The following is a 57671-nucleotide window of genomic DNA, read 5'->3' as shown; positions in this document are numbered from 1 at the left end:
ACCCGGCGTCCGAGACGGCGTCGGCGCTGCACACCCTCTCGGTGTGGGACGCCCAGCTCGCCGGCGTCGGCGCGCAGCTGCTCTACGCGCGGCTCCGGCTGCTGCGCGACCTCGGCCCGTACCTCGGCAAGGCCTACGACGAGGTGAGCAACGGGCAGTCGGACGCCCGGGTCGCCTACCGCTCCTCGCTGCGTGAGGCGACGGCGGCGCGCATCGCCGCGGGGGAGGTGCCCGAGGTCGCCGAGCTGCACGACGAGCTGCTCGCGACGCTCGCCGAGGTGCGCGACCAGGAGGTCGAGCGTGGCGTCTGCCTCGTCGGTCCGCACCGCGACGACGTCGTCCTCTCGCTCGGCGAGCTGCCGGCCAAGGGGTACGCCAGCCACGGGGAGTCCTGGTCGTTCGCGCTCGGCCTGCGGCTGGCTGCCTTCCAGCTGCTGCGCACCGACCTCGGCGACGACCCCGTCCTCGTCCTCGACGACGTCTTCGCCGAGCTCGACGCCGGTCGCCGCGAACGGCTCGCCGCGATGGTCGCCGACGCCGAGCAGGTGCTCGTCACGGCCGCCGTGCCGGAGGACGTGCCCGCCGCGCTCGCGGGCCGGACCCACCGGGTCACCCTCGGCGCGGTCGAGGTCGCTGGTGACGACGGGACCGACGAGGGAGCATCCGGTGCCGGCACCGACACTCCCACCTGACCCCCGCGACCCACGCGTATCGGGTGACCCGATAACGCCTCCCTCCACCCCGGAACCGTTCCCGGGTGAAGAGCACGCTTCCGCGGTGGAGCCGGCTCCGGAGGCGCCGGACGACCCGGCGGCGGAGGGGCTGGCGGCGGCCGAGGCGCTGGCCCGGGCCCGGGCCGCGGCGCGGGCCAAGGGGCTGCGACCCGGGCTGAAGCCGCGCCGGCGCCCCAAGGACGTCCCCGGCGGTCGTGACCGGCGCGGCGGCCGCGACCCGCAGCTGCTGTCCGACCAGATCGAGCGCTTCGTCTCCGAACGGGGCTGGGGCGCGGACGTCGCCGTCGGGTCGGTCATCGGGCGCTGGCCGGCCATCGTCGGGCCGGAGATCGCCGCCCACTGCATCCCGACCGACTTCGTCGACGGCGTGCTCACCGTCCGCGCCGACTCGACGGCCTGGGCCACCCAGCTGCGCCTGCTGGAGTCCACCCTGATGACCCGGCTCGCCGAGGAGGTCGGCGAGGGCACGGTCACCGAGCTGCGGGTGATCGGCCCGAGCGCCCCGCCGTGGTCGCGCGGCCGGCACCGGGTGCAGGGCGGCCGCGGCCCCCGCGACACCTACGGCTGAGAGACGCGACGCCGCGGGTCGGTCAGGGGGCGCGGAGGACCGCGAGCGCCAGCCGCAGCTGGTGCTCGAGGAGCGCCCCGGGGGCGGTGAGGGTGTCGCGGCCGTACTGCCCGAACACCTCGAGGCTCGTCCCACCGACCAGCGTCGCCCAGAGCAGCAACGCCCGGCCCATGACGTCCGCTCCACCGGGCAGCCCGGTCTCGGCGACCAGGCGCTCGAGGTCGGCGAGCAGCCGGGTGTCCCCGACCGGCGCCGGGCCGTCGGGGCCCACCTGCCCTGCCTCGACCCCCTCGGCAAGGAGGCGCAGCAGGGTCAGGGTGACCCGCGTGCCGGGCTCGACGGTGCGCTCGGCCGGTGCCTCGTACCCCGGCACCGGGCTGCCGTAGAGCAGGGCGTAGCTCGCGGGGTCGGCCACCGCCCAGGCCCGGAAGGCCGCACCGGCGACGACGACCCGCTCGTCCCACGGCCGGTCGGCGGCGGCCGCGACCGCCTCGTCGACCGCGTCGGCGAGCTCGCCGTAGGCGTCGACGAGGAGCAGGGTGAGCAGCTCGTCCCGGCCCGCGACGTAGCGGTACACCGCGGAGGAGACCATCCCCAGCTCGCGGGTCACGGCGCGCAGGGACAGGCCGGCGGCACCGTCGGAGGCGAGGTGGCGGCGGCCGACCTCGACGACGCGGCGTTCGATGTCACGGCGGCGTTCGGCGCGGGAGGTGGGAGGCACGGACCCATCAAACCATGAACGAGAGCACTGCTCTTGACAAAGTGTCGCGTGGGGCGCCACACTCGATGAAACGAGAGCACCGCTCTCACAAAGCCTCCAGGAGTGCCACATGACCGCCACCCCCGACCCCGCCCGCTACGTCCGCCCCGACACCGCGATGGATCGCCGGTTCAACGCCGCCGTCCGCTGGCTCACCGCCCACGGCATCAGCCTCATGGGCTCGCGCGTCCTCACCGTGCGCGGCCGCCGGTCCGGGATGCCGCGCAGCACGCCGGTCAACCTCATGCCCCTCGACGGCGAGCGCTACCTCGTCGCCCCGCGGGGCAACACCGAGTGGGTCCGCAACGCCCGGGCCGCCGGCGAGGCCGAGCTGCGGCTCGGCCGCCGCGTCGAGCGCGTCGCCCTCACCGAGCTGCCGGTCGAGGAGCGCCCCGCCGTCATCCGCGTCTACCTGCGCCGCTGGGGCTGGGAGGTCGGCCGCTTCGTCGAGGGCCTCTCGAAGGACTCCACCGACGCCCAGCTCGCCGCCGCGGCGCCCGGCTTCCCCGTCTTCCGGGTCTCCACCCTGGCCTGACCGGCGGCTAGGGTCGGGCGCGTGGATGCCGACGCCGACGCCCCCCTGGTCCGCCGCACCGACGAGGACCGGATCGCCGTCCTGACCCTCGACTCCCCCGCCAACCGCAACGCCCTCTCGCGGCGCCTCGTCGCCGACCTCGGCGCCCGCCTGGAGGAGGCCGCGGTCGACGAGTCGCTGAACGGGGTCCTGCTCCGCTCGAGCCACCGGGTCTTCTCCGCCGGCGCCGACCTCAAGGAGGCCGCGACCGTCGACATGACCGAGTCGGCCCGGGCCATCGTCGAGGTGCAGCGCCGGATCGCCGCCCTCCCGGTCCCCGTCGTCGCCCGGGTCGACGGACCGGCCCGGGCCGGCGGCCTCGGCCTCGTCGCCGCGGCCGACATCGTCGTGTGCCGCGACGACGTCACCTTCGCCCTCAGCGAGGTACGCCTCGGACTCGCCGCCGCGACGATCTCGATCCCATTGCGGCACAGGCTGACCCCTCGGTCCGCAGCCGACTGGTTCCTCACCGGCCGCCCGTTCTCGGCGCAGGAGGCGAGGCAGCACGGCCTCGTCACCCACGTGGCCGACGAGGTCGGGATGGACGCCGCCGTCGCCGCCGTCCTCGACGACCTGCGGGCCGGGGCCCGCCAGGGCCTCACCGCCGCCAAAAGGATCCTCACCGCCGACCTCCTCGCGGCCTTCGCCCGCGACGGCGAGGAGATGGCGCGGATGTCCGGCGAGCTCTTCCACTCCGAGCTGGCCCGCGAGCGGATGGCCGCCGCCCTGCGCCGCTGACCCTCCCGTCAGGCGAGGAAGTCGCCGACCAGGCGGGTGAACTCGGCCGCGTGCTCGATCTGCACCCAGTGCCCGCACTGCCCGAACACGTGCAGCTGTGAGCGGTCGATGAGCTCGAGCAGCCGCAGCGAGTTGGCCAGGGGGATGACCCGGTCGTCCCGCCCGTGGACCACGAGCGTCGGGACCGCGATCGAGTGGATGGCCTCCTCGTCGAGGGTCATCGCGTCGACGGCGTGCTGGCGCGGAGCGGGGAACATCGACCGGTAGGCCTCGTGGACCCCGGGCCGGGTCGCGGCCTCGAGGCGCGAGCGGGCCAGGTCGTCGGTGAGCAGCGACCGGTCCCAGGCGAACACGTCCAGGAGGGAGCGCATCGCCGGCAGCGAGGGCTCGAAGCCCCAGACCGCGTCGAGCCCTGGCGTGATCTCGAACGGCACCCCCACGCTGCCCATGAGGACGAGCCGCTCGACCCGCTCCGGAGCCCGCGTCGCCACGCTGAGCGCCAGGGCGCCGCCGAAGCTGTTGCCGACGAGCCGGACGCGGTCGAGCCCGAGCGCGTCGAGGAAGCCCAGGAGGTGGCGCGTCCACGCCTCCATCCCGTAGGAGACGCCCTCGGGCCGCTCGGTGTAGCCGAACCCGAGGACGTCCGGGGCCAGGACGCGGAACCGCGTGCCGAGCTCGGGCAGGGTGAGCCGCCAGTTCGCCCACGCGGTGACCCCCGGTCCGGAGCCGTGGATCAGCACGACCGGGTCGCCGGACCCGACGTCGTGGTAGTTGGTCGCGACCCCGTCGACGTCGACGGTGAGCGCCACCTCGGGCGTGCCGGCGACCGGCCGCTCGGGCCCGGCGTCGGTCGTGCGGCTGGTCACGCTGGTCGGGCTGGTCGACGTGCTCACCGGGACTCCTCGTCGTCGTCGGCGGGACCGGGCTCCAGGCCCCACCGCCATGAACCCACGCCGCCCCCGGGTGCCGGTCGCACGTTCCGGGATGAGGAACGCGCATGGCCCGGTGGTCCCGGCGCCGGTCACCCTCGTCGTGGTGAGGCACACCGCCGCACCCCCACACTGACCGCAAGGGAGCGCCGGTGCCGACCGTGACGATCCAGCCGACGGGCGAGGTGATCTACCTCGAGCCCGGGGAGACCGTGCTGAGCGGTCTCTACAAGGCCGGCTTCGCCTACACCGTCGGCTGCCGCCGGGGCGGGTGCGGGATCTGCAAGGTCGACTGCCGCTCCGGGGAGTTCCGGTACGACCACCCCGTCGCCGACTCGGTCCTCACCGAGGACGAGCGCGCGGACGACACCTGCCTCAGCTGCCGGGCGGTCCCGGCCACAGACCTCACCATCGAGCTGCGCGGCGAGAACGTCCGGCTCGTGAGCACCTTCCTCCACCAGATCAACGAGAAGGCCCGGCAGCGTGCCGAGGCCCATGCCGCCGCGACCCAGACGGCCGGCACGACCCACAAGGAGTAGCAATGGGAGTCATGCGGATGGGCTACGCCCACGTCCGGGTCACCGACCTGGCCGAGGCCAAGGACCACTACGCCAACACGATGGGCCTCTACGAGACCCACGCCGAGGGCAACAAGGTCTACTACAAGGCCTGGGACGAGTGGGACCACCACTCGGTCGTCCTCGAGGAGGGCGGCGTCGGCCTCGTCAAGTTCGGCTGGAAGGTCGAGAAGTCCTCGGACATCGACGACATCGAGAAGAAGGCCCAGGCCTTCGGCGTCACGGTCGAGCGGATGAGCAAGGGCGAGAACCCGGAGATCGGCGACGGCATCCGCTTCACCACCCCCTCCGAGCACGTCTTCGAGGTGTACCACGAGGCCACGCTCGTCGGCACCGAGGTCGGCACGCACAACCCGGACGCCTTCCCGCGCCACCTCGTCGGCGTGGGCGTGCCCGCCCTCGACCACTCGCTCATCACCGCCGAGGACCCGGGCCTGATGGACCGCTTCCTCACCGCGGTCTTCGACTTCTACCCGACCGAGCGGGTGCAGACCAGCCTCGACTCCGACGCGGACATCATCGCGACGTGGATGACGAGCAACAACCAGATCCACCAGCTCGCCGTCCTCGCCGGCCCCCAGGGCAAGCTGCACCACTTCGCCTTCCGGCTCGGTGACTGGGTCGAGGTCGGCCGCGCGGCGGACCTGTTCTCGATGGACGACGTGCCGATCGACATCGGCCCGACCCGGCACGGCATCACCCGCGGCCAGACGGTCTACTTCTTCGACCCGTCGGGCAACCGCAACGAGGTGTTCGCCGGCGGCTACCTCGCCTACCGCGACCGCCCGATGTCGGTCTGGACGCCGGAGCAGCTCGGCAAGGGCGTCTTCTACCACGCCCGCGAGCTCAACGACGCCTTCACCTCCGTCCTCACCTGAGCCACTCCGGATGCCGGTGACGGCGGCCCCCGCGCCGCCGTCACCGCGATCCGTCCTGCCCGCCCGCGCCGGGAACCCCCGGCCGACGAAGGAGCACCGATGCTCGTCCGCACCGAGTCCGCCCTCACCTACGCCGGGGCACGGGTCGCGCTCGACGCCGCCCTGGCGCGGGCCGAGGAGCTCGGTGCGGCGTTCAACATCGCCGTCACCGACACCGCCGGCACGCTGCTCGCCTTCGCCCGGATGGACGGCGCGTTCGCCGTGTCCGGGTCCATCGCCCACGACAAGGCGTGGACGGTCGCCGGCTTCGGCGGCCTCGCGACGGACGACCTCTACCGGGCGATCGCCGCCGAGGACCCCGTCCGCGAGGGGATCGCCCAGCGCGGCCGCGTGGCGGCCTTCGGTGGCGGTGTCCCGGTGCTCGTCGCCGGGGCCCTCGTCGGGGCGGTCGGTGCCTCCGGGGGCTCGGCCGAGCAGGACAAGGAGGTCGCCGCGGCCGGCGCCGCTGCGGTGGCCGCCGCGCTCCACCGGACGGACCACCACGACTGCACCGCCCGCCGAGAGGACGCCCGATGACCCCCTTCATGCTGCGTGTCGCCGAGATCGTCGGCACGCCCGAGGACCAGCTGCCCGACCGTGACCAGGTCGCGCCGATGCCCGAGACCCGGATCAGCCGACGGATCGCCACCGGCACCGGCGCCGACCGGCAGGTCGCCATCCGCTCGCTCGCCGAGCAGCTGGTCAGCGAGGCGAACGCCATCCTCGGCCCGGCTGACGACCGGCTCGACCTCGTCGACGAGACCCTCCCCCACGAGCTCGCCTTCCGGGTCACCCACCGCGACCGGGCGGCCCGCGTGTCGACGACCTTCGAGGACGGCACGGCCTACGGCCGCCTCGTCGGCGACGGCTTCGACTCCGAGCAGCCCCGGGAGCTCGAGGGCCCGGACGCGCTGCCCGACCTCATCGTGCGCCTGCTCGTCGAGTCCGGCGTCACCCATCACCACGTTCCCTGAGCCCAACCCCCCGCACCCCGGGCCCGGTCACCGGGCCCACCCGCCCCAGGAGGCACCGTGCAGTACGAGCTGCGAACCCAGGTCATCGAACCGCCTCGCAAGACCTTCACCCACCTCGTGGCGCGCTACGGCGACCGCCCAGCCTCGCGGTACGAGGAGGGGAGCATCGACATCCAGGCCAAGGAGAACTTCCACTACCGGCCGCTGTGGGACCCCGGCCACGAGATCTACGACGAGGCGTTCAGCGACTTCCGCCTCACCGACCCCTACTCCTTCACCGACCCGCGGCAGTTCTACTACGCCCCCTACGTCACCTCCCGGGCGGCGATGGCCGACGCCGTCGCCTCCACGCTGGACTACCTCGACTCCCGCGGCCTGCTCGCCCGGCTCCCCGAGGGGTGGTCGGCGGTGCTCGGTGAGCTCGTCGTGCCGCTGCGCCACTACGAGTCCGGCGCCCAGATGGTCTCGTGCGAGGTGGCCCGCTTCGGGTTCGGGACGACCGTCACGCAGTGCGCCGCGTACGCGGCCTTCGACCGGATCGGCAACGCCCAGGCGCTCAGCCGCGTGGGCATCGCCCTCGGCGGAGGCACGGCCGAGCTGCTCGCCGACGCCAAGACCCGCTGGGTCGAGGACGAGGCGCTCCAGGGCCTGCGGCGCTACGTCGAGGAGCTGTTCCTCGAGAAGGACTGGGGCAAGGCACTCGTCCGCCTCGACGTCGCCGACCGGCTGATCTACTCGCTGTTCTACACGCACCTCGACGACGCCGCGATCGACGGTGGAGCTGGTTCGTACAGCCTTGTGGCACAGCACCTCTCGTCGTGGTTCACGGATCAGCGCAAGTGGGTCGACGCCCTGTACAAGGCGTGGGTCGCCGACCCCGAGACCGGTGCCGCCAACAAGGCGCTGCTCGCCGCCTCGACCGTCGAGGCCCTGGAGGCCGCGCTCGTCGCGCTGCGCCCGGTGGGCGCCCGGGTCGACGAGCTCGTCGCAGCCGGCGCCGCCGAGTCGCTCGAGTCCACCGCCACCACCGTCCGCGACGCCGTCGCGACGCTCACCGCCTGACCGGGAGAGGACCGGAGCATGAGCACCACCGCCACCACCCGCCCCGTCGGCGTGGACATCCAGGAGAGCGAGACCAACCGCTCGGTCGTCGAGGCCATCGAGGCCACGAACGACGGCTGCACCGTGCAGCACATGCCGGGGCTCGTGCGGATCACCGCGCCGGGCCGGCTCGTCATCACCCGCGAGTCGGTCGAGGAGCGCCTCGGCCGCGAGTGGGAGACCCACGAGTTCCAGCTGGCGATCGTCAGCTACTTCGGGCACATCAAGGAATGGGATGACGACGAGATCGTCATCGCCTGGGACCACTGAGAAAGGCTGCGAGACAATGACGATCGCCCCCAAGGCGCCGCGCAGGCTGACGATGAAGCAGCGCTACGAGGCGCTGACCCGAGACCTCGACTGGGACCCCTCCTACGTCGCTCGTGAGGACGTGTTCCCGCACACCGAGTTCGAGGGCATCAAGATCCACGACTGGAGCAAGTGGGAGGACCCCTTCCGGCTCACCGTCGACGCCTACACGAAGTACCAGGCCGAGAAGGACAAGCGGCTCTACGCCGTGCTCGACGGGTTCGCCCAGAGCCAGGGCCACCTGTCCCTCACCGAGGCCTCCTACCTCAACGCGATGAAGCTCTTCCTCCAGGGCGTCACGCCGCTGGAGTACCAGGCGCACCGCAACTTCGCCTACCTCGCCCGCCACCTCAACGGGCCGGGCCCGCGGTTCGCGGCGCTGTGCCAGTCGATCGACGAGATGCGCCACACGCAGACCGAGATCCACACCCTCTCCAACTACAACAAGTACTACGGCGGCTTCCACAACTACCTCCAGCAGCACGACCGCGTCTGGTACCTCTCGGTGCCGAAGTCGTTCTTCGACGACGCGCTGTCGGCCGGGCCGTTCGAGTTCCTCATCGCCATCGGGTTCTCGTTCGAGTACCTGCTGACCAACCTGCTCTTCGTCCCGTTCATGTCGGGGGCCTCGTTCAACGGCGACCTGCCGACGATGACCTTCGGGTTCTCCGCGCAGTCCGACGAGTCGCGGCACATGACCCTCGGCCTCGAGGCGATCAAGTTCCTCCTCGAGCAGGACGAGGCGAACGTGCCGATCGTCCAGGCCTGGATCGACAAGTGGTTCTGGCGGGGCTACCGGGTCACCGGCCTCGTCGCCCAGATGCTCGACTACATGCTGCCGCGCAAGGTGATGAGCTGGAAGGAGGCCTTCGAGCTCTACTTCGAGGAGCAGATGATGAAGGGCCTCTTCGAGGACCTCGCCTTCTACGGCATCACCCCGCCCCGGCACGTCGAGGACGCGATCGGGGAGAAGGAGATCCTCTCCCACCAGGTGTACTGGGTCCTCTACCAGTTCTCCCACGCCGCAGCGTTCACGACCTCGGTCCCGGACGAGGAGCACCAGCAGTGGCTCGCCGAGACCTACCCGGACACTTTCGAGCGCTACTACAAGCCGCTCTGGGACAAGGAGAGGAAGAACATCGAGGCCGGCGGCCGGCACTTCGTCCGCGGGCTGCCGCAGCTGTGCCAGGTCTGCCAGATCCCGATGGCCTTCACCGAGCCCGGTGACCCGACGACCATCTGCCAGCGCGAGTCGGTCCACAACGGCGAGACCTTCCAGACCTGCTCCAACGGGTGCCAGTGGATCTTCGAGCGCGAGCCGGAGAAGTACGTCCAGGCCTGGCTCCCCGTCCACCAGATCTACCAGGGCAACTGCGGCGGTCCGACGCTGCCGGACGTCCTCCAGTGGTACGGCCTCGAGGAGGGCGACGGCGGCGAGTACAAGGGCTCGCTCGACGACCGCAACTGGACGCAGTGGCACGACGCCGCGGACCACTCCCACATCGGATCGGAGGCCTGAGCACCATGGCCGTCAAGAGCATCGGCACCTACGACTTCCCGTCGCGCTCCCGCCAGGAGCTGTACGGCGACGACCAGCTGGTCCACCTGTGGTTCCAGGAGAACCCGTGGTTCTGCGCCGCGGCGTGCTTCCGGGCCCCGAAGGCGATGACGTGGGGCGACTTCTGGACCGCCCTCGTCGTCCCCTACGCCGAGGAGGACCCGGACTTCGACCCGGCGAGCCCGCGGGTGTGGAGCCTGCACGGCGAGCAGTTCACGCCGCGCGACGACCAGACGCTCGAGGAGCTGGGCATCGGGCACAAGGACGTCATCGGGATGCGCGTCGTCGCCTGAGGAGGAGGACGAGCCCGCCATGACGACGACCCACACCATCACCGTCGAGCCGCTCGGCCGCGAGGTCGAGTGCCGCGAGGACCAGAGCATCCTCGACGCCTGCCTGCGCAGCGGCGTCTGGCTGCCGCACTCCTGCACGCACGGCACGTGCGCGACGTGCAAGGCCGAGGTGCTCGACGGCGAGGTGGACCACGGCGCGGCGAGCTCGTTCGCCCTCATGGACTACGAGCGGGACGAGGGCAAGCTGCTGCCGTGCGTGGCCTGCCCCCGGTCCGACGTCGTCATCGAGGCCGACCTCGACGTGGACGAGTCCATGCCGGTCCATCCCGTCGAGGACTACAGCGGGACCGTCGTCGAGCTGAGCGAGATCGCGCGGGACACCGTGCGTCTCGTCGTCGAGCTGGACCGCGAGATCGGCTTCAACGCAGGGCAGTACCTCAAGTTCCAGGTACCGGCCCGCGACGGGCTGCCGGCGGTGGACCGGACGTGGTCGATCGCGTCGCCGCCCACCGAACCACGCCGCCTCGAGTTCCACATCCGCAACGTCCCGGGTGGGCGGGGCACCGACGGCTGGGTGTTCGGCGGGCTCTCCGCCGGTGACACCGTCGCGGTCTCCGGCCCGTACGGGCGCTTCGTCCTGAAGACCGACGACGACCGGCCCGCCATCCTCGTCGGCGGCGGCACCGGCCTGGCCCCCCTGAAGTCGATGATCCGGCACGCCCTCGAGGACGGAGCATCCGCCGGCCACCTCACGCTCTACCAGGGCGCGCGCAGCCGGGAGTGGCTGTACGACGTCGAGTTCTTCAGGTCCCTCGCCGCGCGGTACCGGGACCGGTTCACGTACCGGCCGTGCCTGTCGGAGGAGACCGCGGAGGACTGCGGTGCGGACGCGGGGGCCTACGGCTTCGGGCTGGTCACGGACGTCATCGCCGCGGACCACCCGACGCTCTCGGGGTGCGTCGGGTACCTGTGCGGCCCGCCGCCGATGGTCGAGGCGGCCCTGAAGACGCTCATGAGCCGCCGGCTCTTCCCCCGCGATATCCACCGCGAGGACTTCTTCAACGAAGGCGACAAGGCCAGCGGCGGGGTGCGCTCGCCGCTCATCAAGCGCTGAGTCCGGTGGCGGGTCCGAGGGGGGTCGGGCGTCCACAGCCCCTCCGTCATCCGCCGTCGTCCACAGGGGTGGTCTCAACGGTGGGGGGGCTGTCGGTGGTGCCTGCGAGAATGAGCACATGTCAACGGGGAGAACCGAACTCAGGGAGCGATGCTCCTCGATCGATGCGGCGCGGGAGGCGCTGGCGGGGTTCGGCGACGTCCTGGCGGCGGCGTCGGGCGCAGAGCTGGGTGAGCTGCTGGAGTCGCTGGACGAGGTCGTGGCGCTGGGGTCCGCCGCGCGGGTGTCGGTCGCCGTGGAGGCGGCCCGCCGGGGTGAGGTCGCGGGGTCGGAAGTCCAGCTGTGGGTCCGGGAGCACGCGCCGTCACTTCGTCAGGGGGGAGCAGCCGCGGTCGCCCGGCTCGCGGTCGACGTGGCGGCCGCCGGGTCCGCCCTCGACGGTGGCGGTCCGGTGGAGGACTCGCCGCTCGGGCTGGTCCTCGCCGCCGTGGAGGCCGGCCGGGTCGACGCAGGGGTCGGGTGCGCGGTCCTGCGGGAGGCCGGTCGGCTCACCCCCCTGCTGCAGCCAGCCGCGGTGCCCACCGTCACCGGCAAGCTCCTCGACCTCGCCCAAGCCTGGGGTCCGTCCCTGATGCGTCGGCTGCGTCCGCGGCTCATCGCCGACCACGGGCACCGTGGGGCCCTCGACGACCTGCAGGACCGGCTCGCGTCCGCGGCCCGGCTGTCGATGCCGCACGTGGAGTCCGGTGACCTCACGGAGTACCAGCTGTGGATGACCCCGGAGCAGGCCGCGACCCTCGAGGCCGCCATCGGGCCGCTCTCGGCGCCGTCCCCGAACGACGAGACCGGGGAGGCCGACCTGCGTCCCGCCGGGCAGCGTCGCGTCGAGGCGCTCACCGAGGTCTGTGCGGCCGCGAGCGGGTTGAGCGCCGAGACCCGGGCCGGGTCACCGGCCACCCTGCACGTGACGATGACCCTCGCCGACCTCCGCGCCGGAACGGGGGCAGGGGAGGTCATCGGCTCGGTGGCGACCGGCACCCTGGTCGGCCCCGAGGCCCTGCGCCGGCTCGCCTGCGACGCGGCGCTCATCCCCCACGTCCTCGGCACCGCCGACGAGCCGCTCACGGTGGGGAGGCTGGAGCGGCTGTTCACCCGCGCGCACCGACGCCATCTGTGGGTGCGCGACCGGGGCTGCACCTTCCCCGGTTGCACCGCACCCGCGGCCTGGGCGCGCGCTCACCACGTGCGGCACTGGGCCGACGGCGGACCCACCGACGCCGCCAACGCGGCGCTGCTCTGCCAGCGCCACCACACCACCGTCCACCGCCGCAGGCTCTGGGCCGAGGTCCGCGAGCGACCGGATGACCGCGGCCGCTACGTCGTCTGGGACCTGAGCGACGGCTCCTACGACCGCGCCCTCGCCACACTCCGTCCACCACCGCTGGAGTCCTCACACCCTCCGCCGGCCGACCGGGACCCCGGGCTCGACGAGTGGTGGAACGACCTGGCCGTCGACGACGGCTGGTGGAGCACGCCGGCAGCCTGAGCCACCACCCGCGGAATCATCCGGATCTGCCGATGAGCGAGTGGGGTGTGTTCTAGGGTTGGCGCGTGGCTGACGACTCGAAGATCGTCACGCACGGAGACCCAATCGGTCGCGCTCAGACGAACTACATCCATCGGATTGCCGTGAACGATCCACCCGATGGGCAGTTTGAACAGGTCTGGACGCGCACGGACGATGGTGAGGTCTTCGAACTGTGTTGCATCCCCTTCTTCGCGTACGGCGTCTCGTTCGGTGATCGCATCCGGATTGCTGACGACGGAGTGTTTCAGTTAGTCAGGAAGGGTGATCATCGGACCATCCGGGTTGCCATTTATGACGCCGAGTACGCCCACAAGCGCCACGCTGAGTTTCACGCTCTCATTACGAGCACGGGCGTCCGATGGGAGACGCTCGGGCATGCGTCGTCTTACTGGGCGCTCGACATCGAAGGCTCGGAACAGGCTCACGAGCTCATCCGCGTGCTGACCCCTCTGTCCGAGGCGCGCATCCTGGACTGGGAATGGGGCGATCCTGCCGGGGGCTGAAAGCTCGCCCGAAGTGATCCGCACGGATCTGCCGCTTGGGGTGTCATGACCGCGGCGCGACTGACTGACGCCTCACTGCATCGCGTGACGCCAGTTGCCGTCGAAGTCGCGGTCCACCGTCTCCTGCGATTCCACGGTTGCTCCGGCTTGCTCAGCCAGATCGCGCCTGACTCCTGCTTCCCTCAGCCGCTGGACCACTAGGTCCCTCAGCAGGCCTGACTTCAGCAGCTTGTCGCGTTCGACATCGCTCCGCGTGACGAGCCAGACCACTGGATCACAGTGAAAGCCGAGGAACGAGTAATCCCCGGTGACGCCATGGTCCTTGAGCTCTGCGGCGAGACGTCGAGCCGCTCGACGCATAGCTCGCCGCGTCCGCCACGCGAGCCATCGATCGGCAAAGAAGTTGGGGCCCCTTCGGGATCAGTCACGGGGTCATCATCCCGCGGCAGGATTCCGCTCATGCCGCTACGAGGGCGCCATTCCGGTGTCATTCGCCCGTGGGCAACCGCGGCACATGCTTCAATCGCGCCCATGACCACGCAGCCGGGGGCGGACGAGTTGATCGTGCGCCCATGGGGCTGGCCAGTCCTCCTGGTTGCCGCGGCTGTCGCTGTGTTCACAGTCGTCCTCATCTTCGGTGGATGGCCAGCCCTGCTGCTGCTGCCAGTCCTCGTCCATTTGGTTGTGGTCTGGGGGCTGTCGAGCGCGCTCGTCATTCATGTCGACGGCGACGTGCTCACGTGGCGGACGGCTCTTGGCCGCGAAGAATCCCGCGTTGACCTCGTGATGGCGGTGGAGCACGCGCGGGGTTATGGAAGCGGCACGCTGCGCCGAATCCACCTGGCGGACGGCCAAGATATCCGCGTCGGGGAGGGGCCCGAACTCGATCGGCTGGTCCGGCTTCTCAGCCGTCGAGTCCCCGACCTCCAGATCAACTTCTCCTGACCCCCATCGGGCCCAGGTTGAAGCAACCGCTCATCAGCGTGAGGAGTTCAGCGTCAAGGGTGGGCGGGTGCCCGGTGTCTTCCGTCGGCGGTCCCTGCATAGCCAATCGAGGTGGGCTCGGCAGCGTGTGATCGGGTTGTGTCGACGACGGGACGGGGCGGCCTGTGATGAGCGACGAGATGCCGGCGTGGTTCTCGATGCCGCGGAAGGCTCGCCCCGCCCCAGCCCTTGGGCGCGTCAATCTGACGCTTTGAGCGGGTCGAATCAGGTTATGCCGCAACCACCTCCACGACCCGGATGCCGTGGGCGGCGACGGTCGGATCCCACGCTTGGCGGTGGGTGATGACGTGGTGCAGCTGGCGCAGGATGGCCCGGCGACCGCGCTCTGGGCCTGGGTGGGGGTGAGCCGGTTGTCCTCGCGGGTGGTCAGGTACCGGTAGCGGGCGGCGTACACCCGGTTGGTCTGCAGGCACCCCCACACTGCCCGCCACGCCGCGACCCGCAGCCGTGGTCGGCCGGCGCCGGACAGGCGGGCCCGGCCGGTGAACGCCCCGGACTTGCGTTCTCGCGGGGCAAGGCCGGCGTGTTTGACCACGGCGCGGGCGGAGGTGAACCGGGTCAGGTCGCCGGTCTCGGCCAGGATCGCCGCGGCACCGACCGCGGACAGGCCATCGATCGAGGTCGCCAAGGCGGTCAGCTCCAGCTCGTCGAGGACCGTGACCATTCGCGCCTGCACCTCGACCAGGCGGGTGCGGGCGTGGTCCCAGTCCTGCAGCACCCACGCGACCCGCTCGAAGGTGGGCGTGCGGTGGGTGGTCACACCAGCCGGGTCGGTCAGTGCGGCGAACAGGCGGCGCACGATCCGCAGGCACGGCCGGGCCCCGCCGCGGCGGGCCACCTCACGCCGGACCGCGGTCTCGAACCTGGCCGCTCCGAGGCGGCGCGTGCGAGCGAGGTCTCCGCCGTCGCGGCCGACGATCACGGCCAGCGCGGCGACCCACGTCGTGGAGCGGAACGGCTGCTTCGCAGTGTCGAGGGCTGCGGGCCACACGCACTCGAGCAGGTCGCGGACCTGCTGCACGCACGCGACGTGCTCCTCGATCAGCTGCTCCCGGCGGGCGCCGAGGTGCCGCAGCCGCGCCCAGGTCGCATCCAGCGGTTCGGGCAGGTAGCAGGTCAGCTGCGCGGTCAGGCGGGCGATCAGGACGGCGTCCTTGTCGTCGGTCTTGTCCAAGGTGAGGTCCTCGGCGCGGCGGGCGTACGCCGACGCGGCCGGATGCACGCACACGAACGGCATCCCGCGGTCGGCGGCGAGCTGGCCCAGGACCTGCCAGCGGTGACCGGTCGGCTCGCGCGCGACCGTCACCCCCACGAACCCTGCCTTCACCGCACGCCCAGCGGCCCAGTCCAACGCCACCCCAAGCTCCCACGCCTTCACCCGGAGCGTGCGACGGGCCAGCACCTTTGAGTCGTGGTCGGTCACCACGACCATCTGCTTCTTGTCCGCGAGGTCGATCCCGACGATCGCGTTCGACACCGGCACCGCACCCCGCAACCGGGCCAGCCGCGCGTTGCGGTTCCGGTCCCCTCGAGAGACACCACTACTACCGTTGCTCATGAACGTCCTCCTTCTGCGCTCTGGGACACCAAGCCCGAACAAGCGCATCAGGAGGACGTTCGCCACGCCAGACCGAAGACGCTCAACGTCTTCCTATGCCGCGGGTCCGTCACTCGTCTGCGCGGTGTTGATGTTCGGTCCCGGTGTCAAAGTGCCGGCCTAGGTAGTCCTCGGCCGTGAGTTCGCTCCGCCGGATGAGTGAGAAGACCTCAACCCCATGAGCTGGTTTCGTAGCGAGTGCGTACGCCTGAGTGAGTCCAAGGACCTCACCGCCGAGATCCTCGACGTAACGCTCGGCCTCCTCTTCCGCCATCGCGATTGCTGCGTCGGAGCCGGCCGCCCGCCACAAGGTGATGCGCTCTTCGTAGTCGATCTGGCCCGGCGGTAGGTGGTGAGGCCCCCAGGGTCGTTCCTCGTTGTTGGCCACAAGCGTCCGCACGGCGAACCATGTCTCGTCAACCATGGCCTGATCCTTCAGGACATCCGGGACGAACTCACGCACATTCCGCGCTGCGCTCAAGAGTCACTGGCCAACTCCGAGGGCTAAGACCTAGCCTTCGCAGGGCTAGGTCGAAGGCAACGGTTACGGCCCGGACCCCTGGGTGCGACAACGTCCTCATCTGCCGCGCTGAGGGCCTTCACGTGGCGTCCGTCGGCGACCGCGAGGGGCGGCCCGGGGTGAACGGGGAGACCGTCAGAGGCCGGACTCGCGCAGCGCGCGGCCGAGGGTGAAGGCGGCCGTCCGCACGGCCGGCCCGAGGGTGGAGGGGTCGACCGAGGAGGTCGTTCCGGTCACCGACAGGGCGGCGCGCACCTTGTGCTCGACGCCGAAGACGGGGGCCGCGACGCAGGACACCCCGGTCTGGGCCTCCTCGAGGTCGAGGGCCATGCCGACCGAGCGGATCTTGCGCAGCTCGCGCACGAGGCCGCCCGGGGTCGCGATGGTGCGCGGGGTCAGCCGCGGCAGGCCGGCGTCGATCCGGGCCTGCACGGTGGCCGCCGTCGAGTAGGCGAGCATCGCCTTGCCCACACCGGTGGCGTGGGCGGGCAGCCGGCCCCCGGTGCGCGAGACCACCTCGAGCCCACTCGCGCCGAGGATCTCGACGTACACGACGTCCACCCCGTCGAGCACGGCGAGGTGGATGCGCTGCCGGGTCGCCTCGCGCAGGTCCTCCATCACCGGGAGGGCCGCCTCGGAGAGCGAGCGGTGCGCGGGGACGAGCTCGCCACGCTCGAAGAGCCACATCCCGAGTCGGTAGCCCTCCCCCGACGGCCCGGAGTCCTGCCGCTCGAGGACGCCGAGGGCCACGAGCTCGCCGACGATGCGGTGCGCCGTCGACTTGGGCAGCCCGGTGCGGCGGGCCAGCTCGGCCAGGGTGAGCACCGGGGCGCGTTCGTCGAAGGCCCCGACGAGCGCCGCCGCCCGTGCGAGGAGCGTCACAGGGGGGACGTTCCGCTCAGTGGAACGCATGCGTTGATCGAACCACGCGGCGGCCGTCACTGTCATCCCATCGCAGGACGGGCAAGGGAGCCGGAGCATGTCGATCGTCGCGCAGGAGCACGCGTGGTGCGCCACCACACCGAAGCGTTCGCCGGTGAGCGAGCCACAGGCCTCGGGCCTGAAGTCGGTGGGCACCGCCCTCGACGTCCTCGAGTGCTTCGCGACCGACGGCGAGCTGGGGGTCTCCGACATCGCCCGGCGGCTCGGGGTCGCCAAGTCGACGGCGCACCGGCTCCTGAACACGCTGGCCAGCCGGGGGTTCATCGAGCAGGACCTCCAGAGCGGCCAGTACCGCCTCGGCATCCACGTGTACGAGCTCGGCGCCCTCGCGCTGGCCCGCAACGAGCTGCGCCACGTCGCGCTGCCGACGCTGCGCCAGCTCGCCGCGAGCACCGGCCTCACCGTCAACTTCTCGGTCCCCGACGGCCCGGACATCGTCTTCGTCGAGCGGATCGAGAACCCCGACGGCGTGCGCTTCCTCGGTCACTTCGGCCGCCGCCTGCCCTCGCACACGACGAGCAGCGGCAAGGCCATCGCGGCGTGGAACCCCGAGGCCGACCTCGCCCGTCGGCGGGCCGGCTTCCCGCCCCGGGTGAGCCGGACCGTGCGCACCGAGGCCGACTGGCTGCGGTGCCTCGAGTCGGTGCGCCGCGTCGGGTACGCGGTCTCGCACGGCGAGTCCTTCGACGGCGCCTCCTCGGTCGCGGTCCCCGTCATCTCGCGCCGGGTGGCCATCGCGTCGGTCTCGGTGTTCGGCCCGACCGAGTCCATCGCGCCGCAGGTCGACCGCCTGGCGCCCGTGCTCGTCGCCGCGAGCCGCCGGATCGCCCGAGCGCACGCCGTCTGACCTCGGGGCACCGTTCCCGGGAGCGGAACGTCGGGGGCCGGCCGCCGGCGGGATCCGTACCGTCGGTCCGGAAGGCACTGCACCACACCGCGCCCCGCGCCGCACGGCTCCGCGCGGCTCCAGGAAGGAACCCCCGTGGACGACTCGACCCGCGCGCAGGTCGCCGACGCGCTGCTCGCGGCGTACGACTCGAAGGAGCCGCTCGAGCCGCTGACCGCCACGCACACGGGGATGGGCCTCGAGGACGCCTACGCCATCCAGCTGCGCCAGGTCGAGCGCCGGCTGGCCGAGGGGCGGACCATCCGCGGCCACAAGGTCGGCCTGACGAGTGCCGCGATGCAGCGCCTGCTCGGCATCGCCGAGCCCGACTACGGCCACCTGCTCGACGACTTCTTCCACCTCGAGCACATGCCGATCCCGGTCGACCTCTTCGTGCAGCCGCGCATCGAGCCCGAGGTCGCCTTCGTCCTCAAGAAGAAGCTGAAGGGCCCGGGCGTCACGGTGCACCAGGCGCTGCGGGCCGTCGACTTCGTCTTGCCCGCCCTCGAGATCGTCGACAGCCGCATCCGCGACTGGCGGATCGGCCTGTTCGACACCATCGCCGACAACGCCAGCTCGGGCGCGGTCGTCCTCGGCTCCACCCCGACCGACGTCGGCGCCGTCGACCTGCGGCTCGCCGGGGCCACCTTCCACCGCAACGGCGAGGTCGTCGGCACCGGGGCCGGCGGCGCCGTCCTCGGCTCCCCGCTCAACTCGCTCGTCTGGCTCGCCAACACCGTCGGAGCCCGCGGGGTGACCCTCGAGAAGGGCCACGTCGTGCTGCCCGGGTCGGTGTGCGCGATGTCGCCCGTCGCCGCCGGCGACACCTTCACCGCGACGTTCGCCGGGCTCGGCAGCGTCACCGCCCGCTTCGTCTGACCCGCCCCACCGAAGGAGCGCCATGTCCACCACGCCACGGACCAAGGGCACCGCCGCCATCGTCGGCCCCGGCAACATCGGCACCGACCTGATGTTCAAGCTGATGCGCCGCAGCGACGTCATCGAGCCGCGCTACATGATCGGGGTCGACCCGGCCTCCGACGGCCTGCGCCGCGCGAGGTCGCTCGGCCTCGAGGCCAGCCACGAGGGCGTCGACTGGATGCTCGCCCAGGACGAGCTGCCCGACATCGTCTTCGAGGCCACCTCGGCCAAGGCGCACGCGGCCAACGCCCCGCGCTACGCGGAGGCGGGCATCCTCGCCGTCGACCTCACGCCGGCCGCGGTGGGCCCGTACCTCTGCCCTCCGGTCAACCTCGACTTCAACCTCGACGCCATGAACGTCAACATGATCACCTGCGGGGGCCAGGCGACGACCCCGATGGTCAAGGCGGTCTCGTCCGTGGTCCCCGTGCCCTACGCCGAGATCGTCGCGAGCATCTCGAGCCGGTCCGCCGGCCCCGGCACCCGCGCCAACATCGACGAGTTCACCGAGACGACCTCGGCCGCGCTCGAGGTGGTCGGCGGCGCCGAGCGCGGCAAGGCGATCATCATCCTCAACCCCGTCGAGCCACCCCTGATGATGCGCAACTCGGTCTTCTGCGCCATCCCCGAGGAGGCTGCCGAGCCCGGTGAGCTGCAGGAGCGCATCCTCACCTCGATCCACGCGATGGTCGCCGAGGTGCAGGACTACGTGCCCGGCTACCACCTGCGCGCCGACCCCCAGTTCGACCACGCCCGCGACACCTGGCAGGGCATGGCACGCGTCTTCGTGCCCATCGAGGTCAAGGGCCGCGGCGACTACCTGCCCGACTACGCGGGCAACCTCGACATCATCACCGCGGCCGCGGCCCGGGTCGGCGACATCCTCGTCGCCCACCGGCTCGGCGTCGCGTCCACGTGGAAGTCGTCGGCCCAGCTCGGCGACGTCCCTGACCCGCTCGTCGGTGCCGGCGCCGACGCGCAGAAGGCCGGTGTCTGACATGGGCGACATGACCATCCGCCCCGAGGACGTCCCCGTCGTCGTCGACGAGCTGACCGAGACCGACGTGCTCGCGCACACCCCGCGCGGCGGCGGCGACCGCGACCTGCGGATCACCGACTCCACGCTGCGCGACGGCTCGCACGCGATGAGCCACCAGTTCACCGAGGAGCAGGTCCGCGGGGTCGTGCACGCCCTCGACCGGGCCGGCGTCCAGGTCATCGAGGTCAGCCACGGCGACGGCCTCGGCGGCTCGAGCTTCAACTACGGCTTCTCGAAGGTCGCCGAGATGAAGCTCATCTCCGCCGCGGTCGAGGAGGCCACCCAGGCGAAGATCGCCGTCCTCATGCTCCCCGGCCTCGGCACGCTCCACGACCTCAAGAACGCGCACGCGGCCGGAGCGTCGGTCGCCCGCATCGCCACCCACTGCACCGAGGCCGACGTGTCGATCCAGCACTTCGGCGCAGCCCGCGCCCTGGGGATGGAGACCGTCGGGTTCCTCATGCTCAGCCACAAGGCGTCGCCGGCGACGCTCGCCGAGCAGGCCCGGATCATGGTCGACGCCGGCGCCCAGTGCGTCTACGTCGTCGACTCGGCGGGGGCCCTCGTCCTCTCCGACGCCCAGGAGCGGATCAGGGCCGTCATCGACGAGATCGGTACCGAGGCCCAGGTCGGCTTCCACGGCCACCAGAACCTCAGCCTCGGCATCGCCAACTCGGTCCTCGCCTTCCAGGCCGGGGCGCTGCAGATCGACGGTGCGCTGTGCGCCCTCGGCGCCGGGGCCGGTAACAGCCCCACCGAGGTGCTCGCCGCGACCTTCGAGCGGATGGGCATCCGCACCGGCGTCGACCTCGGCGAGGTCCTCTCCGCCGCCGAGGACGTCGTGCGCCCGTTCATCCCGCGGCTGCCGTGGATGGACCGCGCGTCGATCACCCAGGGCTACGCCGGCGTCTACTCGAGCTTCCTGCTGCACGCCGAGCGGGCCGCCGAGCGCTACGACGTGCCGGCCCACGAGATCCTCCAGAAGGTCGGCGAGCACGGCTACGTCGGCGGCCAGGAGGACATGATCATCGACATCGCGCTCCAGCTGGCCGAGGAGAAGGCGCACCTCGTCGAGCTCGGCGACCTCGCCGGCATGGGGGTGCGCTGATGGCCGGTGAGGCGCCGGCGGGGGGCTGGGACGTCGTCTCGGTCGCGGCCGAGCTGCTGGCCTGCGAGGACGAGCGCCGCGACCGCCCGCCCTTCACCGACGAGTGGCCGGAGCTCGACCTCGACACCGGCTACGAGATCCAGGACCTCAACCTCCAGAAGCGGCTGGACCGTGGCGAGACGCTGGTCGGCGTCAAGCTCGGCCTGACCAGCCGGGCCAAGCAGCAGCGGATGGGCGTCCACGTCCCCTTCGTCGCGTGGCTCACCGACGCGATGGTGCTGCCCGTCGGCGACCCCGTGCCGCAGGGCCGGCTGATCCACCCGCGCATCGAGCCGGAGATCGTCTTCGTCATGGGCGAGCGGCTCGAGGGCCCCGGCGTCACCTGCGCGCAGGCGATGAGCGCGGTCGAGTCGGTGTGGGGCGGCGCCGAGGTCATCGACAGCCGCTACCGCGACTTCCGCTTCACCGCGGGCGACGTCGCCGCCGACAACGCGTCCTCCGGGGCGTTCGTCACCGGCCCGGTCGGGCTGCCGCCGAGCGAGCTCGACCTCGCGCTCGAGGCGGTCCTCGTCGAGGTGGGCGGCGTCGTCGTCGACTCGGCGACCGGTGCGGCCGTGCAGGGCCACCCCGGCGAGGCCCTCGCGCTCGCCGCCAACGACCTGGCCCGCCGCGGCCACGCCATCGAGGCCGGCTGGATCGTGCTGACGGGCGGGATGACCGACGCGGTGTTCGCGCCTGCCGGGTCGAGCACCGCGCTGCACTTCAGCAACCTCGGCTCGGTCTTCCTCGCCGGCGGGGAGGGCTGAGCCGTGCCGGTCATCGACGTCACCCTCGCCGAGGGGCGGGAGCCCGAGATGCTGCGCGGCCTCATCGACGCCCTGACCGAGGCCGCCGTCGACGCGCTCGACGTGCCGGTCGAGTCGGTCCGGGTCATCCTCCGCGAGGTTCCCCGTACCCATTTCGCCGCCGGAGGTGTCACGATCGCGGAACGCCGCGCCCGAGCCCAGGAGGAGTACTCATGAGCGACCTGCAGTTCTTCGGCCACGTCGTCGACAACGAGGAGGTCGAGTCGGTCGACGGGGCCCGCTTCGACGTCTGGAACCCGTGGACCCGCGAGGTGTGGGCGGAGGCGGCCGAGGGCTCCGAGAAGGACGCGGAGCGGGCCGTCGCCAGCGCGCGCCGGGCCTTCGACGAGGGGCCGTGGCCGCGGATGGGCCGGGTCGAGCGGGCGGCGGCGATCCACCGGCTCGCCGACCTCATGGAGGAGCGGACCGACGACCTCGCCCGGCTGGACTCGACGAACATGGCCAAGCCGTTCGCGCAGGCCAAGCACGACGTCGCGCGGTCGGTGTGGAACTTCCGCTTCTTCGCCGACCACCAGCGCGACGCCGTCGGCGAGGTCTACCCGATGGACTCGGGCCACCACACCTACAGCGAGTTCGGCCCGGCCGGCGTGGTCGCCGCGATCAGCCCGTGGAACTTCCCGCTGATGATGGCCTCCTGGAAGATCGCGCCGGCGATCGCCTGGGGCAACACGTGCATCATCAAGCCGTCCGAGGACACCCCCGCGTCGGTGACGATGCTCGGCCGGCTGGCCGTCGAGGCCGGCTTCCCGCCCGGGGTCCTCAACGTCCTCAACGGACACGGCGCCCCCGCCGGCGCGGCGCTCACCGGCGACGACCGGGTCGACCGGGTGACCTTCACCGGCTCGTCGACCACGGGGAAGGCGGTGATGGCCTCGGCCGCCACCCACCTCGCCCCGGTGTCGCTCGAGCTCGGCGGCAAGGGCGCCAACGTCGTCTTCGAGGACGCCGACCTCGACAACGCCGTGTACTGGGCGGTCGAGGCGATCTTCCGCAACGCCGGCCAGATCTGCCTCGCCGGGTCGCGGCTGTTCGTCCACTCCTCGATCTACGACGAGTTCCTCGAGCGGTTCGTCGCGGCCGCCGAGGCGCTGACCATCGGCGACCCGTTCGACCCGGCGACCCGCTTCTCGTCGCTCGCCAGCAAGCGGCACTTCGACAAGGTCGTCTCCTACGTGGAGTCGGCCCGGGCGCTCGGCGGGCGGGTCCACACCGGCGGGGTGGCCGAGGACGGCTCGTGGGTCGTGCGGCCGACCATCGTCGACGGGCTGGCCCTGGACGCCGCCCCGTACTGCGAGGAGATCTTCGGGCCGGTGTGCGTCGTCAACGCCTTCGACACCGAGGACGAGGTCGTGCACCTGGCCAACGACACCCGCTACGGCCTCAACGCGATGCTCTTCACCGAGAACCTCTCGCGGGCGCACCGGGTCGCGTCGCGGCTGCGGGCCGGCACGGTGTGGGTCAACTGCTTCTTCATCCGCGACCTGCGCACGCCGTTCGGCGGCGTCGGCGACTCCGGGGTCGGGCGCGAGGGCGGCAACTTCTCGCGCGAGTTCTTCACCGAGCCCAAGGCCGTCGTCATGCAGATCGACCGCGGCTGAGGACGGTCCGCCGCAGCTCGTAGCCGGCGCCGAAGGCCGTCATGAGCGTGGTGCCGAGCTGCACGGCCCGGCGGCGGGTGTCGACGGCCGACCGGTCGCCGTGCACGGAGGGCCCGGTGGCGAGCAGGCCTGCGCCGGCCGCGAGGTTGAGGCCCGCCCACACGAGGTTCGCGACCGGCCCGGAGTCCTCACCTCGGAACGGGGTCATGCACCGTCCGCCGGACAGGCCGACCACCGCGTGCGGGACCACGTTGACGAGCAGCACGCCGGCCGCGACGTCGCGCGCCCTCATCGGGGGTCCCTCGTGCGGGCGGCGCACCCGACGACGTGGCCGGTGGCGGGTGCGGTCGGCCGGCGCTCGCGGGCCTGCGTGGTCGTGTCCCGGGGGCTGGGCACCGGGGCCACCTCCTGAATGAACGGTGTACATTTACCGGGTGCGACGGTACGCCGGCCCGGAGGCCACGACAACCCCCCGCCGCCGGGGCGCCCCGCCGGCGGGGAGCCGGATGACCCGGGACGACGTCGTCGCGGCGGCCGAGGACCTGCTCGGCGAGGTCGGGCCCGAGGCGTTCGCGATGCGGGCCCTGGCGAGCCGGCTCGGGGTGAGCCCCAACGCCCTCTACAACCACGTCACCTCGCGCGACGACCTCCTGACGGCCGTGGCCGAGCACCGCCTCTCGGCGTTCCGGCTTCCGGAGGCCGTCGGGCCCTGGCCGGAGTGGCTGGCGGCGGTGGCGACCGCCCTGCACGCCTGGCTCGGCGGCCGACCGCGGCTGACCGGGGTGGTCCTCGCGCACGTGGGGTCGACCCGGACCGGCCGGCAGCTGCTCACCGCCGTGCTCGACCGGCTCGAGGACGAAGGGGTCGAGCGCGCCACCGCGCACCTCGCCTGGCACGCGGTCCTCACGGCCGTCCTCGGGTCGGTGCAGCAGGAGCACTCCCGCGGCCGGCCGGACGACTCGTTCCCGGCGGTCCTCGACCTCGTCCTGCGCGGGGTCGTCGCCGCGGCGGCCGCTCCCCCGGACGCGGGCGCCCGCGAGCTCCTGCGGCGGCACCCGCTCGGCGGCTGAGGACGGTCCGCGGCGCCGGGTCGCGGGTGTCGGTGGGCGGGTCCATCGTGGAGGGATGACGACGCCGCGCCCCCGACCCCAGCGTTCCCGCCCCATGCCGGAGACCCCGGGGTCGCCGGGGAACGGTTCCGGCGCGACCCCGGGGCTTCCGGTGCGGTGCTCGATCGTGCCGCCCTACCTGCTCGCCGCGCTCGCCGCCTCCGGGGACGACCACGTCGCGGCCCGGGCGGCCGAGGCGCTGCGGCTCGACGAGTCGCTGCGTCGTGGCCGGGTCACCGCCGAGGCGCGCCCGGGCGGCCGCACGACCCTGCCCGGCGCCACCCCGGGAACGGACTCCGGGCCGCAGCGCACCATCCACGACGCGCAGCACGCCACGGCGCTGCCCGGGCCGGTCGTGCGCGAGGAGGGCGCGCCGCCCACCGCCGACGCCGCGGTCACCGAGGCCTACGACGGCCTCGGCGCCACGTGGCAGCTGTGGCAGGACGCCTACGCCCGGAACTCGTTGGACGGCAAGGGACTTCCGCTCGTCGCCAGCGTCCACTACGGCCAGGACTACGACAACGCCTTCTGGGACGGCACCCAGATGGTCTTCGGCGACGGTGACGGCGTCGTCTTCCTCGGCTTCACCCGCAGCCTCGACGTCATCGGGCACGAGCTCGCGCACGGGGTCACCCAGTACACCGCCGGCCTCACCTACCAGGGCCAGTCCGGCGCGCTCAACGAGTCGGTCTCCGACGTCTTCGGTTCCCTCGTCAAGCAGCACTCGCTCGGGCAGGACGCCGCGCAGGCCGACTGGCTCATCGGCGCCGAGCTCCTGGCGCCCGGCGTCAAGGGGGTCGCCCTGCGCTCGATGGCCGCCCCGGGCACCGCCTACGACGACCCCCGGCTCGGCAAGGACCCGCAGCCCGCGCACCTGCGCGACTACGTCGACACCACCGACGACAACGGCGGCGTGCACATCAACTCGGGCATCCCGAACAAGGCCTTCCACGACCTCGCCGTCGCCCTCGGCGGCAACGCCTGGGAGGTCGCCGGCCGGGTCTGGTACGACACCCTGACCGGCGAGATCCGCGCCGACTGCGACTTCGCGACGTTCGCCGGGCTCACCGTGGCCGCCGCGACGGCACGGTTCGGCGACGGCTCGCGCGAGGCGGACGCCGTCACCGCCGCCTGGGAGGGCGTCGGCGTCACGCCGATCGCCGCCGGCGCGTCCGGAGGAGCCGGCGGGACCGGCGCGCCCGCGGTCCCCGGGACCCCGGCCGAGCCCGCCCCGACGCCGGCCCCGGGCACGCAGGTCGAGCTGCGGCGCACCGGCGGGTTCGCGGGGCGCACCCGGGCCCGCACCGTCGCCCTCGGCGAGCTGCCCCACCCCGACACCGCCGCGTGGCAGGACCTCCTCGCCACCGACCGCCTCCAGGCCCTCGCGGCGGCCGTCGAGCGCGACTACCCGGACGCGTACTGCTACGGCGTGCGCTGCCCGGCGCCCGCGGTCGACGTCGTCATCCCGGAGCCGGCGCTCTCCGACGACGTCCGCGACCTCTTCGAGCGCACCCTGCGCGGCGCGTCCGACGACTGAGGGCGACCGCCCCGACACACGCGCCCGTCGCCGTGGCGGATGGGACGGACGGTGCAGGAGGCATCGTTCGTTCGGACCGAAGGCCGCGCCGACGGGTGGAGTGACCCCGGCGCAGTGCCGCCGCGGCGCGCCGGCCTCGGCACAGTGGAGGGACTCTCGCTCCTGCGTCCGACCCCACCCCGGCCGGTCGCCCGCCCGAAACGGACACCACCGTGCATCAACCGCCTCCCGGCACCCACCCGCCCGCCGATCCCGTGCCGACCCCGGCCGCGCCCGCCCAGCGGGGCACGCCGAGCCGGCGCCCGGGCCCGGCCTCCGGCCCGCGCGCGCACGTGCGCGAGCTGCTCGGCAGCGCGCTCGTCGGCATCGCGGCCCGCCGCCGGGTCGACCCCGACCACGTCGGCCGGATCCGGGTCACCTCGGCGACCGGTGGCGCCCCGCTCGTCGTGCGCGACGACGGGGTCGGGTTCACCGCGCAGGAGGTCCGCTGGCTCGACGCGACCCCGGGGAGCCACGACCACGGCCCGGTCCGCGAGGGGCTGCGCCGCTACGAGAGCGCCCTGCTCGCCGCCTTCCACGTCGCCGACGTCGTCGAGCTGCGCACCCGCTCGGCCCTGGTCCCGATGGCCCCGACGATGCGCTGGGTCGGGCTCGCCGACGGCACCGTGCGGGTCACCCTGGCCGAGGAGCCGCTCGAGGAGCCGGGCACCGAGATCCGCCTGCACCCGCGCGCCGCGACCCGCTCGTGGTGCACCCCGGAGACCACCCTCGAACACGTCCTCGACGTCGCCGACCAGCTGCCGGTGGCGGTCGAGGTCGACGGGGTCGAGGTCTCCGGCCGCGCCACCCTCTGGGAGCGTCCGGCTGCCGAGCAGGCCGAGTGGTGCCGCCAGCGGCTCGGCCTCGACCCGCTGCTCGTCCTGCCCGTCCCCTCCTCCGTCGCCGGCGTCCGTGCCGTGGCCGCGGTGCTGCCCTACCGGACCCAGCCCGGAGCCCGCAGCGCCCACCGGCACTACGTGCGCGGGATGCTCGCGGCCGAGGGCACGACCGAGGTCGTCCCCGGCTGGGTCGGCTTCTGCCACGTCGTCGTCGACGACGCCCGCGACATCCTCACCGACCCGGCGCACGACGACGCGACGGTCGCCGAGCGCCTCGGCCGCTCGCTCCTCGCCCAGCTCGTCCTCCTCGGGGCCGAGCAGCCCGCGCTGTTCCGCGAGGTGCTGGCCCTCCACGGCGACGCCCTCGTCCGGCGCGCGCTGGAGAGCCGTGACCTGTTCGACCTCGTCCGCTCCACCGTGCCGCTGCCGACGACGCTCGGCGACCTCACCCTCGACGCGCTCGCCGGGGTGGTCGGTGTGGTCCCGTTCACCGACGACCCATCGATGTGGGATGCCCTGCGCGACAGCGCTGCCCGCGACGGCGTGCTCGTCGTCGACGCGACGGCCACGCACGTGCGGACCCTGCTCGAGGGCCTCGACGCGGTCGAGGTGCCGGTGCCGCGGGTGGCCCGGCTGCGGGAGAGCGACCTCGTCGTCCTCGGCGTCGCGTCCTGACCGCCGGCCTCCCCGCCGGCCTCCGCGCCGTCCCCCGGGCTGCCTCCCGGCCGTCCCGGAGAGCCGGCCTCAGCGCGCGTGCAGCGACGCCCGGAGCATCCCCAGCACGGTGTCGGCGCGGTCGACGTCGACGTCGGTGACCGTCAGCACGACCACGCCCTTCGGCCCGATGACCGTGAGCTGGCGCCCGGTCGCCGTGTTCGTGTCGACCGGGAGGGTGTAGCCGGTGACGTGGCCCCGGCCGACGGGGGTGGTCACCTCCTCGTAGGAGGCGACCGTGGCACCGATCATCTTCAGCACCATCCGGGTCTGCGCCTCGGTGGGCATCACCTCGAGCGGCAGGGTCTGCACGTTGAGGTTCGGGGCGAAGCCGCGGCTCGGCGGCCCGAAGACGGCCACGTCGACGCTGCGCGCCGCCGCCTTGACCTGGGCGACCGGCAGGTTCATCTGCTGCGCGATGCGGGCGAGCGCGTCCTGGTCACCGCTCTCGAGGACCTTGGTGAGCTCGAGGACCTTCCAGTCCTCGGGGACCGCGAACCGCAGCCCCGAGCGCTCGCCGGTGACCCACTGGGTGCCGGGAGGGGCGGACGGCTCCGCCGAGGATGAGGGCGACGGCTCCGCCGAGGGCGTGGTCGACGGGGAGGGCGACGGCTGGGCCGAGGGCGGGGTCGACGGGCTCGCGGACGACGCGGCTTGCGCCGATGAGGTCGAGACCCCATCGCCGGTCGGGGCCGGACCGCCGCCGAGCCCGCAGCCGCCGGCCACGAGCGCCAGACCGGCACACGCGGCGGCGAGACCCCGGCGCAGCATCCTCCCCATGCGTGCAGGGTAGGTGCCCGGGCCGTCGCGCGCCGCCCGTTCGCCGCGACCGGCCCCGCCCGCCCGCCCGCCCCGTCGGCCCCAGGTGCGTGCTACCGCGCAGTACGTGTCGCTATCGCAGCACTTACTGCGCCGTAGCACGCACCTCAGGCGGGGGCGGCGGGCAGCCCGCCCGTTCGCTGCGACCGGGCCGTCCGGCCGTCCGCGAGGACGACCGCCACGAGGGCCCGTGACGACCGGGCGCGACCACCCGGACGGCGAGGCCGAGGAAGGCCGCTCAGCGCCGCCGAGGGGCCGGGGCGCGTGTGGGGAGTCGTGGACGGACCCGAAAATGCCGGAAAACCGGCGCCACGGGCCTCCCAGCGGGTGCTCCGTCGGTCCCGACCGGTAGGATGGAGGGCGACAGCGCGCCCCCGGGTGTTCACGACCCGCGGGCGCGCGCCATGAGCCGCCCGCACCGTCCCGGTGCCCGGCGCGGCCAGTGACGAAGGAGACCCGTGGCCGACCAGCCCGACACCCCCGACGTGCCCGCCGTGGACCCCACCGTCCCGTCCGCCGAGGACCCCACCGTCCCGCCCGAGCAGGCTCCCGTCCTCCCCGAGGGCCCGGCCTACGACGCGTCGGCCATCACCGTCCTCGAGGGGCTCGAGGCGGTCCGCAAGCGCCCGGGCATGTACATCGGCTCCACCGGCGAGCGCGGCCTGCACCACCTCGTCTGGGAGATCGTCGACAACGCGGTCGACGAGGCGCTCGCCGGCTACGCCGACACCATCGACGTCATCCTCATGGAGGACGGCGCCGTCCGGGTCAAGGACAACGGCCGCGGCATCCCCACCGACATCCACCCCACCGAGGGCGTCAGCGCCGTCGAGCTCGTCCTCACCCAGCTGCACGCCGGCGGCAAGTTCGGCGGCGGCGGCTACAAGGTCTCCGGCGGCCTCCACGGCGTCGGCTCCTCGGTCGTCAACGCGCTCTCCACCCGCCTAGACGTCTGCGTGCGCCAGAAGGGCCACGCCCACCGGATGTCCTTCGACCACGGTGTGCCCACCGGTCCCCTCACCGAGATGGAGGAGACCGACCGCACCGGCACGACGATCACGTTCTGGGCCAGCCCGGAGATCTTCGAGACCACCGAGTACGACTACGAGACGATCCGGGCCCGCTTCCAGCAGTACGCGTTCCTCAACAAGGGCCTGACCATCAACCTCGTCGACGAGCGCGTCACCGAGGCCGCCGACGGCTCCCCCGACCTCGACGGCGTCGACTCCGACATCGCGGTCGTCGAGGACCACGAGGACGAGGAGGCCGGCGGCCAGGCCCGCACGACGACCGCGCGCTCGGTCTCGTACCGCTACGACAACGGGCTCGTCGACTATGTCGACCACCTCGTCGCGTCCAAGCGCACCGAGCCGGTGCACCCCGAGGTCATCTCGATCGAGGTCGAGGACGAGGCGCGCAGCCTGTCCCTCGAGCTCGCGATGCAGTGGACCACCGCGTACTCCGAGTCGGTCCACACCTACGCGAACACGATCAACACGCACGAGGGCGGCACCCACGAGGAGGGCTTCCGCGCGGCGCTGACCAAGCTGGTCAACGACTTCGCGCGCAAGCAGAACCTGCTCAAGGAGAAGGACGAGAACCTCACCGGCGACGACGTCCGCGAGGGCCTCACCGCCGTCATCAGCGTCAAGCTCGGCGAACCGCAGTTCGAGGGCCAGACCAAGACAAAGCTCGGCAACTCCGAGGTGAAGGGCTTCGTCCAGCGGGCGATGACCGACGAGTTCGGCGACTGGCTCGAGCGCCACCCGAACGAGGGCAAGGAGATCGTCCGCAAGTCGATCCAGGCGGCCACCGCCCGGATGGCCGCCCGCAAGGCCCGCGAGGCGACCCGCAAGCGGGTGCTCGAGTCCGGCGGGCTGCCGGGCAAGCTGCGCGACTGCCAGGCCAAGGACCCCGCGGTCTCCGAGGTGTTCATCGTCGAGGGCGACAGCGCCGGCGGCTCGGCGGTGCGCGGCCGCAACCCGCACACCCAGGCGATCCTCCCGATCCGCGGCAAGATCCTCAACGTCGAGCGGGCGCGTCTCGACAAGGCGCTCGCCAACCAGGAGGTGCAGGCGCTCATCTCGGCGTTCGGCACCGGCATCGGCGAGGACTTCGACATCGAGAAGGCCAGGTACCACAAGATCGTGCTGATGGCCGACGCCGACGTCGACGGCATGCACATCCGCACCCTGCTGCTCACCCTGCTGTTCCGGTTCATGAAGCCCCTCATCGAGGCCGGGTTCGTCTACCTCGCCCAGCCGCCGCTCTACCGCCTCAAGTGGAGCAACGCCCCGCACGAGTTCGCCTTCACCGACCGCGAGCGCGACGCCCTCATCGCCGAGGGGCAGTCCAAGGGCCGGCGGCTGCCGAAGGACAACCCGGTGCAGCGCTACAAGGGCCTCGGCGAGATGGACTACCAGGAGCTGTGGGAGACCACGATGGACCCCGACCAGCGGGTGCTCCTCCAGGTCACCCTCGACGACGCCGCCGCGGCCGACGAGATCTTCTCGGTGCTCATGGGTGAGGACGTCGAGAGCCGGCGCAGCTTCATCCAGCGCAACGCCCGCGACGTGCGTTTCCTGGACATCTGAGGATCAAGCGAGGAACGAGCGCTGACGAAGATGTCCCGAAAACACAGTCTGGACATCTTCACGCCGGCCTCGCGCAGGACATCAGCTCGACCGCCTGAAAACCGAAGGACACCATGACAGACCAGCCCGTCGAGACCGACCGCACGGAGCCGATCGACCTCAACACCGAGATGCAGCGCTCGTACATCGAGTACGCGATGTCGGTCATCGTCTCCCGCGCGCTGCCCGACGTCCGTGACGGCCTCAAGCCGGTGCACCGCCGCGTGCTCTACGCGATGTACGACGGCGGCTACCGCCCGGACCGCGGCTTCAACAAGTGCAGCCGCGTCGTCGGCGACGTCATGGGCCAGTACCACCCGCACGGCGACGGCGCGATCTACGACGCCCTCGTCCGGCTCGTCCAGGACTGGTCGCTGCGCTACCCGCTGGTCCAGGGTCAGGGCAACTTCGGCTCCCCCGGTGACGACCCGGCCGCCGCGCCGCGGTACACCGAGTGCCGGATGGCCCCGCTGTCGATGGAGATGGTCCGCGACATCGAGCAGGAGACCGTCGACTTCAAGCCGAACTACGACGGCAAGACGCTCGAGCCCGAGGTCCTCCCCTCCCGCTTCCCGAACCTGCTGGTCAACGGCAGCGCCGGCATCGCGGTCGGGATGGCGACGCAGATCCCGCCGCACAACCTGCGCGAGGTCGCCGCGGCCGCCGAGTGGATGCTGCGCCACCCGGACGCCTCCCGCGAGGAGGCCCTCGACGCGGTGATGAAGGCGATCCCCGGTCCGGACTTCCCGACCGGCGCCCTCATCATGGGCCACCGCGGCATCGAGGACGCCTACCGCACCGGGCGCGGCAGCATCATCATGCGCGCGGTCGTCGAGGTCGAGGAGATCCAGAACCGGCAGTGCCTCGTCGTCACCGAGCTGCCGTACCAGGTCAACCCGGACTCCCTCGCGCAGAAGATCGCCGAGCACGTCAAGGACGGCCGGCTCTCGGGCATCGCCGACATCCGCGACGAGACCTCGGGCCGCACCGGCCAGCGCCTCGTCATCGTGCTCAAGCGCGACGCGGTCGCGAAGGTCGTGCTCAACAACCTCTACAAGCACACCCAGCTGCAGACCAGCTTCGGCGCGAACATGCTCGCGCTCGTCGACGGGGTGCCGCGCACGCTGCCGATCGACGCGTTCATCCGGTACTGGTGCGAGCACCAGATCGACGTCATCCAGCGCCGCACCGCCTACCGGCTGCGCAAGGCGGAGGAGGAGATCCACATCCTCCGCGGCTACCTCAAGGCGCTCGACGCGCTCGACGAGGTCATCGCGCTGATCCGGCGCTCGCCGACGGTGGAGGAGGCCCGCAACGGCCTCATCGAGCTGCTCGAGATCGACGAGATCCAGGCCCGCGCCATCCTCGACCTCCAGCTGCGCCGGCTCGCGGCCCTGGAGCGGCAGAAGATCATCGACGACCACGACAAGCTGCAGGCGCAGATCGAGGACTACCGCGACATCCTCGCGAAGCCCCAGCGCCAGCGCGACATCGTCTCCGACGAGCTCGCGGCCATCGTCGAGAAGTTCGGCGACGACCGCCGCACGACGATCATGCCGACCGACGGCGACATGTCGATGGAGGACCTCATCCCCGAGGAGGACGTCGTCGTCACGATCACCCGCGGCGGCTACGCCAAGCGCACCCGGGTCGACGCGTACCGCTCGCAGCGGCGCGGCGGCAAGGGCGTGCGCGGGGCGGCGCTGCGCGGCGAGGACATGGTCGACCACTTCTTCACGACGACCTCGCACCACTGGCTGCTCTTCTTCACCAACCTCGGCCGGGTCTACCGCGCCAAGGCCTACGAGCTGCCGGACTCCGGGCGCGACGGCAAGGGCCAGCACGTCGCGAACCTCATGGCGTTCCAGCCCGGCGAGGAGATCGCCCAGGTACTGGCCATCCGCTCCTACGACGACGCGCCGTACCTGCTGCTCGCCACCCGCGCCGGCCTGGTCAAGAAGACCCGCCTCGCCGAGTACGACAGCCCGCGCACCGGCGGCCTCATCGCGGTGAACCTGCGCGACGGCGACGAGCTGGTCGGGGTCGGGCTCGTCGACTCCACCGACGACCTGCTCCTCGTCTCGCGCAAGGGGCAGTCGGTCCGCTTCCACGCCGACGACGCCACGCTGCGCCCGATGGGCCGGGCGACCTCCGGCGTCACCGGGATGAAGTTCCGGTCCGGCGACGAGCTGCTCTCGATGTCGGTCGTCGCCGACGGCACCGACCCGGACGTCTTCGTCGTCTTCGAGTCCGGCCTGGCCAAGCGCTCGAAGGCCTCGGAGTGGAACGTCAAGGGCCGCGCCATCCTCGGCGTCGCCGTGGCCAAGCTGTCCGACAAGGGCGGCGACCTCGTCGGCGCGCTGACCGTCGACGAGAACGACGAGGTCCTCGTCGTCTTCGAGAAGGGCAACATCGTCCGCTCGCGGGTCGACGAGGTGCGCCTGACCGGCCGGAACACGATGGGCGTGCAGTTCGCCAAGCCCGGCAAGGAGGACGCGATCGTCGCCGTCACCCGCAACCCGGAGAAGGAGGTCGAGGAGGCCGTCGAGGCCGCCGAGGCCGCTGCTCCGGACGGGGCTGCGGAGGGGGTCGCGGATGCGGCCGCGGACGCGGCCGTCGTCGCCGGTGACGAGGTGGTCACGGCTGGGCAGACCCTGAGTGCCGATGTCGCAGGTGTCCCCGCGGATGCCGTACCGTCGGACGAAGCACCTGCCGGTGACGACGCATCGGACGGTGAGCCTGACCGAGGAGGCCGTGAGTGAGCACCGCAGACAGCGCCGGACGTCCCGTGCGCGCCTCGGGTGCCCCCCGGGCGCCCTACGCCGACGGCGGCAGTGCGCCCGCTCGAACGGCCGCCGGTGGCGCGATGCGGCGCACGGCCGACCCGGTGACGCCGGCCCGCGAGACCACCCGTCCGGTGCCGACCGGCCGTGAGGGCGGGGTTCCGTCCCGTGCCGTCGAGTCGCCGCGCGGTGCCGAGCGCCCGGCCGCGGCCGCTCCCCGCGGCGGTTCGCCGGCCCCGCGTCCGGCCGGCGCGCGCCGGGTCAAGCTGACCGTCTCGCGCATCGACCCGTGGTCGGCGATGAAGGTCTCGTTCCTGCTGTCGGTGGCCCTCGGCATCGCGCTCGTCGTCGCGACGATCGTGCTGTGGACGGTCCTCGACGCGATGGGCGTCTTCGACCAGGTCAACGGCGTCATCGGGCAGGTCATCCAGGACGGCGGCACGAAGTTCGACATCCTCGACTTCGTCGGCTTCACCCGCGTGGTGTCGCTCTCGATCGTCGTCGGCGTCGTCGACGTCATCCTCTTCACGGCCATCGCGACCCTCTCGGCGTTCCTCTACAACGTCTCCTCCGCGCTGGTCGGCGGGGTGCACCTCACCCTCACCGACGACTGACCTCGTCGCCTCCGTGCGGGCCCCCGGCGGACCCCGGCGGCGGGTCCGCCAACGGTCGCGCACCGCGCCCAGGTGCTTGAAGGCTCAACCTCTTGGGATGGCCGGGGCCGCGAACCGCCGTGTGACGCATCGTCATTCATGGGGCCGATTACCACAGAGCGTTGGGCAAAGTCTGCTCACGTCCTCGTGCATGTCTGGCGGATGCCGACAATGAGCCGGTCCGGTGTCGCTTCGCACACTCGTCTCTCAACGGCCTGACATCGCCCGGGCTCCGGTCCCCGGGCGAGCCGATGACCCCAGGAGCGCGCCATGACCCGACCCACCAGCCGCCTCGTCGCCGCGATCGCCCTCGCGCCGCTCGTCCTGCTGGCCGCCTGCGGCTCCGACGACGAGGGTGGCTCCGGCTCGGGCGGTGGGAGCTCGACGACGAAGATCGCGGCCATCTTCTCCGGCCCCACGAACGACGCGGACTACAACGCCATCGGCCTGGCCGCCCTCAAGGCCGCCGAGAGCGCTGGCGCGGAGGTCTCCTTCACCGAGAAGGTCGCCGTGCCCGACATCGAGGCCCGCCTCAACGAGGCGGTCGGCGACGGGGCGACCGTCGTGTGGACGCACGGCTCGCAGTTCTACGACGCGACGGCCAAGGTCGCCAAGGCCAACCCGGACGTCGCCTTCATCGCCGAGTACGACGGCGAGGCCAAGGACCTGCCCGCCAACGTCTGGACGATCGACCGCCAGTTCCACATCGGCTTCTACGGCATGGGCGTCTTCGCCTCCAAGCTGAGCAAGACCGGCACGGTCGGCTACGTCGGCGGCCTCTCCCTCCCGTTCTCGATGGCCGAGGTCCACGCGATGGAGCAGGCGATCAAGGACACCGGGGTCAACACGACGATCAAGCCGGTCTGGACCGGTGACTTCAACGACGCCGCCAAGGCGCAGCAGTTCGCGACGCAGCTCATCGGCAGCGGGGCCGACGTCATCGTCGGTTCGCTCAACCAGGGCGCCACCGGCACCTTCCAGGCCTTCGAGGGCAAGCCCGAGGGCTCGGGCTGGGTCACCGCGAAGTACACGGACAAGTCCTCGGCCGCGGGCTCGCACTACGCCGGCTCGCTCGAGTACGACTTCACGAAGCCGCTCGCCGACGTCCTCGACAAGATCAAGGCCGGCACGACGACGGGCCGCTACCCGCTCGGCTTCGACACCGGCGTGCAGATCAAGATGTCCGACAACGTGCCCGCCGACGTCAAGACCGCCGTCGACGAGACCGTCGCCAAGGTGAAGTCCGGCGAGGTCACCGTCGCGCTCGACACCAGCAAGATCGGCTGACCCCGGACCCATGACCGACCCGACGGCCCCCGCGGCCGCCCCCCTCCTGCGGATGTCCGGCATCCGCAAGACCTTCGGGCCGGTCGTGGCCCTGGACGGCGTCGACCTCACCGTCGCGCCGCGCCAGGTCCACGGCCTGCTCGGCGGCAACGGGGCCGGCAAGACGACCCTGATGAACGTCCTCTACGGGCTCTACGCCCCCGACGCCGGCAGCGTCGAGATCGAGGGCCGTCCCGTGACGATCGCCTCCCCGAGGGACGCGATCGCCGCGGGGGTCGGGATGGTCCACCAGACCTTCCTCCAGGTCGACGTCTTCACCGTCGCCGAGAACGTCGTCCTCGGCACGTCGACCAAGGGCGTCGACGTCGTCGAGCGGCTGCGGGAGCTGTCCGAGCGGTTCGGCCTCGCCGTCGACCCGACCGCCCGGGTCGCCGACCTCCCCGTCGGCGTCCGCCAGCGCGTCGAGATCCTCAAGGCGCTCTACCGCGGCGCCAAGGTCCTCGTCCTCGACGAGCCGACGACGAACCTCACCCCGCAGGAGGTGGACGCCCTCTTCGGGTCGATGCGCGCCATCGTCGACGGGGGCATGTCGGTCGTGCTCATCACGCACAAGATCCGCGAGACGATGGCCGTCTGCGACGCCATGACGATCATGCGCGACGGCCAGTGGGTCGCCACGGTCGACGCGAAGGACACCAGCGCCGACGACCTCGCCGCCCGGATGGTCGGCACCGCGGCCGCCGACGACGACACCGTGAGGGTCGCCCTCGGCGAGGTCGAGGTCGGCGAGGCGAGGATCGACGTCCCGGAGGTCGGGGGGCAGGAGCGGCTCGTCGTCTCCGGCCTCACCGTCGCCGGCGTCGGCGCCGGCGCACCCCCGCTGGTCGACGACGTGTCGTTCGCCATCCGCCGTGGCGAGATCCTCGGCATCGCCGGGGTCGCCGGCAACGGCCAGGTCGAGCTCGCCGAGGCGCTGACGGGGTGCCGCCCCGCCGCCGGCTCGTTCGTCCTCGACGGCGTCGACCTCGCCGGCCGTCCCACCGCCGACTGGCTGGACGCCGGGGTCGTCTACGTTCCCGAGGACCGCCAGCGCGACGGCATCCTCCCCGGGGCGGGCATCACCGAGAACCTCGTGCTCGGCTCGCACCGACGCCGCGCGCGTCGCGGGCTCATCGGCTGGGGTGACGCCCGCGCCGACGCCGTCACGGCCATCGAGGAGTTCAGCATCAAGACCCCGAGCGCGGCCACCCCCTGCGGCCAGCTCTCCGGCGGCAACATCCAGCGCGTCATCCTCGCCCGGGCCTTCGCCCACCGCCCCAAGGTGCTGCTGCTGCACAACCCGACCCGGGGCCTCGACATCCCCTCGACCCGGTTCGTCTACGACCGCGTGCGCCAGGCCGCGGCCGAGGGCTGCGTCGTCATCGTCATCTCCGAGGACCTCGACGAGGTCATCGCGCTCGCCGATCGCGTCAAGGTCGTCTACTCGGGCCGGCTCGCCGGCGACATCGCCCGGGGCGCGACCGACCCGTACGAGCTCGGCCGCCTCATGACAGGAGTGGGTGCATGAGCACCGCCGTCCTCGCCCGACCCTCGGCCGGCGAGCGGGCCCGCAGCGCGGCGGTCGCCGCCGTCCCCTACGTCCTCGCCGTCCTGGCCGCGTTCGCGATCGTCGCCGTCGTCATCGCGCTCCTCGGCCACGACCCGGCCAAGGCGTTCCGGGCGGTACTGACGAACTCCTTCCGGACGCCCACGGGCATGGTGCAGACGCTCCAGAAGTGGGTGCCGCTCACGCTGCTCGCGCTCGCGTTCGCCATCCCCCTCGCGGCCGGCCGGTTCAACATCGGTGGCGAGGGGCAGCTGATCCTCGGCGCCACCGGTTCGGTCGCGGTCGGCATCACCCTCTCCGACCTGCCCATGGTCGTCCTGCTCCCGCTGAGCATCCTCGCGGGCGTCGCGGCCGGCGCCTTCTGGGCCGGCATCTCGGCCTGGCTCATGGAGCGGTTCCGGGTCAACGAGATCCTCTCGACCGTCCTGCTCAACTTCGTCTCGTTCGAGATCCTCGACTACGTCGCGTCGGTCGTCTGGTCCGACCCGGGGGCCGGTGGCGCGGTGACCCTCCCGATCGGCGAGGGCGCGGTCCTTCCGACCCTCGGCCGCCCGCCGATGCACGTCGGCGTCCTCCTCGTCGTCGTCCTCGCGGCCGTCGCCGCGGTGCTGGCCAGGCGCAGCGTCGCCGGCTTCGAGCTCGGCGCCGTCGGCCTCAACGAGCGCGCGGCGCGCCTCCACGGCATCCGGACCGGCCGCGTCGCCGTCCTCTCGATGGTCGTCGCCGGCGCCATCGGCGGCCTGGCGGGCGCCATCGAGGTCATGGGCGTCCACCAGCGCGCCATCGAGGGGATGCAGAGCAACTTCCTGCTCCTCGGCATCATCATCGGGCTCATCGCCCGCGGGTCGCTGACGGCGGTGCCGTTCGTCGCCTTCGGGATCGCGGTCCTCGAGGTCGGCGCCGGCTCGATGCAGCGCGTGTCGGGGGCGCCCGTCGAGATCGTCCTCATCCTCGAGGGCCTCATCCTCCTGTTCATCCTCATGTCCGACGTCGTCATGACGCGACGGCGGCGGTCCCGAGCGAAGGCGGCGTCCTGATGGAGTTCATCGCGCTCACCATCACGGCGATGGTGCCGTTCCTCTTCGTCGCCCAGGGCACGATGCTGAGCGGCCGGGCCGGCATCTTCAACGTGGCGCAGGAAGGGCTGATGCTCCTCGGCGCCGCCGTCGGGTACCTCGTCTCGCTGGCCGTCGGCTCGAACACCGTCGGCATCGTCGTCGCCGGCCTCGCCGGTGCCGTGTTCGGCGCCGTGCTGGCCTGGGCCACGACGTACCTGAGGATGGACCAGTTCGTCGTCGGCCTCGCGCTGTTCTTCCTCGCGGGCGGGACGGCGAGCCTGCTCTACCGCGTCGTCATCGGCAACGACGAGCCACCCCGCATCAAGCCCCTGCCCGACGTGCTCCTCGGCCAGGACCTCCTCGTCTACCTGGCGATCGCCCTGTCGATCGGTCTGTGGTGGTGGCTCTACCGCACCGACGCCGGGATGCGGCTGCGGTCGGTCGGCGAGAACCCGAAGGCGGCGGACAGCCTCGGCATCGACGTCGTCCGGACCCGGATGGTGGCCGGAACGGTGGGGGCCGCGCTGATGGCCGTCGGTGGGGCGTACCTGCCGATGGTCTTCTCGGGCGTCTACGCCGATGGCATCGTCGCGGGTCGCGGCTGGCTGGCGATCGCCCTGGCCTTCTTCGGCGGCTGGCGGCCCCAGCTCATCCTCCTCGGCTCGGCGTTCTTCGCCGCGATGGACGTGCTCGCGCAACGCGCCCAGGTGCTGGGGATCGGGGTGCCGCACCAGTTCGTCTCGATGCTCCCCTATGTCGCGACGCTGCTCGTCATGGTCGTCGCGTTCCGGTGGGCCCTGGTGCCGCAGTTCCTCGGCAAGAACTACGATCGCGAGTCGCGCATCGTCGGGTAGGCCGGCGTCGTGCCGGCCACTGGGCGCCCGCCGGCGCGACGATTTCGGTGCGTGGGCGCTCGCGACTTCCGTTTTGGGAGGGTGGCGGAGCATCGGGTAACCTCGTGCCCCGCGCCTCCTGTCACGGGGGCGCGACGCCGGTCGGCGACGGGCCTATAGCTCAGACGGTTAGAGCGCTTCCCTGATAAGGAAGAGGTCACAGGTTCAAGTCCTGTTAGGCCCACCACCGACCATCCCCGGCTCCCAGGTGGTGTTCCGTGAAGAAGCTCCTCGTCCTCCTCGCATCCGCTGCGGGTGCGTTCGCGATCAGCAAGCAGATCAAGGACAAGCAGGCCGAGAACCGGCTCTGGGCCGAGGCCACCGACACCCCCAAGAGCTGATGCCCACCGCCGCCGGGTGTCGAGCCGGCGGCCACCGGGGGCCATGGCGCAATTGGTAGCGCACCTGCTTTGCAAGCAGGGGGTTAGGGGTTCGAGTCCCCTTGGCTCCACCGCAGGTCAGAGGCCCTTTGCGAGGTTCGCGAAGGGCCTCTGACGCGTCCGTACCCCAGCGAAGTACTGCAGTGCATCGCAGTAGCCGGCGCAGGGCGTGGAACGCTCAAGTAGCGGACGCCAACTGAAGACCACCCGCGCTCTCGAGGCCCTACCGCTGAAAGCGGCGCCACGCGGGGGCGTCGAGGAACGCCTGCGGCTGCTTCCGACCGAGACCGGCCGCACCCGGCACCGCCCCTGGGAGTTCTACCGGGACACCGCGTGCGCGACATGCCCGAGACCGCCCGTCGGGCGACGTCGTGGCCCGCCACCCACGTCTCGTTGACGATGGATATCACCACGGCCCGCACCGAGGGTTTCGACCGGATCAGAAACCACATCAAGCGCGTCGCCTGCAACTTCCCACGAGTTGGAGAACTATCAGTGGCGGATACTCTCAAATGTCCCGCTCAGCCGAGCACGACGTGACGTAGCCTGAACCGGCACCGCCCCACGCAAAGTCGGAAGGCCGCGTTGGCTTGGCCGACTCAGGACCCGGAGGTGTGGACTTGCAGACGGATGCTGTGGCCGTGCTTGCCAAACCGGAGTTTCAGGAACTAATCGACAAGAAGGCCAAGTGGCAGGTCGACCAGTTCCTCTTTGGGCGCGAGAACGGCGAACGGCCGACCCTTCAGATCAAACGGTTCATCGAAGGCATCATCTCGGCTGACTACCACGGCCGCACACTGATCGAACTGATTCAGAACGCCCATGACGCCCACGACAAAGACGCAGTTGACGGCCAGATCCGGGTCGTTCTTGACGAGACTGAAGGGCCATTCGGCACTCTGTACGTTGCCAACGGAGGACGTCCCCTCACCGACCGCAATTTTGCCGCGATGGTCGATGTGGCAGTCAGTGACAAGCCGCCGAGCGAAGGCATCGGAAACAAGGGCGTCGGCTTCAAGAGCGTTCTCCAGTTCAGCGAGTGCCCCGAGGTGTACAGCCGATCCAGTGCTGACACGCTGCAGTTCGATGGCTTCACGTTCCGATTCGGCACGGAAGACGACTTCGTCAACCTCGCCGCTCGCTGGGCACCACGCATGGAGGGACTGGCCGCCGAGTTGGCTGAGAACGTCTCCACCCTCACCTTGACGTTTCCTTTGGTGAGTGCGCCCCAGCGCGTGACCGAACTGGGTGACGCCGGCTTCTGTACCGTGATCCGACTTCCGCTGAAGTCAGAGCGTGCGCTGGACGATGCCCGAGGCGAGCTGGAGGCGGTTGCTGGCAGCGACGTGCCCATGCATCTTTTCCTAGATCGGATCGAAACAATCGATCTCGTCACGATAGGCCTCGACGGCGAGACCAGCTTGTCGCTAACGCGGCTGGTAGAGGACATCGACCGAGCTCGTTGCCTGACACGGTCGCTACTCCAGGACGACAGTGAGTTCATCGTCGCCCGGCGCACAGTCCCCGAGTCGACTGTACGGAAGGCGATTGAGGCCACCCGCGACGCGGGGGCTCATTTGCCGGGGTGGGACAAGTGGGAGGGTGACGCAGAGGTCGTCCTGGCGCTGTCAGCAGGTGGCCCGCTGGACTCACCGCGGCTCTACAACTTCCTGCCGATGGGCGATCGGGTGGAATGCCCGTTGCCCGCGTATCTTCAAGCCCCATTCTTCTCCAGTCTAGATCGACGCTCGCTGGACGAGACCTACCCAATCAACGAGCTCTTTCTCGATGAAGCTGCTGCGCTTGCAGCAGACCTACTGACCGCAGCCACAGAGGGACATGTCGAGTTCCCACCCGGAACGCTCGTTGATCTGGGATGTTGGTCCAAGGGCCACCTCCCTCGTCTGGTGGCGGTGTTGGAGAATCGGTCCTGCCCGCTGGCAGGGCTGGCCTTTCTTCCCTCACGCGAAGCCGCAACACCGTCACGCGTTTCCGTGGCGGACGGGTCCCTGTGGGATGTGTACGGCGAACACTTCACCCCCGCGCGACTCGAACCGGAGCAGTTGCGAGGGCTCATCGACCCAGGGCTCGGCTCGACCCGAATCGCCAGGCTCGCGGACCTCTACCGTGAGCTCGGGCATGCGGCGAACTGGCGGACAGGGAGCGAGACGCTCGTTGCGTTCGCTGAGACGTGCGCTGCCCACCTCCAGTCGACCGGCGCGAGCCCAGAGGAATGGGCAGAGTTCTACGACGAGTTGGCTGCGTCGCTACCACGGTCGGCGCCGCTGGCAGGTGCCAAGATCGTGGCAGGGTTAGGTCGCCTACTTCAGGCCAACGGAGCGCCGGGAAGCCCGACGGTCTTCTTCCCGCCACAACGGGGTGTCACAGAGTCACGAATGCAGCCCCCTGAAGCCGTGGCTCATCAACTGGCATACGTCCGGGACGACATCCCTTGGCGACTCGACGACAAGAGTTACCGGGCAGGGCGCCAGTGGTTGTCGGAGTGCGTTGCCGACTTCGGTTCAGAAGACATTCTTCGGGTGGTCGCCGAAGTGATGGGTCAGCAGGACCTGGACGCCGCCGACCTAAATGACTCACTCCGTTACGCACTCGATGTCTGGAGGAACGCACGGAGCCCGTTGGGAGAGGAGTACTTCCCCGCGACGCCCTTTCGCGTTCCGACTTTCTCAGGGTGGGTTGCTGCAGACGAGGCGTACTTCGGCAAGGGCTGGGCGGGAGATGACGCCTGGGTTGACGAGGCGTTGGTTCGCCTCGTTGAGGCACTTGGTGACGAGATCAATCTCGATGGCATAGCCGACAGCATCCTCCAGACGCCGTCGGACTGGGTTGCCGAGGAGGACATCGACGCCATGCGCGAGTTCTTGGAGAGAGCCGGTGTACGCCACGGCCTCTGGCCGATTGAAGTCGAGTCCGCCCGGTGGAACGTATACGGATCGACCCTCAACAGCCCCACCTCGCTCTCTCGCCATAACCTGCCCGGTTGGGTTCCAACTGATCTGCGCGAGATGTGGCTCGATGCGGCATGCCAGTGGCCCGGCCGATCAGCCGCGTACACAACCGTTGAGTATCGGTTGGTACATATCGCGCGTCTGCCTGGCCAGTCGGAGTGGAGTGACTTCTCCACTCGTGCCCAGGAGATATTTGGCGAGTTGGTGCTGGCAGGGCTGGACAGATGGGAAGACCTCGACCTCCACGCGCGCTTCGAGCGGCCCCAAAGTGGAGATGTCGCGACCTGGCCGTCCTTCGTGACCACGTTCCTCTTGACTTCCCCATGGTTCCCTCAACGGGAGCCCGGTGATCGGACAAAGGTGACGCTTGCGCCGATCGCAGATGCATGGTGGGTCGAGGGCGACGCGCCGCCGTACCTGCCGGCGCCGTCACCGCATCTCCGCCGTTCTGTTGGCTCGCGCGCCATCGAAAGGCTGCGGGCGCTAGGCGCTCGCCATTGGGACGCGGAGGATTCGGCGGTGGCACGCATCGAGTACCTCGCTCAACTGATCAGCCAGGATGGCGCCTGGGTTCGAGGAACCCGGGCCGAGTACGAACGAAGTTGGGTCGACTTTCTCGCCGACCCCGCAAGCGATCCGCCCCATGGCGTCTTGGTCGAACGCCTGGGCGCCGTCGAGTTGGCCGAGATCGCTGACGACGGCGAGACGATCTACTACGCAGTTCCAGATGTTCCGCAGGCCGCGCTTCTGGCGCAACTTCCGCTGGCTCGCCTGGGTTTCACCGATCGCTCCTTGTCCCGACGAGTCGGTCGCTACGTGTCTGCCGCCGCTCCCAACCGATTCAAGTCTGTCGCCGACGCGGAGATCAAAGCCTTCTGGACGGAGCCGACGAGTCAAGGCCCGCTCCTGGACTTGCTCGGGGACTGGTTCGAGACGCTCGTCCTCTTGGTGCTTTCGCACCAGCAGGGCGTGCTCAGTCGTAGTTCCAGACAGCTTGGGCAGGCGGTGCATCGGCTAAGGACAACAAACCTCATGGTTGTGGATCAATTCTCAACCAGCGTGGACGGATACCAGGTTCAAGATCCGCAAGGTCAGTCGTCCTGCTGGGTCGAAGGCGATGACGGGCGAGGAGTCGTGCTCGTTCGACACGCGCCGGGCTTGACAAGGATCGAGCTTGCGGAGCGAGCTGCCGAGGGCATCGCCCAAGCCGTAGGAGTTCCCGCAGTCTTCAAGGATCTCCGGCTTGCGCTGGTCGACCTACGAGGTGCCGTACGCGGAGGCACCCCGTCCAACGCCGATCTTGCCACCGCACTGCGGCTGCCGGAGGGCGAAGTCGAGCTTGCCCGTGCCGAACGGGGTGCCGTTCGGCCTGATACGTCGACCCTGGTGACGTTGCTGGCGACGCTGGCTCCAGATGTTGCGGAAGAGCTCCGCGACACGCCTGACATCCCGACTGATCGAAGCGAGATGCAGGCGTGGCTCGGCCTGCGGCTCTCGGGGACCGACGTCGATGCTGCTGTGGTCTTGAGTTATGAGGAACGAGGCTGGGCCACCGGACCCATCGAGGAAGGTCTCGTTTCTCTCAAGGAGGCAAACGACGGGCTTCGAACGCTCGGATTGGAACCGGTGGCAAACACTGAGGTCCAGGTGCGTGAGTTCACGGCCTTCGTAGCGGCGCGCAAGTCCGTTCTCGCGGACGCGCTGCGGGACCGTTTCTCGTCCAAGGTCGCGGAGGACCCCAACATGCTGGCCTCGTATGCCGCACTCCTGGAGTTGCCGAACCTGCGCCACGATCCTGTGTGGCCGGACCTTTTCTGGAGAGTGCCTGTCGGCGAGATGGCCAAGCGAGTAGAGCAGTGGCTGGTGGGCGTGGCTGGCCCGCCAGTTGCCCGGACGCTGCCGTCCGTCGATGACCTTCGCGGCCGTCAGCGTCAGAGCATGACGAGCTCGCTCACCACGGCGCGAGATTCGGTCCTCACCTGGTGTGAGCTCAACGAGGGACCAGCACCACCTCTCATCGACGTTGCCTCGGTGTCCGCGCAGATCCGGTCCAGCGGCTATTTGGACTTCGGCGAGAGAACGTCGGACGAGTTTGTGGCTTGGCTCGCAGCACACGGCTACTGGCCCAGCGCGATGCCGCACACGCTGAACCAGCGCGAGTTGGGCATCACCCAGGAAGACCTGCGCAAGGCGCGTGATCGCAAGCGACGCGAAGCTGACGAAGCCAAACGACGCGAAGCCACGATCGCGTTCGAGGGAAAGGAATACACCGGTGACCCCGATGACCTTCTGAAGCTGGATGAGGCGATCGCTGATGCGCTCGCCGAAGTCGACCTCGGTGAAGCCCCTTCGCTGGAGGAGCTCAACGAGCTGCCACCGACGAGACTCGGCGGTGGTGGTGGCAGTCGGAACCCGGCGTTGTCCAAGCCGGCCCGCGTGGGATTGGTTCCACCCGGGAAGCTCGCGAAAATCGGACTCGCTGGGGAGATCTTCGCGGGCCACTGGATTGCATCCAACTTCGGTCTCCCCCGCGAGCAAACGTGGCGCTCCGGCGCCCGCAACGACATCATCGGCGATGGACTTGGGGACGACTCCCTTGGCTATGACTTCGAGGTGCTGGCGGGAGACCTCACCTACTTGATCGAGGTAAAGGCCACCACCGGAAGTGACACGTCCTTCCAACTGCCAGAATCAGAGATTCGGCGAGCTCTCAGCCTTGCTCCCCACGAGCGCTACACGATCCTGTTCGTCGGCAATGTGTTGGATTCGCAACTGCGGCGCTTCCATTGGCTCCCGAACCCGTTGGGCCCGGAGGCACGGCTGTTCCGCGTCGACGGCCGTGAGATGAAGTTCAGGTTCGAGGTAGCTACCGAGGTGGAATCATGAGTCGGCCGACCCGACTGATCCTGCAGGAGGATCGGTCGGCGTCAACGGCGGTCCGAAAGACGCGTAGCGGTTGGGCGATGTTCGCTCAGGTGTCGACGGTGACCGCCGCGGCAATCTTGCGCGCGATGTCGTTGACTGAGTCGGTGGCAGTGGTGAAGCCCGCGAGATCGGGGAGGATCCCGCTGTACTCCTGCACGTCCTTGAATGTGACGTTGTGTAGGACCGGAATGAGTGTGGACTTGCCCAGCAGAGCGCCGAGCTCACGCTCGGTCCAGAAGCGGCCAGCCAGATAGGCGGGCGTCAACAGAGCGATGCCGGACCGGGCCTTGCGTAGCCCCTGATCCATCTGAAGGGACTGACTCTTGCCGGCCTGGATCGAGACGTGGTCGAACCAAACTGCAACCCCGAGGTCTTCCAGCGCAGTCCGGAGCTCGGCGGCCACCTCACTGCCGTCGATCCGCGCGTAGCTCAAGAACGTTTCGTACTCTTTCGGATCCACCTGAGCGACCGCGTCGTGAACCCGGTCGGACAGCCGCCGCTCCGGCTCCGTGTAGCGCACGGTCGTAGAACGGCCCTCACTGAGTTGTCTGTTCAGGTGATCGATCACCCGACGGTTGTGCGCGTCGGCCTTGCGGTTGTGCGCATCTGCCTGTCGGTTGTAGTCCGCGATCACTCGACGGTTGTGGGCCTCGGCCTTGCGGTTGTACTCATCCACCGCCTTCTTGTTGGCGCGGTTGACCCGGTCGACCTCCCTCTTGAGCTGCTGCTCTGCGCGCCGCTGAGCAGCGCGCATCTGCGCGTTGAACTGGCTTGCGCTGAAGTTGGCCATCGCAATCAGCCCCTCGGCGGGTAGGGGTCGTTGCCATAGGAGTCTCGCTCCCGGATCCGGCCATCACGACCATGCACGTACAGCTCAGTGCGCTCACGCCGGGCGGTGCCTCGCCCAGCAGAAGCAGCCTCCGCCTGCGTGTCGTGGACAGACGAGGCGCGCTCAGCTCCGTCTCGCACGACACTCCAGCGCCCATCCTCCCGCGGCGTGATGTGCACGCCCTTCCCCTTGCTCATGGCGCTCCTAGTTGTGTCGAGGTTCTGTCGGCCGCCCCGTCTGAGGCCGGCCCTGAGTCCAGTGTGCGGTGGTCCCTTTTCGCGCGGAATTATTCGGCCGAATGTGGCGAGTCGTCCCACGATCTACCTGGCCCGCGACAGCAGGACGGCGGCGTGTCAGCTCCTGTGAGCAGCGGTGATGAATCTACGATGCCTCCATGAGATTTCGCGCGAATTCTTGCCGTTCAGAGCGCCCATGACACCGGGAAGCAGGGGCACGCATCTCGTTGAGGTGGAGGGCCTCGACGAGGGCGCAGACGACCTGGAGTTCCTCGACGGCTTCTGCGCCAATCCACGATGCGACCAGCGCCTGCAGCACAGCACCGGACCGGGGCGTCGCGCCAAGTACCACGACTCGGCCTGCAAGCGGGAAACCGAGCGCATGTTCAGACGACTGCAGGGTCGTTTGCGGCACTTCCAGAGCCAGGTGGACATGGTGGAGCGGCAGTTGGCTGCATACACCGACGTGACCGAAGCCGCGGATGGTGAGTCAGGGCCCTCCGGAGAGGAGAGCGTCGAGGCGCGGGTTGCGTTCGCGCGTGCATCAGCCCTGGTCGAAACAATGGACGGCGATGAGTCCAGCGAACGCTGGGCAAAGGAACTCGAGCGGTTGGTTCAAGCTCTCGACCCTGTGCTCGGATAAGTCAGAGTCACCTTGCGGCCGCGGTCCGTCGAAGTGCCACGCTGTGCACCCGTCGACGGGGCGGGTGTCGAGTTCTCGATTCTGGAGCTACAACACCCGCAGCCTGAAGGCCGGCACCGCTGGGGCTAGGCGCCTCCGGTGAGCCGGACCCCGAGCTGATGCAGGGCGTCGCGGGTCGATTGCGATGAGACTTGGGAATACACCTCCATGGTCAGGGCGATGCGGCTGTGTCGTAGGACCGCCATCGCGACGCGCGGGTGTACCTCGAGGGCTACCAGGAGGCTGGCGCAGGTCCTGCGCGTGGCGTGGACCGGGATCACCGGCACGCCGGCCTTCACCGCGCGGAGCTTGAAGTCCCGGTGGAAGTTGCGCGGGTCGACTGGGTCACCGTGTCGGGTCGTCAGGACGAGCCCGCAGTCGCCCCACATCTCGCCGGCCGCAAGCCGGCGCCTGTCCTCTTCGATGCGGTGCCTCTCGAGCGCCCGCACCGCGAGGTCGGGGAGCGGCAGCGGAGCGTCCGACGATGGCGTCTTGGTGTGCCGCCGCATCAGCTGCCCGTCGACCCGCTGGACCTGCCACGCGATGAGCGCCTCGCCGCGCTCGAGGTCGACGTCCTCCCACGCCAGCCCGAGCAGCTCCCCGCGCCGCAGCCCGAGCGTCAGCAGGAGGACGTAGGCCGCGTAGAGCGGGTCGTTGTCGACCCGCGCCGACTCCAGGAACCGCCGCGCCTCCTCCACCGTCCACACCGGCTGCTTCTTTCGGCGCGGCATCGGCACCCTCACGAGCGCGGCGACATTCCGGAAGATCAGCTCCTCGCGCATCGCCTGGGTCAGCGCCCCACGCAGCACCCGCCATGCTTGGTGGATCGTCCAGTCCGAGGCGACCTCGTGGCAGCAGTTGCCGATGGCGCAGCACAGCGGCACGGGACGGACGGCGTCCTTCCCTTGGGCGCAGCACTGGCACCTGGTCCGTAGCGCGTTCACCCAGACCTGGACGTCGCGGACCATGAGCTTGTCGAGCGGCCGGTTGCCGAGGTCGGGGACAATGTAGAGGCGGGCGAACATCTCGTAGTTCTTCGCGGTGGTCGGCGACAGGTTCGGCTTGACCGTCTCGCGCAGCCACCGCCGCAGGAAGTCCCGCAGGCGCGGGGAGACCGGCGCCACCGGTCCCCTCCGCGCCTGCTGGTGGAGGCGGAGCCACTTGGTGTGGACCTCCTCGCGGGTCTTCCCGTAGACCGACTTGCGCTGCCGGCGCCCGGTCGGGGTGGTGATCCACACGTGAGCGGCCCAGCCGTTGCGATACGGGTAGATCGACCCCTCCCCGTTCGGCCGCCGGCTCACGGCCAGTCGTCCTCCACCTCGAACGGCCAGTCCGCCTCCGCCTCGGCGGCCCGCCGCTCGATGTACTCGTCGACCCATGCGGGCAGGATGCGCCGCGACCCGCCGTCCTTGAGCGAGCGCAGGTCGCCGCTGATGACCATCATCCGCACCTTCGTCGTGCCGTACCCGAGCATCTCGGCGACCTCGGGGACGGTGTACCAGCGCCGCCGCAGCGGCCCGACGGGCGCCTTCCGCTCGTTGGTGGGTCCTGCGTTGTTCTGCTGTGCCGCCGTGGACATGTCCGACTCCTCTCGTCGCGGGCCGACCTCCAGTAGGTCACGTCTCACCCGAAACGGCGATGGCCCTCGCGACCTGTGGATAACCACCGACACGACGTGCCCGCCTACTAGGAAAAGCCTCTGGACCCGCCCTTCCTGGACCTCCTCCACCGAGAAACCTCGAACCGACTCACCTACCGACGACCTCGATGCCCCCGACCGCCGCCCCGCCTCGCCACCGCTGCCGCACACCGCGTCCCGGCCCACCGACGCAACCATCACCACCACGATCCAGGAACACACCCGGTGCACTGACGTGGTCGATTCCTCGACGACAGGTCCAGGAAGGCCCTCCCCGGAGGCTTTTCCATATGTGATGACTCTTCACAAGCTCGCCGCCGGGAGCGGGTACACGTACCTGACCCGGCAGGTCGCGGCCCACGACGCGACTGAGATCCGGCAGGCCGGGCTGGCAAGCTACTACGAGGAGAAGGGCGAGGCGCCCGGACGGTGGATGGGATCCGGACTGGCCGGGCTCGACCTCGCCCTCGGGGACGCGGTCACCGAGGAGCAGATGAAGCTGCTCTTCGGGCAGGGACGGCACCCCCGCTCAGGGGAGCCGGAGGCGACCACCCGGGGATGGGGCGCGCTCGGCCGCGCCTTCCCGACGTTCGCCGCGACCACGCTGCGACAGGAGGTCGCGCAGGCCTTCAGCGACCACAACACCGGCCAAGGCCTGTCGTGGAACGCGCCGATCCCACCGGGTGAGCGGGCCCAGATCCGCACCAGCGTCGCCACCGTGGCGTTCGCCCGCGAGCACGGCCGGCCGCCGCGGGACGATGCCGAGCTGACCGGGTTCCTCGCGAGCGCGTCCCGGCCGGCGCAGGTCCCCGTCGCCGGGTACGACCTGACCTTCAGCCCGGTGAAGTCGGTCTCCGCGCTGTGGGCGCTCGCCCCACCGGAGGTCGCCGGCCAGGTCGAGGCTGCCCACCACGCCGCGGTCCGCTCGACCCTCGCGATGCTTGAGGGCGAGGTCGCGTTCACCCGGGTCGGCAAGGGCGGCATCCGGCAGGTGCCGGTCACCGGTCTCGTGGCGGTCGCGTTCGACCACCGCGACTCCCGTGCCGGGGACCCCGACCTGCACACCCACCTCGTGGTCTCCAACAAGGCCCAGACCCTCCCGGCCGAGGGGAGCAAGTGGCTCACCCTCGACGGGCGGATGCTGTTCAAGGCCAAGGTGATGGCCTCCGAGCACTACAACACCCGCCTCGAGGCCGAGCTCACCGACCGGCTCGGCGTCCGGTTCGTCGACCGACCCGACCCCCAGGGCCGCCGCCCGGTCCGCGAGATCGACGGCCTCGACCCCCGCCTGCTCGAGGCGTGGTCGTCCCGCCGCCGTGACATCACTGACCGTCAGCGCGACCTCGCCGAGGCCTTCCAGGCCGACCACGGTCGCGTCCCCACCCGCATCGAGTCCCTGGCGCTGGCCCAGCAGGCCAACCTCGAGACCCGTCCGGACAAGCATGAACCTCGCAGCCTGCGTGAGCAGCGGGAGCAGTGGCGCGCCGAGGCCGAGACCGTGCTCGCTCACCCCGGGCGTGCCGGCGCCAGTGCGGCCGCCGACATGCTCGCCGGCGTGCTCGGCCGCGGGCGGCAACACGTTGTCCACAGGGGTGGGTACGAAGGCGGCAACGAACTGTCCACAAGGGTGCTCGCGGTGCTCGAGGCGTCACGCTCGACCTGGCAGGTCTGGCACGTGCGGGCGGAGGCGCTCCGTCAGGCCCGGTACGCCGGGGTGGCGCTCGCCGACCTTGACGAGACCGTCCGTGTCGTCACCCAGTGCGTCACCCGACAGCTCTCCGTGCCCGTTACCGAGACCCGCGACCTCGGCGAGCCGGAGGTGCTGCGCCGCCCGGACGGGGAGTCGGTCTACACCGTCCACGGGAGCCGGACCTACACCTCCATCGGCATCCTCGATGCCGAGCGGCGGCTCCTCGAGTCCGCCGAGCGCACCGACGGGCACACGGTCCAGGAGATCTTCGTCCAGCTCGCCATCGGACGCCCTACCGAGAACGGAACGTCGCTGGACCCCGGCCAGGCGGACCTCGTCGCCCGGCTCGCCACCAGCGGAGCGCGCGTCCAGGTCGCCCTCGCCCCGGCCGGCAGCGGCAAGACCACCGCGGTGGCCACGCTTGCCAAGGCGTGGCGCGGCGGCGGCGGGGAGGTCGTCGGGCTCGCCCCGACCGCGGTCGCCGCAGCTGAGCTCGGAACTGCCATCGACCCCCCCGCCGAGACCGTCGCCAAGTTCCTCCACACCGGCTCGCTCGCCGAGACCGACCGCCGGGTCGCCGCGTTCCCGCCGGTCGGGCCCCGCACCCTCCTGATCGTCGACGAGGCCGGGATGGTCGGGACAAGGGACCTCGCCGCCGTCGTCGACCACGTCCTCACCCGCGGCGGGAGCGTCCGGCTCGTCGGCGACGACCAGCAGCTGACCGCCGTCGCCGCCAGCGGCATCTTCCGCGACCTCGCCGGGCTCGGCGACCGCACCGGCACCACAGTGCGGCTCACCGAGCTGCACCGCTTCACCGACCCCGCGGAAGCCACCGCCACCCTCGGCATCCGCGACGGTTACCCCGCCGCGCTCGAGCACTACCTCACCCTCGGCCGGGTCCACGTCGGAGACGCAGGCACCGCCGCCGACCAGGCCTACGACGCCTGGCGCGCCGACATCAACGCCGGACGGAGCAGCCTCCTGCTCGCCGCCAGCCGAGACGTCGTCCGCGTCCTCAACGAGCAGGCACGTGCGGACCGGCTGGACGGGCACCACCCGACCCGGGAGGTCGGCCTCGCGGACGGCAGCCACGCCAGCGCCGGCGACCTCGTCGTCACTCGCCACAACGACCGATCCCTCCGCACCCGCAGCGGCACCTGGGTCAAGAACGGTGACCGCTGGGCCGTTCGAAGTGTCGGTCCCGACGGCGCCCTGCTCGTCGCCCCAGCCAACCGGCGGGTCGGCGGCCACGAGAGCGTCACCCTCCCCTTCGGGTACGTCGAGCAGCACGTCCAGCTCGGCTACGCGGGCACCATCCACGGCGCCCAGGGCGCCACCGTCGACACCACCCACACCGTCCTGGCGGGCAACGAGAGCCGGCAGAGCCTCTACGTGGCCCTCTCCCGAGGACGACACGAGAACCACCTCTACCTCAGAGACGGCGCGACACCCGCCGAGGACGTTCCCCTCGGCACCCTGCCGCCGGATGACGGACCACGCGATCTACTCGCCCGCATCCTCGACCACGACGAGCGAGTCGAATCCGCCACCCGAGCAGGCACCCCCGACACCCACCACGAGCTCGCGACGCTCGTCCAGCAGTACGAGGACGCCCTACCGCTCCTCGCCCAGCACGTGCTCGGCACCGAGCGGATGCGGTCCCTCGACGACGCGCTCGAACGGTGGCTTCCTGGGCTCACCTCCCAACACGGGTACCCGGGTCTGCGCGGCCAGATCGCGATCAGGTGGGCGGCCGGCGACTCCCCGAACGACGTCCTCCAACAGGCCACTTGGTGGCAGACCAAGGACGAGCTCGTCGCCGAGGACGACCCCGCTGCCACCCTTGCCCGCAAAGTTGCCCTCTCGCGTGCTGGCGGCAGCGGCGAGGGGACGCCGTGGTTACCCGCTGTGCCACAACTCCTCCGCCGCCACGAGTCGGCGGGCGCCTACCTCGAGCGCCTCGCCGGTCGTATCAACGAGCTCGCATCCTTGTCCGAGCCCTCAGCGCACTCGCCTGAGCGCGAAGACCGACTGTCGGTCGGACGGTCCCATCAGCAGCGTGCCGTTCCCGCCAGAGCGCCTGTCGGGCTTGGGGCCGCCGGGCCGAGACGCTGAGGGTCACACCACGACGCTGGCGGCGGCGAAGTCCGCCGCAGGCATCGGTGTTCGCAGGTGCCAGGTGATGGCGATGGGGCGCTCACCGCGGTGCTCGACGTAGTCGGCCTCGCCAAGGAACAGATAGGGCGCGCCGCCGCCGAACGCGGAGACCTTCTGCGGCCTGGTGAACAGCAGCACGTGACTGCCGTTGGTGCGGTGGTTCAGGTACCGCTGACCGGTCGGCGACGCCACGGTGGTCCCCGACTGCGACTCCCAGTGGAAGAGCTCCGGACTGATCGCGTAGTCCTGGTACATCGTGGTCGGTGAGTAGTCCGCCTCGGACTTGTGCAGGGTCACGAGGAAGGCGTCGGCGTTGGCTTCGGGTGCGAACAGAACTCCCTCGCGGAAGCTGTTCGGCTTGCGGCCGTCGAGCGACACGTAGTCCAGGGCAGCGACGATCTCCTCGCGCGTGTACCGAGCGTGAACCTTCAGCGGGCGCAGGCCGAGCGACCCCTGGAGCCGAGATGTCACGCGCTCCGCGGAATCCAGTCCGATCTCGATGGCTGCCCGCAGGTCCTGCCGAACGGCGGTCTCCCCGCGAAGAGCACTCAGTCCTTCGGCGTACGAGGCGAATCTGCCGCCGTCCGGCCAGAGGGAGAAGAACAGCATCCGACCGTAGGCTTGGAGAGTGGGGTCCGCTTGGCCATAGTCGGGCGCATCGTCAGCGAGCCAGGTCAGGTAGGCAGCCGCGCGATCAGGGTCGTCGATGTGGCACAAAGCGCGTACCCGCTTGAGGAGCGTCTGTTCGAGGGGACCTCCCTTGGGGACCTCGAGCCTGGCGTCGCGTCGTAGGCGCGCCCAGGAGCGGTCCGCCCGGACCACGTCCGCGAGCTCGACGCCGGACTCGTCGAGGAAGGTGGACAGGTCATCGGTGGGGTGGGCCCGCAGCTCGGCGGTGATGCCGGTCCAGCGCGTGGTGACCTGGCTGCGAATGTTCTCCAGCACGAGTTCCTGGCTCTGTCGGTCGAGCACGATCTGTGTCCCGGCGGGGAGGAACGGGAAGCCGTGCTGGATGTCCCGCTCGAGCGCGGCCCGTGTGCTGCCCGTCATGGCCCGGAAGCGCTGGTCGAAGCGGAACTCCTTGCGGTGGTGACCGACGAAGTCGAGGGCGGTCAGCACGGCCTTGTCGGTGGCCCGGCGCAGGCCACGTCCGAGCTGCTGAAGGAAGACGGTGGAGCTTTCGGTGGGGCGGAGGAAGAGGACGGTGTTGATGGCTGGGACGTCGACGCCTTCGTTGAACACGTCGACGGCGAACAGCACCTGGATCGCCCCGTCGCGCAGATCCCGCACCGCGTCGTCCCGCTCGGGCTTCGTCGTGTCTCCGAGGACCACAGCCGCCCGGATCCCGGCCTCGTCGAAGACTCGCGTCATGTACTGGGCGTGATCGCGGGAGACGCAGAAGGCGAGGGCCTTCATGCCGCTGAGGTCGGCGACCTTGTCCCGGACCGCCTTGAGCACGATGCGCGCCCGGGCGTCGTTGCCGGTGAACAGGTTGGACAGCTCGCCGGCGTCGTAGGCGCCGGCCTTCCAGTCGACCCGCGTCATGTCCATCCCGTCGGCGACTGCGAAGTAGTGGAATGGCGTCAGCAGGTCGGCTTTGAGCGCGTCCCACAGGCGTAGCTCAGCGGCCGTCCGTCCCTCGAAGAAGGAGCGGACATCCAGCCCATCGCCACGCTCCGGGGTGGCGGTGAGCCCCAGGAGTTCTCGAGGTTGGAGGTGGTCGAGGATGCGTCGGTAGGTGCGGGCCTCGGCGTGGTGGAATTCGTCGACCACGACGACGTCGTACGCGTCCGCGGGGATGTTGGTGATGCTGTACGACGAGAGGGACTGGACGGACGCGAAGACGTGGTCCCAGCGCTCGGGGCGGTGTCCATCGACGTAGAGCTCGCCGAAGCCGGCGTCGCTCAGGACCTCGCGGTAGGTGCGCAGGGACTGTTGGAGGATCTCCCGCCGGTGCGCGACGAAGAGCAGCCGAGGCAGCGTCGCGGATCCGGCGGCGAGGCGGCGGTAGTCCAGAGCCGCCACCACGGTCTTGCCGGTCCCTGTCGCGGCTACGAGCAGGTTGCGGTGCCGGTCGTGAACCAAGCGCTCGACGTCGAGTTGGTCGAGCATCTCCTGCTGGTAGGCGTACGGACGGACCTCTAGCCCCGAAAGGGTGAGGGTGACGCGGTCGTGAGGCCGCTTGCCGGCCGCCTCGGCGAGGGCGTCGTCTAGGCGGTCCCGATCAGCGTCGGGGTCGTAGGTCTCGAAGGTTGGGTCGTTCCAGTAGCTGTCGAACGTCGCCCGGAACTTCTGCAGCAGCGCGGGAGTGGAGATGGCGGAGAGTCGCACGTTCCACTCGACGCCGTCGAGCATGGCCGCCCGGGACAGGTTGCTGGAGCCGACGTAGGCGGTGTCGAAGCCGGTGTTGCGCCGAAACAGCCAGGACTTCGCATGCAGCCGGGTCCGCTGCGAGTCGAACTGGACCTTCACCTCGGCCCCGAAGTCCCGGACCAGCCGGTCCAGAGCGGCCCGATCCGTCGCGCCCATGTAGGTCGTGGTGATGATGCGAAGCGGCACGCCTCGCTCCCTGAGCGCCTCCAGTCTGTCGTCGAGGAGGCGAAGTCCGTACCACTTGACGAAGGCCATGATCAGGTCGACGCGATCGGCACTGGCCAGCTCCGCACGGATCTCATGGCCGAGCCCCGGCTCACCCGCGGCGTTCGTCAGCAAGGCCGCCTCGGAGAGCGGAGTCGAGGGACGGTCACTCAGCAACCGAAGGTGGCCTCCGGGCGCCGGCGGAACCGCAATAGCAAGCAGTTGCCTCGCCGCCGACAGCGAGTCCTCCGAGGCACCGAGCATCTCCACGAGCTGGTTGACCAGGGCCAGGCGCCGCTCGGCATTCTTCTCCTCACGCAGAGCTCGGAGGGTGACATCCCGGACGTGCCTCGCCAGAACGTCAGGTTCGTCGGCCTCGTCGATCGGCCCGCGGTGAATGTCGAGCTTGGTGATCGCCGCCAGGCGCTTCTCAAGCGCACGCGTGATCAGGCTCTCGTAGAGGCCCTCGAGCAGGCTGCCATCCCCAGTGGTCACTCATCGCAGCTTGCCAGGCCTTGGCGCGTGAGCCTGCGAATTCGGCTATCGCGAGCCTGCAGAATTCGGCTATCGGGCGGCTGACTTGTGAAATCGGCGGCCCCCACTTGGGCCGCGTTCAGCGTGCTCGTTCCAAACTTGCTGGACACTTCCCGGATGTGGCACCCGGACAAATCGAGCGATCACGGCCGCCGACGCGAGCTCTCGAGCGCGACCAGGGCGGGATCGTGGGCACGCGCACGCGCCCGTAATGAGCAGCGAGCCTTCATCAGGTCAAACCGAGGCATCCTCGCGGCTTTCGTTGGCTTGGGGGTGACTCTTAGCGTTGCGATCGCCTGGACGATGCCGAACCTCTTCCTCTCCGGCGTCGTGACAGGAGCGGCCTTCGTCTTGATCCCAGGGGCTGTCTGGGTCCTGACCATGCAAGCCACGGGGACGGCCTCGTCCATGACGGGCGACGACGCCGAGAAGTGGACCGCCGCGGAACTGCGCCGGCTCTCCAGAAGGGGATGGCGGCTCGTGAATCACGTTGCTCTCAGCGAACGAGATGTCGACCACGTGCTGCTGGGCCCTGGCGGCGCGTACGCCCTTGAAACGAAGTGGAGTAGTTCATGGGAGTCGGAGTACGGGCGTCGACGACTCCTCGATGCGGTCGCCCAGGCCAAGGCTGGCGCCCGCACGCTGCGACTGTGGCATCCGTTCAAGGCACTGGAGATTGAACCTCGACCTGTTGTGGTGCTGTGGGGGAGGGGTCTGGTCGACAAAGGGCAGAAGGACCAGGTTCGAACCATCGAAGGCGTAAGTGTTGTGGCGGGAGCCGGCCTGAAGGACTGGACCGCAAGTCTCGGCGAGGACGTGCTGTCGGATAGGCACGTTGCCGAGGCCTGGTCGGCCCTCGAGAAGCAAATCGCTCTTCGAGACCCCCATGAGAAGTCAGAGAACCCCCTGCCACTCTCAGTGGCCGACATGGTCGCAAGGGCCTGTATGGCATTGGGTTTCGCCGCTTTCGGCGTCCTGGCAGTTGGTCGGATCCTCAGCCGCACGGAGTCTGCCGTCCAGACACTCGTGCTCGCCCTCGCGCTGGTCGCACCGAGTGCCCTGCTTACCCGGTGGCCCTTGGGGAGGTGGGCAGCATGGAGTTGGTCCCTGGGTGTCGGGCTGACCGCCACCGCGGCTCTCGTGGCGACGATCTGATTGGCGCGGGGAAGAATCGCTGTTGCGGGGGCGCAGTCATCTGGGGGTGGGTCAACGAACGCCTGACTCCCGGGTAGCGGCGCTGCACGATTGCCTGGGAGGCGCAGGGCCAGCGGGGCTACCTGCCCCCAAGGCGGCGATGTCGGACTGGGTCACACCGGCTCCCTTCTGTTGTCAACCGGCGGTTTTGAGTGGTGTCTTCACAGTG

General features: G+C 70.7%; 51 protein-coding genes and 2 tRNA genes (1 of these 53 running past the window's edge). 40 read left to right on the top strand and 13 right to left on the bottom strand.

Features of this window, described 5'->3' with window-relative positions; translation table 11 throughout:
• Both recF and PKA89_RS07455 read left to right on the top strand, forming a co-directional pair.
• A protein-coding gene (recF, locus tag PKA89_RS07460; protein ID WP_324418137.1) for a DNA replication/repair protein RecF crosses the window boundary here: on the top strand, positions 1–692 show its 3' portion. It extends 565 nt beyond the left edge of the window; the window shows 692 of its 1257 coding nt (coding positions 566–1257); its start codon lies off the left edge, out of view; it ends in the stop codon at positions 690–692.
• Between the two features lie 85 nt (positions 693–777).
• The gene (locus PKA89_RS07455) at positions 778–1302 is read left to right on the top strand and encodes a DciA family protein (RefSeq protein ID WP_324418135.1); all 525 of its coding nucleotides are present in this window, start codon (positions 778–780) and stop codon (positions 1300–1302) included.
• A gap of 22 nt (positions 1303–1324) precedes the next feature.
• On the opposite strand, the gene PKA89_RS07450 is transcribed toward PKA89_RS07455, so the two are convergent.
• Positions 1325–2023 carry a TetR-like C-terminal domain-containing protein gene (locus PKA89_RS07450; RefSeq protein WP_324418133.1) on the bottom strand — a complete coding sequence of 233 codons (699 nt, stop codon included), beginning with the start codon at positions 2021–2023 and terminating at the stop codon, positions 1325–1327.
• A gap of 109 nt (positions 2024–2132) precedes the next feature.
• On the opposite strand from PKA89_RS07450, the gene PKA89_RS07445 reads away from it, so the two are divergent.
• Both PKA89_RS07445 and PKA89_RS07440 read left to right on the top strand, forming a co-directional pair.
• Entirely contained in the window at positions 2133–2597 is a 465-nt protein-coding gene (locus tag PKA89_RS07445; protein ID WP_324418131.1) for a nitroreductase family deazaflavin-dependent oxidoreductase, read from the top strand.
• Positions 2598–2618: 21 nt separating this feature from the next.
• On the top strand, positions 2619–3374 hold the full coding sequence (locus tag PKA89_RS07440) for an enoyl-CoA hydratase-related protein (RefSeq protein ID WP_324418129.1): 756 nt from the start codon (positions 2619–2621) through the stop codon (positions 3372–3374).
• An 8-nt stretch (positions 3375–3382) separates the two neighbouring features.
• Here the strand turns inward: PKA89_RS07440 and PKA89_RS07435 are convergent, their stop codons facing one another.
• On the bottom strand, positions 3383–4267 hold the full coding sequence (locus PKA89_RS07435; protein ID WP_324418127.1) for an alpha/beta fold hydrolase: 885 nt from the start codon (positions 4265–4267) through the stop codon (positions 3383–3385).
• Positions 4268–4455: 188 nt separating this feature from the next.
• Here PKA89_RS07435 and PKA89_RS07430 point away from each other — a divergent pair, with 188 nt between their 5' ends.
• The 11 genes from PKA89_RS07430 to PKA89_RS07380 all read left to right on the top strand — a co-directional run bounded on the left by PKA89_RS07430 (position 4456) and on the right by PKA89_RS07380 (position 13238).
• A complete protein-coding gene (locus PKA89_RS07430; RefSeq protein WP_324418125.1) occupies positions 4456–4842 on the top strand; it encodes a 2Fe-2S iron-sulfur cluster-binding protein in 387 nt (128 codons plus the stop codon).
• 2 nt (positions 4843–4844) lie between these two features.
• Positions 4845–5759, top strand: coding sequence for a catechol 2,3-dioxygenase (locus PKA89_RS07425; RefSeq protein WP_324418123.1), 915 nt, complete (start codon positions 4845–4847; stop codon positions 5757–5759).
• Positions 5760–5858: 99 nt separating this feature from the next.
• Positions 5859–6335 carry a heme-binding protein gene (locus PKA89_RS07420; RefSeq protein ID WP_324418121.1) on the top strand — a complete coding sequence of 159 codons (477 nt, stop codon included), beginning with the start codon at positions 5859–5861 and terminating at the stop codon, positions 6333–6335.
• Positions 6332–6772: a hypothetical protein gene (locus PKA89_RS07415; RefSeq protein ID WP_324418119.1), complete on the top strand. Its 441-nt coding sequence runs from the start codon at positions 6332–6334 to the stop codon at positions 6770–6772. The genes PKA89_RS07420 and PKA89_RS07415 overlap by 4 nt, the downstream gene beginning before the upstream one ends.
• 57 nt (positions 6773–6829) lie before the next feature.
• Complete coding sequence (locus PKA89_RS07410; RefSeq protein ID WP_324418117.1) at positions 6830–7834, top strand: hypothetical protein; 1005 nt, start codon at positions 6830–6832, stop codon at positions 7832–7834.
• 18 nt (positions 7835–7852) lie between these two features.
• Positions 7853–8143 (top strand): MmoB/DmpM family protein, encoded by a 291-nt coding sequence (locus PKA89_RS07405; RefSeq protein ID WP_324418115.1) that lies wholly within the window; start codon positions 7853–7855, stop codon positions 8141–8143.
• A gap of 16 nt (positions 8144–8159) precedes the next feature.
• Entirely contained in the window at positions 8160–9701 is a 1542-nt protein-coding gene (locus PKA89_RS07400) for a YHS domain-containing protein (RefSeq protein ID WP_324418113.1), read from the top strand.
• Between the two features lie 5 nt (positions 9702–9706).
• On the top strand, positions 9707–10033 hold the full coding sequence (locus tag PKA89_RS07395) for a phenol hydroxylase subunit P4 (RefSeq protein WP_324418111.1): 327 nt from the start codon (positions 9707–9709) through the stop codon (positions 10031–10033).
• A 19-nt stretch (positions 10034–10052) separates the two neighbouring features.
• Positions 10053–11147, top strand: a complete 1095-nt coding sequence (locus tag PKA89_RS07390) for a 2Fe-2S iron-sulfur cluster-binding protein (protein ID WP_324418109.1) — start codon at positions 10053–10055, stop codon at positions 11145–11147.
• Positions 11148–11265: 118 nt separating this feature from the next.
• Positions 11266–12693 carry an HNH endonuclease gene (locus PKA89_RS07385; RefSeq protein WP_324418107.1) on the top strand — a complete coding sequence of 476 codons (1428 nt, stop codon included), beginning with the start codon at positions 11266–11268 and terminating at the stop codon, positions 12691–12693.
• Between the two features lie 65 nt (positions 12694–12758).
• Positions 12759–13238 carry a DUF4265 domain-containing protein gene (locus tag PKA89_RS07380; protein ID WP_324418105.1) on the top strand — a complete coding sequence of 160 codons (480 nt, stop codon included), beginning with the start codon at positions 12759–12761 and terminating at the stop codon, positions 13236–13238.
• A gap of 72 nt (positions 13239–13310) precedes the next feature.
• Here the strand turns inward: PKA89_RS07380 and PKA89_RS07375 are convergent, their stop codons facing one another.
• Positions 13311–13508 carry a hypothetical protein gene (locus PKA89_RS07375; RefSeq protein WP_324418103.1) on the bottom strand — a complete coding sequence of 66 codons (198 nt, stop codon included), beginning with the start codon at positions 13506–13508 and terminating at the stop codon, positions 13311–13313.
• A 261-nt stretch (positions 13509–13769) separates the two neighbouring features.
• Between PKA89_RS07375 and PKA89_RS07370 the strand changes: the two genes are divergently transcribed.
• On the top strand, positions 13770–14183 hold the full coding sequence (locus tag PKA89_RS07370) for a hypothetical protein (RefSeq protein WP_324418101.1): 414 nt from the start codon (positions 13770–13772) through the stop codon (positions 14181–14183).
• On the opposite strand, the gene PKA89_RS07365 is transcribed toward PKA89_RS07370, so the two are convergent.
• The 3 genes from PKA89_RS07365 to PKA89_RS07355 all read right to left on the bottom strand — a co-directional run bounded on the left by PKA89_RS07365 (position 14170) and on the right by PKA89_RS07355 (position 17242).
• Positions 14170–15801: a transposase gene (locus PKA89_RS07365; RefSeq protein WP_324418099.1), complete on the bottom strand. Its 1632-nt coding sequence runs from the start codon at positions 15799–15801 to the stop codon at positions 14170–14172. The genes PKA89_RS07370 and PKA89_RS07365 overlap by 14 nt on opposite strands.
• Before the next feature lie 109 nt (positions 15802–15910).
• Positions 15911–16264, bottom strand: coding sequence for a hypothetical protein (locus PKA89_RS07360; RefSeq protein WP_324418097.1), 354 nt, complete (start codon positions 16262–16264; stop codon positions 15911–15913).
• 231 nt (positions 16265–16495) lie between these two features.
• A complete protein-coding gene (locus PKA89_RS07355) occupies positions 16496–17242 on the bottom strand; it encodes an IclR family transcriptional regulator (protein ID WP_324418095.1) in 747 nt (248 codons plus the stop codon).
• 154 nt (positions 17243–17396) lie between these two features.
• Here PKA89_RS07355 and PKA89_RS07350 point away from each other — a divergent pair, with 154 nt between their 5' ends.
• The 7 genes from PKA89_RS07350 (at position 17397) to PKA89_RS07320 (ending at position 23720) form a co-directional block, all read left to right on the top strand.
• The gene (locus PKA89_RS07350; protein WP_324418093.1) at positions 17397–18149 is read left to right on the top strand and encodes an IclR family transcriptional regulator; all 753 of its coding nucleotides are present in this window, start codon (positions 17397–17399) and stop codon (positions 18147–18149) included.
• Positions 18150–18284: 135 nt separating this feature from the next.
• Positions 18285–19067 (top strand): fumarylacetoacetate hydrolase family protein, encoded by a 783-nt coding sequence (locus PKA89_RS07345; RefSeq protein WP_324418091.1) that lies wholly within the window; start codon positions 18285–18287, stop codon positions 19065–19067.
• A gap of 22 nt (positions 19068–19089) precedes the next feature.
• Positions 19090–20106, top strand: a complete 1017-nt coding sequence (locus tag PKA89_RS07340) for an acetaldehyde dehydrogenase (acetylating) (RefSeq protein WP_324418089.1) — start codon at positions 19090–19092, stop codon at positions 20104–20106.
• A 1-nt stretch (position 20107) separates the two neighbouring features.
• Entirely contained in the window at positions 20108–21256 is a 1149-nt protein-coding gene (gene dmpG / locus PKA89_RS07335; protein ID WP_349255526.1) for a 4-hydroxy-2-oxovalerate aldolase, read from the top strand.
• Positions 21256–22062: a 4-oxalocrotonate decarboxylase gene (locus PKA89_RS07330; protein WP_324418085.1), complete on the top strand. Its 807-nt coding sequence runs from the start codon at positions 21256–21258 to the stop codon at positions 22060–22062. Before dmpG ends, PKA89_RS07330 begins: the two co-directional genes overlap by 1 nt.
• Positions 22063–22065: 3 nt before the next feature.
• Positions 22066–22278: a tautomerase family protein gene (locus PKA89_RS07325; RefSeq protein ID WP_324418083.1), complete on the top strand. Its 213-nt coding sequence runs from the start codon at positions 22066–22068 to the stop codon at positions 22276–22278.
• A complete protein-coding gene (locus tag PKA89_RS07320) occupies positions 22275–23720 on the top strand; it encodes an aldehyde dehydrogenase (protein ID WP_324418081.1) in 1446 nt (481 codons plus the stop codon). The genes PKA89_RS07325 and PKA89_RS07320 overlap by 4 nt, the downstream gene beginning before the upstream one ends.
• Here the strand turns inward: PKA89_RS07320 and PKA89_RS07315 are convergent.
• The gene (locus PKA89_RS07315; RefSeq protein ID WP_324418079.1) at positions 23698–24012 is read right to left on the bottom strand and encodes a hypothetical protein; all 315 of its coding nucleotides are present in this window, start codon (positions 24010–24012) and stop codon (positions 23698–23700) included. The genes PKA89_RS07320 and PKA89_RS07315 overlap by 23 nt on opposite strands.
• A gap of 214 nt (positions 24013–24226) precedes the next feature.
• Here PKA89_RS07315 and PKA89_RS07310 point away from each other — a divergent pair, with 214 nt between their 5' ends.
• The 3 genes from PKA89_RS07310 to PKA89_RS07300 all read left to right on the top strand — a co-directional run bounded on the left by PKA89_RS07310 (position 24227) and on the right by PKA89_RS07300 (position 27919).
• On the top strand, positions 24227–24790 hold the full coding sequence (locus PKA89_RS07310) for a TetR/AcrR family transcriptional regulator (protein WP_324418077.1): 564 nt from the start codon (positions 24227–24229) through the stop codon (positions 24788–24790).
• A gap of 94 nt (positions 24791–24884) precedes the next feature.
• Positions 24885–26366, top strand: a complete 1482-nt coding sequence (locus PKA89_RS07305) for a protealysin inhibitor emfourin (protein WP_324418075.1) — start codon at positions 24885–24887, stop codon at positions 26364–26366.
• 254 nt (positions 26367–26620) lie between these two features.
• Positions 26621–27919, top strand: coding sequence for a hypothetical protein (locus PKA89_RS07300; RefSeq protein WP_324418073.1), 1299 nt, complete (start codon positions 26621–26623; stop codon positions 27917–27919).
• Positions 27920–27988: 69 nt separating this feature from the next.
• Here the strand turns inward: PKA89_RS07300 and PKA89_RS07295 are convergent, their stop codons facing one another.
• The gene (locus tag PKA89_RS07295) at positions 27989–28738 is read right to left on the bottom strand and encodes a hypothetical protein (RefSeq protein ID WP_324418071.1); all 750 of its coding nucleotides are present in this window, start codon (positions 28736–28738) and stop codon (positions 27989–27991) included.
• A 497-nt stretch (positions 28739–29235) separates the two neighbouring features.
• Here PKA89_RS07295 and gyrB point away from each other — a divergent pair, with 497 nt between their 5' ends.
• From gyrB to PKA89_RS07240, 11 genes are all read left to right on the top strand, one after another.
• Positions 29236–31371: a DNA topoisomerase (ATP-hydrolyzing) subunit B gene (gene gyrB, locus PKA89_RS07290; RefSeq protein WP_324418069.1), complete on the top strand. Its 2136-nt coding sequence runs from the start codon at positions 29236–29238 to the stop codon at positions 31369–31371.
• Positions 31372–31484: 113 nt separating this feature from the next.
• On the top strand, positions 31485–34172 hold the full coding sequence (gene gyrA, locus PKA89_RS07285) for a DNA gyrase subunit A (RefSeq protein WP_324418067.1): 2688 nt from the start codon (positions 31485–31487) through the stop codon (positions 34170–34172).
• A complete protein-coding gene (locus tag PKA89_RS07280) occupies positions 34169–34807 on the top strand; it encodes a DUF3566 domain-containing protein (RefSeq protein ID WP_324418065.1) in 639 nt (212 codons plus the stop codon). The genes gyrA and PKA89_RS07280 overlap by 4 nt, the downstream gene beginning before the upstream one ends.
• Before the next feature lie 309 nt (positions 34808–35116).
• A complete protein-coding gene (locus PKA89_RS07275) occupies positions 35117–36133 on the top strand; it encodes a BMP family protein (RefSeq protein ID WP_324418063.1) in 1017 nt (338 codons plus the stop codon).
• A gap of 10 nt (positions 36134–36143) precedes the next feature.
• Positions 36144–37700: an ABC transporter ATP-binding protein gene (locus PKA89_RS07270; RefSeq protein ID WP_324418061.1), complete on the top strand. Its 1557-nt coding sequence runs from the start codon at positions 36144–36146 to the stop codon at positions 37698–37700.
• Positions 37697–38776: an ABC transporter permease gene (locus PKA89_RS07265; RefSeq protein WP_324418059.1), complete on the top strand. Its 1080-nt coding sequence runs from the start codon at positions 37697–37699 to the stop codon at positions 38774–38776. The genes PKA89_RS07270 and PKA89_RS07265 overlap by 4 nt, the downstream gene beginning before the upstream one ends.
• Complete coding sequence (locus PKA89_RS07260) at positions 38776–39651, top strand: ABC transporter permease (protein WP_324418057.1); 876 nt, start codon at positions 38776–38778, stop codon at positions 39649–39651. The genes PKA89_RS07265 and PKA89_RS07260 overlap by 1 nt, the downstream gene beginning before the upstream one ends.
• A 149-nt stretch (positions 39652–39800) precedes the next feature.
• A tRNA-Ile gene (locus PKA89_RS07255) sits at positions 39801–39877 on the top strand.
• Between the two features lie 31 nt (positions 39878–39908).
• Positions 39909–40031, top strand: a complete 123-nt coding sequence (locus tag PKA89_RS07250) for a DLW-39 family protein (RefSeq protein WP_324418055.1) — start codon at positions 39909–39911, stop codon at positions 40029–40031.
• A 37-nt stretch (positions 40032–40068) separates the two neighbouring features.
• Positions 40069–40141, top strand: a tRNA-Ala gene (locus tag PKA89_RS07245).
• Positions 40142–40684: 543 nt separating this feature from the next.
• Positions 40685–45925 (top strand): DUF3883 domain-containing protein, encoded by a 5241-nt coding sequence (locus PKA89_RS07240; RefSeq protein ID WP_324418053.1) that lies wholly within the window; start codon positions 40685–40687, stop codon positions 45923–45925.
• 85 nt (positions 45926–46010) lie between these two features.
• On the opposite strand, the gene PKA89_RS07235 is transcribed toward PKA89_RS07240, so the two are convergent.
• Both PKA89_RS07235 and PKA89_RS20230 read right to left on the bottom strand, forming a co-directional pair.
• A complete protein-coding gene (locus tag PKA89_RS07235; protein ID WP_324418051.1) occupies positions 46011–46754 on the bottom strand; it encodes a toll/interleukin-1 receptor domain-containing protein in 744 nt (247 codons plus the stop codon).
• 5 nt (positions 46755–46759) lie between these two features.
• Positions 46760–46990: a DUF2188 domain-containing protein gene (locus PKA89_RS20230; RefSeq protein WP_349255525.1), complete on the bottom strand. Its 231-nt coding sequence runs from the start codon at positions 46988–46990 to the stop codon at positions 46760–46762.
• Between the two features lie 235 nt (positions 46991–47225).
• Here PKA89_RS20230 and PKA89_RS07230 point away from each other — a divergent pair, with 235 nt between their 5' ends.
• On the top strand, positions 47226–47672 hold the full coding sequence (locus PKA89_RS07230; protein WP_324418049.1) for a hypothetical protein: 447 nt from the start codon (positions 47226–47228) through the stop codon (positions 47670–47672).
• 125 nt (positions 47673–47797) lie between these two features.
• Here the strand turns inward: PKA89_RS07230 and PKA89_RS07225 are convergent, their stop codons facing one another.
• The gene (locus PKA89_RS07225) at positions 47798–49012 is read right to left on the bottom strand and encodes a site-specific integrase (RefSeq protein ID WP_324418047.1); all 1215 of its coding nucleotides are present in this window, start codon (positions 49010–49012) and stop codon (positions 47798–47800) included.
• Positions 49009–49290 carry a helix-turn-helix domain-containing protein gene (locus tag PKA89_RS07220; RefSeq protein ID WP_324418045.1) on the bottom strand — a complete coding sequence of 94 codons (282 nt, stop codon included), beginning with the start codon at positions 49288–49290 and terminating at the stop codon, positions 49009–49011. The genes PKA89_RS07225 and PKA89_RS07220 overlap by 4 nt, the downstream gene beginning before the upstream one ends.
• Positions 49291–49645: 355 nt before the next feature.
• Between PKA89_RS07220 and mobF the strand changes: the two genes are divergently transcribed.
• Positions 49646–53155 carry a MobF family relaxase gene (mobF, locus tag PKA89_RS07215; protein ID WP_324418042.1) on the top strand — a complete coding sequence of 1170 codons (3510 nt, stop codon included), beginning with the start codon at positions 49646–49648 and terminating at the stop codon, positions 53153–53155.
• A gap of 3 nt (positions 53156–53158) precedes the next feature.
• Here the strand turns inward: mobF and PKA89_RS07210 are convergent, their stop codons facing one another.
• The gene (locus PKA89_RS07210) at positions 53159–56248 is read right to left on the bottom strand and encodes a DUF3427 domain-containing protein (protein WP_324418225.1); all 3090 of its coding nucleotides are present in this window, start codon (positions 56246–56248) and stop codon (positions 53159–53161) included.
• A gap of 363 nt (positions 56249–56611) precedes the next feature.
• Here PKA89_RS07210 and PKA89_RS07205 point away from each other — a divergent pair, with 363 nt between their 5' ends.
• A complete protein-coding gene (locus PKA89_RS07205; protein ID WP_324418040.1) occupies positions 56612–57463 on the top strand; it encodes a nuclease-related domain-containing protein in 852 nt (283 codons plus the stop codon).
• Positions 57464–57671: the final 208 nt, after the last annotated feature.

Source organism: Phycicoccus sp. (assembly GCF_035325325.1).
Lineage (GTDB): Bacteria > Actinomycetota > Actinomycetes > Actinomycetales > Dermatophilaceae > Phycicoccus.
The sequence above is the reverse complement of the archived record's forward strand: the minus strand, read 5'-3'. Positions and strand labels throughout refer to the sequence as shown.

Excerpts from the sequence above, each read along its gene's own strand:
- PKA89_RS07445 (WP_324418131.1), top strand. The coding sequence starts at position 2,133 with ATGACCGCCACCCCCGACCCCGCCCGCTACGTCCGCCCCGACACCGCG.
- PKA89_RS07425 (WP_324418123.1), top strand. The coding sequence starts at position 4,845 with ATGGGAGTCATGCGGATGGGCTACGCCCACGTCCGGGTCACCGACCTG.
- PKA89_RS07420 (WP_324418121.1), top strand. The coding sequence starts at position 5,859 with ATGCTCGTCCGCACCGAGTCCGCCCTCACCTACGCCGGGGCACGGGTC.
- PKA89_RS07415 (WP_324418119.1), top strand. The coding sequence starts at position 6,332 with ATGACCCCCTTCATGCTGCGTGTCGCCGAGATCGTCGGCACGCCCGAG.
- PKA89_RS07405 (WP_324418115.1), top strand. The coding sequence starts at position 7,853 with ATGAGCACCACCGCCACCACCCGCCCCGTCGGCGTGGACATCCAGGAG.
- PKA89_RS07400 (WP_324418113.1), top strand. The coding sequence starts at position 8,160 with ATGACGATCGCCCCCAAGGCGCCGCGCAGGCTGACGATGAAGCAGCGC.
- PKA89_RS07395 (WP_324418111.1), top strand. The coding sequence starts at position 9,707 with ATGGCCGTCAAGAGCATCGGCACCTACGACTTCCCGTCGCGCTCCCGC.
- PKA89_RS07390 (WP_324418109.1), top strand. The coding sequence starts at position 10,053 with ATGACGACGACCCACACCATCACCGTCGAGCCGCTCGGCCGCGAGGTC.
- PKA89_RS07385 (WP_324418107.1), top strand. The coding sequence starts at position 11,266 with ATGTCAACGGGGAGAACCGAACTCAGGGAGCGATGCTCCTCGATCGAT.
- PKA89_RS07370 (WP_324418101.1), top strand. The coding sequence starts at position 13,770 with ATGACCACGCAGCCGGGGGCGGACGAGTTGATCGTGCGCCCATGGGGC.
- PKA89_RS07365 (WP_324418099.1), bottom strand. The coding sequence starts at position 15,801 with ATGAGCAACGGTAGTAGTGGTGTCTCTCGAGGGGACCGGAACCGCAAC.
- PKA89_RS07360 (WP_324418097.1), bottom strand. The coding sequence starts at position 16,264 with ATGGTTGACGAGACATGGTTCGCCGTGCGGACGCTTGTGGCCAACAAC.
- PKA89_RS07340 (WP_324418089.1), top strand. The coding sequence starts at position 19,090 with ATGTCCACCACGCCACGGACCAAGGGCACCGCCGCCATCGTCGGCCCC.
- dmpG (WP_349255526.1), top strand. The coding sequence starts at position 20,108 with ATGGGCGACATGACCATCCGCCCCGAGGACGTCCCCGTCGTCGTCGAC.
- PKA89_RS07330 (WP_324418085.1), top strand. The coding sequence starts at position 21,256 with ATGGCCGGTGAGGCGCCGGCGGGGGGCTGGGACGTCGTCTCGGTCGCG.
- PKA89_RS07320 (WP_324418081.1), top strand. The coding sequence starts at position 22,275 with ATGAGCGACCTGCAGTTCTTCGGCCACGTCGTCGACAACGAGGAGGTC.
- PKA89_RS07315 (WP_324418079.1), bottom strand. The coding sequence starts at position 24,012 with ATGAGGGCGCGCGACGTCGCGGCCGGCGTGCTGCTCGTCAACGTGGTC.
- PKA89_RS07310 (WP_324418077.1), top strand. The coding sequence starts at position 24,227 with ATGACCCGGGACGACGTCGTCGCGGCGGCCGAGGACCTGCTCGGCGAG.
- PKA89_RS07305 (WP_324418075.1), top strand. The coding sequence starts at position 24,885 with ATGCCGGAGACCCCGGGGTCGCCGGGGAACGGTTCCGGCGCGACCCCG.
- PKA89_RS07295 (WP_324418071.1), bottom strand. The coding sequence starts at position 28,738 with ATGGGGAGGATGCTGCGCCGGGGTCTCGCCGCCGCGTGTGCCGGTCTG.
- gyrA (WP_324418067.1), top strand. The coding sequence starts at position 31,485 with ATGACAGACCAGCCCGTCGAGACCGACCGCACGGAGCCGATCGACCTC.
- PKA89_RS07275 (WP_324418063.1), top strand. The coding sequence starts at position 35,117 with ATGACCCGACCCACCAGCCGCCTCGTCGCCGCGATCGCCCTCGCGCCG.
- PKA89_RS07270 (WP_324418061.1), top strand. The coding sequence starts at position 36,144 with ATGACCGACCCGACGGCCCCCGCGGCCGCCCCCCTCCTGCGGATGTCC.
- PKA89_RS07265 (WP_324418059.1), top strand. The coding sequence starts at position 37,697 with ATGAGCACCGCCGTCCTCGCCCGACCCTCGGCCGGCGAGCGGGCCCGC.
- PKA89_RS07260 (WP_324418057.1), top strand. The coding sequence starts at position 38,776 with ATGGAGTTCATCGCGCTCACCATCACGGCGATGGTGCCGTTCCTCTTC.
- PKA89_RS07235 (WP_324418051.1), bottom strand. The coding sequence starts at position 46,754 with ATGGCCAACTTCAGCGCAAGCCAGTTCAACGCGCAGATGCGCGCTGCT.
- PKA89_RS20230 (WP_349255525.1), bottom strand. The coding sequence starts at position 46,990 with ATGAGCAAGGGGAAGGGCGTGCACATCACGCCGCGGGAGGATGGGCGC.
- PKA89_RS07230 (WP_324418049.1), top strand. The coding sequence starts at position 47,226 with ATGACACCGGGAAGCAGGGGCACGCATCTCGTTGAGGTGGAGGGCCTC.
- PKA89_RS07220 (WP_324418045.1), bottom strand. The coding sequence starts at position 49,290 with ATGTCCACGGCGGCACAGCAGAACAACGCAGGACCCACCAACGAGCGG.
- mobF (WP_324418042.1), top strand. The coding sequence starts at position 49,646 with ATGACTCTTCACAAGCTCGCCGCCGGGAGCGGGTACACGTACCTGACC.
- PKA89_RS07205 (WP_324418040.1), top strand. The coding sequence starts at position 56,612 with ATGCCGAACCTCTTCCTCTCCGGCGTCGTGACAGGAGCGGCCTTCGTC.